We start from the raw sequence: 56,434 nt of genomic DNA on the forward strand, positions 1-56,434 counted from the left end.
GCACCCCTGGCGATGTAAAGTCTACAACGTACTCGAAAACTTACAAGTGTGAACTCCGTCAGGCATATGAAAAAAAAAGGCTTGTATACACAATATTTAACATTTATGGATGATTAATTGTACAGCCACTATCGCGGAAACCGCTTCACACAGGCGTTCTCACCAAAAATGTGTTAAAGCTCAAAGCTGAATTTGAGGGTGAAAAAAAATTCCAGGATAATTCCTAATTTTACTCAATGATACAAATTCGAGTGAATTTTTAGCCCGGAATGGTGTCTCCCCGCAAGTGTCTGAGCGCGTACAGGACGCATGATAAATCCCATTGCGTTTCCCTCATCTGCCGCTTTCACCAGTTCTGCATGTTCATCTTCTGTTAATTCTTCCGTCAGCCAGCCGATAACCACACTGTAATTCCCTGTGCGTAGCGCACGGACCATTGATTCCAGCGTATGGCAGGGAGAGAGTTGGCTAATTTGCATGACTTTCGTCAATGGGAGCCCGGCCGACTGCACCCACTCGCGGCTCAGTTTTTGTTGAGGCGTCAGCCAGAGCTGCCAGCGCGACTGTTGACCTAATTGCTGAAGCAGAGGAAGAAGCAGGAGTTGCGTCATCATGGGCTGGTCCTCGCGATAGACCACTTCACTGATAAGCCCAGCGGTAGTGTGCTCTGACGACACGCGCGCAATTTTGCTTGATGCGGAAGAGAACGACGAAGAACGATTTGCGTAGCCTGAAGTGTACATAATCAATCCAGCCCTGTGAGTTACTGTATGGATATACAGTAACCCTGCTATCACCAAAGATCAACCTTATTTTCTGAAACAGGTTCGCAGTTTTTGGTTGTTGTTATGGGAAAAACAAAATTCATCTTGCCCCTTGCGAATAAGTTGCCTATTTTCGTCATTAACGGATCCGCTACTGCAAATCATTTTATTACGTTATGATTTAAAAGGATTTTTATGAAAAAACTTTCTTATGCAAGGATCTATAAATCACAAGAATATCTGGCGTCATTGGGGACTATTCGTTATCGATCGCTGTTTGGTGGTTATAGCCTGACAGTTGACGACACGGTATTTGCTATGGTCGCCAGTGGCGAGTTATATCTTCGGGCCTGTGAACAGAGCGCGCCGTACTGTGTAAAACATTCCCCTGTCTGGCTGACATTTATAAAACGTGGACGTCCGGTGGTGCTCAATTATTATCAGGTGAACGATACGCTGTGGCAAAACCAGCAACAACTGGTGTCGCTATCACGGTATTCACTGGATGCGGCGTTAAAAGAAAAACAAAGTCGTTTTGCACAGCATCGCCTGCGTGGACTGCCGAACATGACATTTCATCTGGAAACTCTGCTGAATGAAGCAGGTATAAAAGATGAAAGCACATTACGCATGTTGGGGGCAAAAATGTGCTGGTTGAAACTGCGACAGGTTAATCCCGCCCTGACGGTGAAAATACTCTATGCCCTTGAAGGCGCGATTGGGGGGATTCATGAGGCGGCGCTCCCGGCGATTCGTCGCCAGGAGCTTGTGGAGTGGGTGAGTTCTCTTACGCCTGAACCGGTGTACTAGACGGCAATGCAGCAATTTGCTGCTGTAATCGTCTGATTTCTGGTAGTAGTGCTATCAATAGGCCAACTTGCTGTACGACCAGCGGTTCTTTACTGTCCGGGCGTGGTTCGAGATGCTGAATCCGTTGCTTCAGTCCTTCAAGCGCCTGGTATACGCGCTGCTCGTCAGCGGGTTGATGGTGCAGTGCATCATCAACATAGCAAACGGCATCGTCCAGTAATGCCAGAACGTCCGGGTTGGTTAACTGTTCACGGTGTGCGCCCAGCGCCGAAATATAACTGGTAAAGGTATGGTTGAGGCACAGCAAGCGGAATGCCGTTTCGCGCGTTTGGGCGGTGACATCCGGTTCACTCGACATATTCGACACCACGGATGCCAGCTCCGCATCACGATTATGCGCATCACGGCGTGCAATACGGTATGCCAGACGATTGTCTCGCCCCTGATGATATTGTTCGAGAATGGCGTCAAGGTAACGACAGTTTGCATCGGTCGCCCGTTCAATCACCCGTGGCAGGTTGCGAAAACGCCAGTCTGGCCAGATGAAACTGACGGCTGCCCATGCGATGGCACAACCTATCAGCGTATCGATGACGCGCGGCAGTGCGACTTCAAACCCTTCTCCAAGCAGGTTAAAGCACAGCAATACGAGCAACGTGATAAACATTGTTGCATGCGCGTACTGAACATTGCGGAAAGCGAAAAAGAGCACGCCAGTGATCACCAGCAGTATTAATTGCCCTTCCAGAGATGGGACGAACCACAGGATGGGCAACCCAATCGCTATCCCAACTAATGTGCCGATAATCCTTAACGCCAGACGATGTCGTGTGGCGTTGTAGTTGGGCTGGCAGACAAACAGGCTGGTCAGCAGGATCCAGTAGCCATGGTTCATACCCGTTATCTGGATAATGGCGTACCCGACGCAGAGCACCAGCGACATGCGAACCGCGTGACGAAACAGCGCCGACTCCGGCGTAAAATTGCGACTCAGACGCAGCCAGATATCACTGAATCCATGCGGACTATCATCGGCAAGCTGATTTTCTGACTCATTGCGCGAGAGTACCTGGGCCTGCTCAGACTCAATGGTGGCGAGTTGCGCATCGATAGCCCGCAGGTTTGATAGTAAGAATCCCAGCGTATTGAGCAGATCTGCAGGGGCACCGCTTGCACGCATGCGCTCAAGGGCGGCATCGATATGTGTAAAGACGCGCTCAAAGTGTGCATCGTGCTGGTAAGGGGTGCGTAGCAAAATGCAGCGAGACAGTTGTGTACAGGCTTGTCCCTGCATCGACATTAATCGCTGGAAACGAAACATCACATCGCTGTGACGGAAATGGTCGCGTAGCGTCTGGTACTGAATATGTGAGGAACTTGCGCGTTCGTGAATATCCTGCGCGACAAAATAGTAATGCAGTGTGCGGCGGGTACCTCGCTGTCCACGGTCACCGCGCAGACGGGTGAGTAATGATATTTTTGTTTGGTTCAACGTCGCCATCAGTTGCCCATTGGCCAGCGCTAAGTCATACAAGGGGGCCTGGCTTTCGTCTTCGATGTCGGGATCAAAAAGGCGGGATTTCAGCTCCAGGTAGTGTGCCAGCTGTTCGTAGCTGCGCGCCAGATTGTCCTGCAGTGGACGAATCGGGAACAGAAGGTGACCGATAAGCGTCAGAAGGTTATACCAGATGGCGCCAGCAAGCAGCAGGATCGGTTGCTGGTACCACTGATCGTAAAGTGATGTGCCCAGCATGGTGTAAATGGCGATCAGTAATGCACCAAAAGCGATGGTCGCATAACGCTGACCTAAGCCTCCCAGCAAAATAAAGCCGCTGGTGGAAAGCGTTAAACCAATCGCGAAAAGCCACGGCCAGGGGAAGAGCAATTCGACGGAGGCCGAGGCAATAAAAAAGCAGATCAGTGTAATGATCAAATTGCGCAGACGACCCGCGAGCCGATCGTCCAGATCGGTCAGCGCGGCAGCAACCATACCCAGCGTTAGCGGGATGGTCAGTTTGACGTCACCCAGCCACCACGGCAGCGCCGTAGTACCGCAAAGTGCGATAAAAATTCGCACGTAGTATAGCCAGGTGCTGTTCCAGGTATAGCGTTTAAGCAGTGGACTTAACATAAAGGCCATCAGTTCCGATTATTCAAAGCGACGACGCGCGTTGGCTTCGCGTGCGGCACGGGCAACTTCGACTGAAACCACGCGACGACCAACGGGCCAGAGTGCAATTGCGGCGATTTTAAAGTTCGCAATACCTACCGGAATACCAATAATCGTAATGCACTGGGCAATACCGGAAACAATATGCATCAGGCACAGCCACCAGCCGAAGAAAATCAGCCAGAAAATGTTGAGCAGCGTACCGCCGGTATTCAGAAGCACGTTTTTACCCGCTGGGTTGAGTTCATCAACGTGAATCGCTTCATTACCGTAGGGGAACAGCGACAAGCGTGTGATTTCCCAGCAGGAGCGGGTCAAGGGTAGTGTGAAGATAAGCACGATACTGACTAACGTCGCCAGTAACCAGGCTAAGGTGGTGGCGAATCCCCCAAGCACAAAATTTAAAATATTCAGAACAGTACGCATAAACCCTCGGTTAACTCTGGTTTTCTGTGAATTTGGCAATTGTAACGTTTTTTTGGGCTGGAGCACGTTTTCTCTGGCGGTTACACTGATAAGCAAACCTCTTCGTGTGGATCCGCGTAAGTCTTATGGAACTGAAAGCAACTTCTCTGGGAAAACGTCTGGCGCAACACCCTTACGATCGGGCCGTTATTCTCAATGCCGGCATTAAAGTCTCCGGCGACCGTCATGAGTATCTTATTCCATTCAATCAGTTACTGGCTATCCATTGTAAAAGGGGCCTGGTATGGGGCGAACTGGAATTTGTGCTTTCTGATGATAAAGTTGTACGCCTTCACGGCACTGAATGGGCGGAAACCCAGCGTTTCCATCATCATCTGAGCATGCTCTGGCAACAGTGGAGCCAGGAGATGAGTGACGTTGCAGCAGGGGTGCTACAGGAACAGTTGGATGCGATTGCCGCGCGTACAGGGGAAAACAAATGGCTGACGCGGAGCCAAACATCCGGATTGCAACAACAGATCCGCCGTGCTTTTGACGCGTTGCCCCTGCCGGTCAACCGGCTGGAAGAATTTGATCATTGTCGTGAGGCATTGCATCAGTGCCAGGCGTGGCTGCAGGACATTGAAGCGTGTCGTTTGCAGCATAACCAGGCATATACCGATGCGATGCTGGCGGAGCATACCGAGTTTTTCCAGAAGATTGAGTCCTCACCGCTGAATCCAGCCCAGGCGCGTGCGGTGGTGAATGGCGAGCAGTCGCTATTGGTGCTTGCGGGTGCAGGAAGTGGCAAGACATCCGTTCTGGTTGCGCGTGCGGGCTGGTTGCTGGCGCGGGGAGAAGCGGCTGCTGAACAAATCTTGCTGCTGGCGTTTGGTCGCAAAGCCGCTCAGGAAATGGATGAACGCATTCGCGAACGGCTGCAGACGCAAGACGTCACTGCGCGGACGTTTCATTCACTGGCGTTGCATATTATTCAACAGGGTAGCAAAAAAGTCCCGACAGTCAGCAAACTCGAAAATGATACTGCCGCCAGAAATAAACTGTTTCTCGCCACATGGCGTCAGCAGTGCAGCGAGAAAAAAGCACAGGCTAAAGGCTGGCGACAGTGGTTGGAAGAAGAGATGCAGTGGTCCGTGCCAGAAGGCAATTTTTGGGACGATGAAAAATTACAGCGTCGCCTGGTCTCACGGCTGGATCGCTGGGTTAGCCTGATGCGTATGCATGGTGGAGCACAGGCGGAGATGATCGCCAATGCGCCGGAGGCGATCCGCGATCTGTTCAGCAAACGTATAAAGCTGATGGCACCGTTGCTCAAGGCCTGGAAAAGCGCTCTGAAAGAAGAGAATGCCGTCGATTTTTCAGGATTGATCCATCAGGCGATTGTCATTCTGGAGAAAGGGCGCTTTATCAGCCCCTGGAAGCACATCCTGGTTGATGAATTTCAGGATATCTCCCCACAGCGCGCCGCCCTGTTAGCCGCATTGCGCAAGCAAAACTCACAGACCACGCTATTTGCCGTGGGCGATGACTGGCAGGCCATTTACCGTTTCAGTGGTGCACAACTTTCGTTGACTACTGCCTTCCGGCAACACTTTGGTGAGGGCGATCGCTGCGATCTGGATACGACATACCGTTTTAATAGCCGTATTGGCGAGATAGCCAATCGGTTTATCCAACAAAACCCGCATCAGCTTAAGAAACCGCTCAATAGCCTGGCAACTGGCGACAGAAAAGCCGTCACTCTGCTCGATGAAAGTCAGCTGGATGCGCTATTGGATAAGCTATCCGGCTTTGCGAAAGCAGAAGAACGCATACTGGTGCTGGCGCGATATCACCACCTTAAACCTGCCAGTCTTGAGAAAGCAGCGACCCGCTGGCCCAAACTACAGCTGGATTTTATGACTATTCATGCCAGTAAAGGACAGCAGGCGGATTATGTCATTGTCGTTGGGCTTCATGATGGCAACGATGGTTTTCCGGCCCCGGCCCGTGAGTCGATTATGGAAGAAGCATTACTGCCAATGGTCGAGGATTTTCCGGATGCAGAAGAGAGAAGGTTGCTCTACGTGGCACTTACACGTGCCCGGCATCGGGTGTGGTTGCTGTTTAATAAAGACGCGCCATCTTGTTTTGTTGATGAACTAAAACAACTGGATGTCCCGGTAGCGAGAAAACCCTGAAGAACAGGCGGCTACCGCCGCCTGTCTGACGATTATTTGAGGCGCTCAGCCAGATAACGGGCGTAATCCGGGATCAGTATGTCCGTCGCATCGCTGAAGTTTGGTGACTGGATAATAAAATCGGCGGTAGATACGTTGGTGGCAACCGGAATATTCCAAACTGTGGCCAGGCGCAGAAGGGCTTTAACATCCGGATCATGAGGCACGGCGTTGAGTGGATCCCAGAAGAAGATCAGCACATCAATTTTCCCTTCAGAGATCAGGGCACCGACCTGCTGATCGCCACCCATTGGACCGCTGAGCATGGCGTTGACATCCATACCGGTCGCGCGTTGAATGAGATTTCCTGTCGTGCCTGTCGCATAGAGGACATGCTTTTCTAACAATGGCTGGTGGCGTTCTACCCAGCTCATCAGCATCTGTTTACAGTGATCATGTGCAACCAGCGCAATATGCTTACGCGCCGGTAAAGTGCGAGTCGTCAGTTCCATAGTACAGCTCCCAAGTTAACCTCACTACAGAGTACTGGAAGCTCTTGACGCTGCAAGAGAAAGACAAAAAAAATGCGTAGGTGAACATAAATGTCACGAGGGCGGCTGTTTCTCTGCCCATTGCAGAAAATTACTTCGTGTTTGCGCATCGGCCTGCCCAAACCAGTATTTCAAACGCTGTTCGGTGAGTGTCTGCGACTGCGGCGGCACCCGATCCAGTTCAGAGACTCCCGAGAGCAATGCGCTGTCATCTGCCATCATAGTGGCAAATTGTGGGAGTGAAGCGTGCTTAGACGATTTGTTATAGCGTTCAGTCTCGAGTTCGTAATCCACGATTTTTGCCGATGAGGTAATCGACAAAATATCCAGCTTGACCGGAATGGGCATGGAATCGCCATCTAATAGTTCCACACGCGGAGCGTCATCGAAATGCGTCGCGTCACGTTCGTTGTTAAGACGGGGGAGATGAAAATTGACCTGACTAACCAACTGAGTATCAAAACTGATGACCAGCGGAGGAGAAATATACAGACGTTCTTCATGGCTGGAGAGACGAATCGTTTTCTCAACGCGAAAGACAAGCTGATGCCGACCATTCTCCAGCTCAATACTGTCGGCACCGCGCAGTAAAGAGCTGGACACCTTTTTTCCGTCCAGCACCAGAAGGTCAATATCATTAGACAGGCGCAAAGAGGTCGCACAAACGGTTACCGGCAAAAGCAGAGCAATCAGGGCTGTCACAATGCCGGTTTTCATAAGGTTCTCCTGTCCAGAAAATGATCTGCATAAGATGTATCTAAATTTTTCGACAATCATGTTTACTAACATATAGACATATTTTCCAGTTTAGCTCTCATGCGCCAGTATGGGATGAATGGTTGCGACGTCAGGTTTGTCGTACACTTTGCAAAACAGCCTGGAGGAATACGATGAAAGAGACCGATATTGCTGGCATTTTGACATCTACCCGTACGATTGCGCTGGTAGGAGCAAGCGATAAACCCGATCGCCCGAGCTATCGGGTAATGAAGTATTTACTTGATCAGGGCTATCACGTTATCCCCGTGTCTCCTAAGGTTGCCGGGAAGACGCTGCTGGGACAGCAGGGCTATGCGACGCTGGCAGACGTACCAGAGAAAGTGGATATGGTGGATGTCTTTAGAAACTCAGAAGCAGCATGGGGAGTCGCACAGGAGGCTATTGCTATTGGCGCGAAGACCTTGTGGATGCAGCTTGGCGTGATTAATGAACAGGCTGCCGTGCTGGCGCGCGATGCGGGCCTGGCGGTAGTAATGGATCGTTGCCCGGCGATTGAAATCCCCAGACTGGGACTGGCGAAGTAAGGTTGTACTGTTGCCGGATGGCGCATTGTATATCCGGCCTACAACGGTGTTTGTCGTAGGCCGGAGAAATGTTGTCAGTTGCGCAGGCGTGGGGCCTGGAGCTGTTTACGGATTGTCCGTGCCAGTTCATCCATCGACGGTTGCTCTGGATGTTCTTCTTGTAGCTCACTACTCAACTGTGCTTCAGCCAGATACGTATGTACTGGCAGGCCATTATCGTCTTCCATCACCACGTGATACCAGGGAGCGGCGCGAAGTTCGTCGTTTACCGCCAACTCATCAGGTGACGGGTCAACAAGCGAATATTCCGGGTCGATATCCACGACCACTCCGAGGTAACCTAACAGGGAATGGCGGACCTGCTGGCCGATACCGAATTTGCTGGCAATCATAGTCACCTCCCGGGAAATAGATACCCTCTATGTAAGGGTAATATTCCACTTTTCAAGTTACATGATGCGACAGGCAAACCCTTTCAGATACAGCCCTTCCGGGTAGGTAGCGATCACAGGATGATCGGCGGCCTGACGGAACTGCTCTATAAATTGTACATCACGCCCGGCATCTATTGCGGCATCGGCGATGATTTTCTGAAATAAATCGGTGGTCATCAATCCGGAGCAGGAGAATGTCAGCAGTACGCCCCCCGGATTCAGCAGCTGAATTGCCAGCATATTGATGTCTTTATAGCCACGGCAGGCACCCATCAACTGGCTTTTGTTTTCGACAAACTTCGGCGGGTCCATCACGATAACATCAAATTTCTCACCACGATCGCGATAGGCGCGCAGCAACTTGAACACGTCATCACGCACAAACTCGGCTTTGCTCAGATCCAGCTTGTTCAGCTCTACGTTCTGGCGGGCGATATCGAGAGCTTCCTGGGAAGTATCAACGCTGACGACCTGGCGGCAGCCGCCCATTAATGCAGAGACGGCGAATCCACCGGTATAGGAGAAACAGTTCAATACGCGCTGATTTTCCACATAACGACGCGTGGCCAGGCGGCTGTCACGCTGATCGAGGTAATAACCGGTTTTATGTCCGTGCTGAATATCAACCAGCAGTTTCATCCCGTGCTCTTCAATCGGCAGCAGTGCTGGCGGCAGTTCACCCGTGACGGGGCCCTGAGTCAGTTCCATGCCTTCTTTTTTACGCACGGCAACATCGCTACGGTCATAAATAGCGCACTCCGGGAAGACAATCAGCAGGGCGCTAATCAATGCGGCACGTTGATACTCGGCACCTGCACTGAGAAGTTGCAGCACCAGAAAGTTACCGAAACGGTCAATGGTGATGCCCGGCAGGCCATCAGACTCCCCGGCAATCAGTCGATAGCTGTCCAGCCCGTCCTTTTTCGCCAGCCAGTCTCGCCACTTCTGCGCTTGTTGCAAACGGCGGGTAAAGAAATCAATATCGATGGATTCAGACTTGTCGAATGTCCAGACGCGTGCACGGATCTGCGACGCGGGTGAGTACGCGCCGCGTGCTAACCATTTACCCTGATGGTCAACAATATCGATGGTCTCACCGAGGTTGGCTTTACCTTCCATACGTGCGACGGCACCGGAAAATACCCACGGATGGCGGCGCAGTAATGATTTTTCGCGCCCTTTGGCTAACACTAAACGTACACTCATAATTTACTATTCTGTCAATTCAAAGAAATGGGCGCCATTGTCCTGAGTTTTACGTGTATTTGCAACGCGCACCGCGATGATAAGGAGAACCGCAATGTCGAAAGTCTGCATAATCGCCTGGGTCTATGGCCGGGTTCAGGGGGTAGGATTTCGCTATACCACCCAGCATGAAGCACAACGGCTGGGATTGACTGGCTACGCGAAGAATATGGATGACGGCAGCGTAGAGGTTGTCGCCTGCGGTGAAAGCGACCGGGTAGAACAACTTATGAAGTGGTTAAAAGCCGGGGGCCCGCGTAGCGCCAGGGTAGACAGAGTTCTCAGCGAACCGCATCGGCCTGGCGAAGAGTTAACGGGATTTAGTATCCGCTATTAAATACATTTCACCGGTTTCGGCAGACCGGCAATTTTGGTTGCCTGCTTGGCCGGACCTTTCGGGAACAGGCGGTAGAGATAACGGCTGTTGCCTTTCTCTTCGCCAAATTTGTTGGCCATCGCTTTGACCAGCATACGAATAGCGGGAGAGGTATTAAATTCCAGATAAAACTCGCGTACGAAACGCACCACTTCCCAGTGTTCCGCGGAGAGCGTAATGCCTTCGTTTTCAGCAATGGCAACTGCCAGCGGCTCGCTCCATTCGGTTGTGTCTTTTAAATAGCCTTCGCTATCAGTACTGATTTCTTTACCTTCAAAGATCAACATAATTCTTCACTGCGTTAGTCAAACTGGCGGCAGTTTACCAAAAAAGAAAGCCCCGCATAAGCGGGGCTGGATAATGCGTGTGGACATCTTAATCGCGGCTGGCGAAGCCCAGAATGCTCAGCAGGCTGACGAAGATGTTGTACAGCGATACATACAGGCTGACGGTTGCACGGATGTAGTTGGTTTCACCACCACGGATGATGTTGCTGGTTTCAAACAGGATGGCACCTGAAGAAATCAGGATAAACACCGCGCTAATCGCCAGATGCAGCGCTGGCAGTTGCAGGAAGATATTCGCAACCATACCAATCAGCACTACCACGATACCTGCCATCAGCATACCGCCGAGGAAGGACATGTCTTTACGCGTGGTCAGAACATACGCAGAACAACTGAAGAAGACCAGCGCCGTACCACCCAGTGCCATACCGATCACGTCACCCATACCTGCTGACAGGTAAGTGTTCAGAATCGGTCCCAGGATGTAACCCAGGAAACCGGTGAAAGCGAAAGCAGACAGAATACCTACTGGTTTATCTGCCGTTTTGTAGGTCAGGAACATCAGACCATACATACCAACCAGCGTCAGAATCAGACCCGGAGACGGCAGCATCAGTACCGTACTGGCTGTTGCGGTGATCGCTGAAAACGCCAGCGTCAGGCTGAGCAGGAAATAGGTATTACGCAGCACCTTATGCGTGCTGAGTAGCGATGTACGATCGCGCGAAGAACTAATAATACGATCCATGAGTCACTCTCTTATGACAGATGTAATTAATGATGGAGGATAATGAAATCACCGGTAACGACCCAGCGGTTTTACCCATCTTTACGCATTTTAACCCGCCGGGCTTAAGCATATTATTTCAGCAAAAGCATCTGGATTAGATGTTACCACTGTTTATGCAAAAATGTCAGATCGATATCTGATAGGTAACTGAAAAATATTGCGTTATTCCCTACATGCCTTTAAGAGTGACAGCGGTGTCAACATAAAACAGAGCAATAAGGTAAAGGGAATGACTCAACATAAATCGAAGGTATTTACATTTACGCTGTTGGCTGTCTGTTTGATGTCTATCAACGGTGTGGCGAGCGCTGCGACAGTTCCCGCGGGCACAGAATTGGCAGCTCAACAGGAACTGGTCAGAAATAACGGCAGTGAGCCAGCCTCACTGGATCCGCATAAAGTTGAAAGCAACGTTGAGTTTAATTTAATCAGCGATATGTTCGATGGACTGGTGGCCGTAAACCTGGATGGCACTATTGCGCCCCGGCTTGCTGCCTCCTGGGAGAATAAAGATAACACTGTCTGGACCTTTCATTTACGTCCGGGCATAACCTGGTCAGATGGATCGGCTATTACTGCACAGGATGTCGTCTGGAGCTGGCAGCGACTGGTTTCACCGCAAACTACTTCACCCTATGCCTCTTATCTGGGCAATATGCATGTCGCAAATGCGGTTGATATTGCTCAGGGGAAAAAAGATCCCACTACGCTTGGGGTCAAAGCGCTGAATGACACTACGTTGGAAATTACTTTGACGCAGCCGACAGCGGCATTTTTAGCGATGCTGGCACACCCATCACTGGTCCCGCTGGATAAAGTACTGATTGGCCGCTTTGGCGATAAGTGGACTCGTCCGGAGCACTTTGTCAGCAGTGGTGCGTATAAGCTGTCGCAGTGGGTCGTCAACGAGCGGATTGTTGCCGTGCGCAACCCGCATTACTGGGACGATCAGCATACGGTCATTAATAAAGTGACGTATTTGCCCATCAGTTCAGAGGCCGCAGACGTTAACCGTTACAAAGCCGGGGAAATCGATATTGTTTTTAGTGTTCCGGTCAATCAGTTCGCTCAATTGAAAAAGACGATGGGTGATGAACTCCATGTCTCACCACAGCTTTCAACCTATTATTATCAGTTTAATACCACGCGTGCGCCGTTTAACGACCCGCGCGTGCGTCGGGCGTTGAATATGGCGCTGGATAAAGACATCATCGCACAAAAGGTGATGGGACAGGGACAACGTGCGGCGTGGGTTATCAGCCAGCCTGAAATTGGCGGGGTAAAATTACATGCGCCGGACTACGCATCATGGTCACTCGACAAACGCATTGCTCAGGCAAAAAAACTGCTGGCGGAAGCGGGGTACGGTCCTGAGCATCCGCTTACCTTAAATCTGCTCTACAACACCTTCGAAACGCATCAGCGAATCGCGATTGCCGCCTCGTCAATGTGGAAGAAAAATCTTGGTGTTGAGGCAAAGCTGCAGAACCAGGAATGGAAAACTATGCTGGATACCATGCACACCGGCAATTTTGACGTCGTACGTTATGCATGGATAGCGGATTACGACGATGCATCGAGTTTCCTCAACATTTTCCGCACAGGCGATAGTGAAAACACCACCCGATACAGTAACCCAGCCTACGATGAAGCGATGCGTAATGCGGCGAAAGCCCGTTCTTTGCCAGAACGCGGGAAATATTACCAGCAGGCGGAAGACGTGTTAGGCGAGGATGTACCCGCTATTCCGGTTTACCACTATGTCCGCACACACCTGGTAAAGCCGTGGGTAGGCGGATTTGCACCGGATAACCGTGGGAATTACTTCACCAAAGATATGTACATCAAAAAACATTAAACAGCAGCATCCCGGATTTGTGCTGAATAAACGGTCAATTTGTTGTTATTTAAGTCGATTAACAACATTTTGGCTGTTTTTCAGGCAAACGAACACATTGGTGCTTTACAGGTCCGTTCGGGATGTTTATAGTGCGCCTCATTGGAAGCGTGGCCGAGCGGTTGAAGGCACCGGTCTTGAAAACCGGCGACCCGAAAGGGTTCTAGAGTTCGAATCTCTACGCTTCCGCCAAATACAAACCCCAAGCTATTTAATAGCTTGGGGTTTTTCGTTTTATACAGTTTCTGTTGTGCCATTTCTCTTTAGCCTTGCGTGTTCCAGGCTCACTTGTATTGGAAGAAGAATGAATTTTTCGCTACGTGCTGAAGCATCTTCGGGTAGGCTCCGCGATGATTATGTCCATCCTTTCAACGAACCCTGATTAACTGAAGTTATTATGCGGGATCATGCGATCTTCAGCATTTTTAGGTGTAAGCGTCCCGTAAAAACAGATCATTCGCTTTTAGCGTGTTTTCAGCAAACGGTACAGGTTATCTTTAGGGCCTGGGTACGTTCTTTGTTCATATCTGGCCTTCAGCACTGATAGCCTATCTGCTGCATTGATAAAGCAGGGGCTCGAAGCTTCGCTTTACAGCACACATTCCATGTGAAGAACAAAACCATACCTGATATACAAGAAAACCCAGAATCTCCGGGGGATCAAACTTCGGTCAGGCCATAAGAAACTGAAAAGCACAGTTCGTTATCTGGGCATTGAAGTCGATGATGCGTTAGAGATCTCTGAATCGATTGAAGTTTAAAGTTGTCAGGGCTGCATCACAACTTGTAACAGAAGTGTAGTTTCTCAGGATAAGTACTGTTTTTCTGTAAAATATTTCTATGTTTTTCATGGTTAATTTTAATCTTGTCAACCATGCTTTTTGTAATTGCAAAATTAGGCATTTCCGGTCCCCTCAGCATAGTCAACTCACGCGTACCCAGGATATATAAATGCGCAATGCACTTATTCCCATCGCCGTAGCCATGGCAATGTTTATAGTGGGTGTTTTTATTCTTAATACACAGGTCTGGTATACCGCTCGTGTAGATAGCCTTGCTGGTGCAAGATATACAGTAAAAAAAATGAACGTGATTCTTAATGAAGCTCGACTGGCCACCCGGACGGCAATCAGCACTGTCGAAAAAGGCTGTGGCCCGGAAGAGCAATATCGGCTTGGTACCGAAGCAGCATTGCAGCCGCATCTCAGAACTATCATTATTCTCAGGCAAGGAGCGGTCTGGTGTTCATCTCTACCGGGAAATCGCATACTACTGGTTAACATCGATGCGATACCGACTTCACCATTGTTACTTGTGCCTTCCAGCGGCACAGTAAATGGCCTTCCTGTTCTTTTAGTGCAAACGGAATTTGCTGACAATCGTATCGTCGTCACCGTAAGCGATAGCCATGTCAGGGAGACGCTGGACACCCCGCTAAAAGACGTGAGGTACACACTAAGGGTAGGGAATAACGCTATAGGTATGTTCGGGGATGTCACTAAGGTGAACGAAGCGCAGCATCGTTCTGTACACGTTACATACTCAGAATATCCCTTCAGCATCGAATATGATTCCGCTGCGTTTTTCAGCCTGCAGAACTTGCAGAGAATGATCAGCCGGGCTGGGGGGGTATTGCTGTTTTTACTGCTGATATCCTGTCTCGCCGCTTACACCCTGAATCAATATCTGAGTAAAAATACTCTCCCTGAAGAAGCACTCCGCCGGGCAATTGTGAAGGGTGATATCGTTCCTTTTTATCAGCCCATCGTAAATGGCAAAGAAGGCACACTGCGTGGTGTTGAAGTGTTGGCCAGATGGAAGCATCCGATAGCAGGGTATATTTCTCCCGCTTCATTTATTCCAGTAGCGGAAAAATCAGGGTTGATCGTGCCGTTAACGCAAAGCCTGATGACCCAGGTTACGTCTAATATGAACACCATTGCCAGTAAATTACCGGAAGGCTTCCATATAGGGATTAACTACTGCGCTTCTCATATCGCAATGCCCACATTCGTGGACGAGTGTTTGAAATATAAGCACAGTTTCAGCCGGCGAGATTTAAACCTGGTCATTGAGGTAACGGAACGCGAGCCTCTGGATATCGATGAAACACTCGTTCAGACCCTGAATGAATTACATAAAAATGGTTTTGCCATCGCGCTTGATGATTTTGGCACTGGATATTCAGGACTCTCCTACTTACAGGATCTTCATATCGACTACATCAAAATTGATCAAAGTTTTGTTGGCAGGGTAAATGAACATGAGGACTCGACCCTTATACTGGACTCCGTACTTGACCTGGCGCGTAAGCTCTCAATAAGCATCGTTGCTGAAGGTGTGGAAACACAGGAACAGCTTGACTATCTCATTAGAAACAATATCACATTTTTGCAGGGGTACTATTTCTTTAAGCCAGTTCCTTTCGCTGAATTAATAATGATTTTGTTATCCAAACCTAAAGTCAGGGTGAACGTTGAATGAGCAGTTAGATGTTCAAGCTAACAAGAAAAAATATCATTAACGTGACCGGGCCCAAAATCAATGCAGTACTAAATCAGAGATCGTCGTTTTTCTGAATATCTGCCGGGCGGGTATTGAGCTCAACAATCCGTAGCTGAGAAATCGAATCTGATGAGTTGGGTTCTTTATAAAAAATACGCCCTGCAAATCTGTAGGTGCGGCTCAACGCCGCACCCTTAATATATTCACGGATGGCTAATAAATCGGGACAGGCGTTGACGCAAAAGGCGGTTTTCCTGTCGTAGCTGCGCATTTTCCTCGAGCAACGTCAGTGCGACAGCAATCCCAGGCCAGTCAAGCGCCAGTTCATGGCGCAGACGCAGTGCGCGTTGCACCACGGTCAGCGCATGGTCATCAAAGGTCTCATCTTCACGGGGTTCGATTACCCCTAAACCGACAATTTCATTCAGTTCCTCTGCAGAAACACCGGTATGCAGACAAAACTCGGTAATGGTAAAGGTAACGGTCACGTTAGCCATTATGCTTTCCCCCACTCTTTACGCGGATCAAAGGACTTCTGCGCATCCGCCAGCTGTTGCCACAAGGCGGCGCTGTTGTCGTCAGGTTTCGGCGGCATCACGATTTTGATGACCGCGTACAGGTCGCCAGTATGTTTTTTACCGACCAGACCTTTGCCTTTGATACGTAATCGCTGTCCAGCCTGGCTTCCTGCGGGGATGGTCAGCAAAATACTCTCTTTGAGTGTTGGTACAGTCACTTTTGCGCCCAATGCGGCTTCCCATGGGGCGAGCGGAACGACAACCTCCAGATCCTGATTAACAATATCAAACAGCGGATGCGGTGCGATATGAATCACCAGCCACAAATCACCGTTCGGGCCACCGTTTTCACCAGGGGTTCCCTGACCTTTCAGGCGAATGCGCTGCCCATTGCCGACACCGGCCGGGATCTTAACGTTGAGGGTTTTGGGGATTTCCCGCTCGATCATGCCAAACGCATTGTACACCGGCAGATTGTAACTGATGGTGCGGCTATGCTCAGCAAGGGTTTCTTCGAGGAAAACGGCGACCTCGATTTCAATATCATGTCCGCGACTGGCTTGGCGCTGCCGTGACTGATGTGCGTGCTGGCCAAAAATTGAAGAGAAGATATCGTCGAAATCTTCAGCGTTGTAGCGTTGACCTTCTCCTTGCTGGAACTGACGATTAAACTGCGGGTCGTTGCGATGCTGCCACAACTGGTCGTATTCGGCGCGTCGCTGTTCATCGCTCAGTACTTCCCAGGCTTCGGCAACTTCTTTAAAACGGGCTTCAGCGTCGGTTTCTTTGCTGACATCGGGATGGTATTTTCGCGCGAGACGACGGTAGGCGGTCTTGATTGTCTTGAGATCGTCTGTCGGCTTCACGCCCATAATGGCGTAATAATCCTTTAATTCCATAGCGTTCTCTCGTGTAAATCAACACATGAAGAAGGCAATCCCTCTCAAAAGGTATCACCGTTAAGTTTAGGGTAATCCTGATAGGCACGAATGCCAACCATGAAAAAGGGGGGCGCAGGTCATAAAAGGGTCACCGGCTAATGTGGTGAGCCTGCTTGTTTATTTACCTATCACACTCACATTCTCCTTTTCACCAGACTGTTCGTTGTTGAGCGAAGCATCGCATTTAATCCGGCAATAGAGTGGCTGAAATTAACAAGGGAGAGATACTGAATGATCGCCGTTATTTTTGAAGCAGATGTGTATCCTCAGACAGGAGAGCGATATCTTCAACTGGCCTCAGAGCTGAAGCCGTTGTTGGCAGAGATCCCTGGGTTCATTTCTATCGAACGATTTCAGAGCATTTATACGCCCGGGAAAATGCTGTCACTTTCATGGTGGGAGGATGAAGATGCAGTGCTCAGGTGGAAATGCAACGTCAGGCATCAGGCCGCACAGCAGGAGGGTAAGCAGTTGATTTTTTCATACTACAGAATACGTGTTGCCACTGTTTTGAAGGATTACGCTTCTGAATAAGGTTCTGCCAGCGTATATGACAGTTAACTGTCAATAATTCCGCCTGTAGGAACAAGAGCCAGAACAGGCTCTGGCTCTTGTTGATGGTGCGTCAGTAATATTAACGGCTTATCAAGGCTTGGAAAAAAGAAAACGAACGGTCTCAGCGTAGTTCTGGACAAAAGCGTTAACGTTATCTGATTTTAATCCTTTCGGGTTAATCATATATTTACCCTTGATAAAGATAGCCGGTACACCTTTCAGGTCTACCGCTTTAGCCAACTCCTGTTGCTTCGCCGTTAATGATTTTACGGCAAAGCTATTCCACGCAGCATCATAGTCGTTTGCACTGACACCAGCGCGGATAAATACATTGCGGATATCATCTGCTGTTTTAACAGTTTGTTTTTTCTGCACGGCATCAAACAGTAAAGGTTTTACTTTATCTTCCACGTTTAACAGCATAGCGACAGACCAGGCGTGTGTCATCTCCGGCCCCAACGGGCCTAAGAAATCGACGTGATACTCAGTGAGTTTGACATCAGTAGGTAATGCTTTTTTCACATTATCAGTGACTTCCAGAACTTCATCATACTGGTAGCATGAAGGGCAATAAAATGAAAAAAACTTAAGCGCAGCGGGCGCTGACGCAACTGGCTTTTCAAGTGAAATATATTCTTTGCCATCGGTAAATGTTGCTGCCTGAACGCTCACAGTAAAAAACAGGCCTAGAAGAGGAAGTAAGATTTTTTTCATTTTCATATACTCTAAATAACATTTAACAAACAATTGTTTTGATGATGAACATAACGTTCATGGCGGCAAGTGATAATACAATATTCATCAGAAAATGTGCTGACTCTTACTTTCATTTACGTAGGAATATCCGCTGGCGGACTTCTCTTTCATTTTTATCATCAGTGATGAAATATCTGTTGGACGCTTTTGGAATGACAGATAATAAACCCTGTGATATTTCCAGCTTTGTTTTATTAGTGCCATTATTTTGTAATAGTGAAATTGATTAATAACATTAATCATCATTTCTGGGCAGATCGCTGTGGGAGGAATGAGATTTGACCGGCCTCTGCCGACATAACTTTACAGGGTAAAGGTTGCCAAAACCTCGCCAGTGGCTAAGATAACTCGCGTCAATCAGTGAGGGTATAATGGCGAAACGTCAACGGATGGGATGGTGGTTCCTCTGCCTGGCATGTGTTGTGGTGATGGTATGCACCGCGCAACGCATGGCGGGTCTGCACGCCTTGCAGATGAACACCGCGACCACTGCTGTTGTCGCGAGCGCCCAGGCCGATACCGATGAAGCTTCGCCCGTTACGCCGTGTGAACTGAGCGCAAAATCGTTGCTGGCTGCACCGCCAGTATTGTTCGAAGGCGCGATCCTGGTGCTATGTTTGCTCATGTCGCTGTTGGCACCTGTGCGGGCATTTCGCCTGCCTTTTTTCCCTCCGCGCGTTATCTCGCCGCCCACACTTAGGGTTCATCTCCGATTTTGTGTCTTCCGTGAATGACAGCGCAGCCGTTGCTGACTGTTAGATAATTATTCACGGAGAAAAAATATGAAGACTGTTTTCAGGCAGGCGCTGCTCTGCCTGTTATTGCTATGGCTGCCCGTATCCTGGGCGGCTGATATCGGCTGGCTGCGTTCACCCGATAACAATCACGCCAGTGTACGGTTACGTGCCGATACAGCCGCAGGCGGTGAAACCCGACTGCTGCTCGATGTTAAACTGGAGGATGGCTGGAAAACCTACTGGCGATCGCCGGGTGAGGGCGGTGTAGCACCGTCCATCGTCTGGAAAGATAAAATGCCTGCTGTTGATTGGTACTGGCCGACACCCGCGCGTTTTGAGGTCGCCAATATCACCACCCAGGGATATCACGATAATGTCACCTTCCCGATGGTCGTACGTGGCACAACGCCAACCACCCTTAACGGTGTGCTGACCCTATCAACCTGCAGCAATGTCTGCCTGTTAACGGATTTTCCCTTTTCCGTGACGCCGAGCGTTCAGGACCCATCTTTTGCTCATGACTATGCGCAAGCGATGGGGCAGATACCGCTGGCCAGCGGCCTGACCGATGCGCTTAGTGCCGGGGCGCGAGCCGGAGAGCTGGTGGTTGAGGCGCGTCGTACGGGGGGCTGGTCTGCACCAGGCCTGTACCTGGATACCGTTGATGATGCGGATTTTGGTATGCCGCAAATCCGCGTAGAGGGCGAAACACTATGGGCAACGGTTCCGGTTCATGACAGCTGGGGGGAAGGGGCGCCGAATCTTCGGGGTAAGCAACTGACACTGGTTCTGGCTGATAACGGCGTTGCACAGGAAAGTCGTCTTGCCATTGGCGATGCACCAGTGGTGCAGCATGCAGCGATCCCGCTGTGGCAGGTGGTGCTGATGGCGCTGTCAGGCGGGTTGATCCTTAACTTAATGCCCTGCGTGCTTCCGGTGCTGGGCATGAAGCTGGGCTCGATTTTACTGGTTGAGGAGAAAAGCCGTCTTCAGGTTCGCCGCCAATTTCTGGCATCGGTGGCTGGCATCCTGGTCTCTTTTATGGCCCTTGCGCTGCTGATGACGGTGCTGCGCCTGACCAATCAGGCGCTTGGTTGGGGGATCCAGTTCCAGAGTCCGTGGTTTATCGGTTTTATGATGCTGGTGATGCTGACGTTCAGCGCCAGCCTGTTTGGGCTGTTTGAATTCCGCCTTCCTTCAGCAATGACCACCATACTGGCAACTCGCGGCGGTAACGGCTTGTCAGGGCATTTCTGGCAAGGCGCGTTTGCGACGTTGCTTGCCACACCGTGCAGTGCGCCGTTCCTAGGGACGGCAGTGGCGGTGGCGTTGACCGCCTCGCTTCCGACGCTATGGGGGCTGTTCCTTGCGCTCGGGCTGGGGATGAGTTTGCCATGGTTGCTGGTGGCGCTGCGTCCAGGTCTGGCGCTGCGTCTGCCGCGTCCGGGGCGTTGGATGAATATCTTGCGGCGTCTTCTCGGCGTGATGATGCTTGGCTCGGCGATCTGGCTGGCAACATTGCTGCTCCCGCATCTGGGGTTCGCAAGCCAAAGTACAGCCAAAGAGAGTGTGAACTGGCAACCGCTGAGCGAGCAGGCCATCGAAGAGGCACTGGCCCAGCATAAGCGCGTATTTGTAGATGTGACGGCTGACTGGTGCATTACCTGTAAAGTCAATAAATTCAATGTTCTACAACAAGAAGAAATTCAGATTGCGCTGCAACAACCCGATGTGGTGGCTCTGCGGGGTGACTGGACGCTGCCCTCTGAAGCGATCACCGAATTCCTGAAAAAACGCGGCCAGGTCGCTGTGCCGTTCAACCAAATTTATGGCCCCGGTTTGCCGCAAGGCCAGGCGTTGCCGACGTTGTTAACCCGCGATGCGGTGCTAAATACACTGGCCGGTGCCAAAGGAGTAACCCCATGAAAATGATGATTATCCTGCTGTTAACCCTGTTTTCTGCCGTCAGCGTGGCGAAAGAACCTGCGCCATTTACACCTGAGCAGGAGAAGCAAATTGAAGCGCTGATTCAGGAAGCGCTGTTTAACGACCCCAATAGCCCGCGTATTGGTGCCAGGCAGGCTAAACTGACGCTGATAAATTTCACCGATTACAACTGCCCATATTGCAAGCAGTTGGATCCGATGCTGGAAAAAATTGTACAGAAATATCCTGATGTGGCGGTGGTGATTAAACCGCTGCCGTTTAAAGGGGAAAGTTCGGTTCTGTCGGCGCGAACCGCGCTGACGACCTGGCGTGAGCACCCGCAGCAGTTTCTGGCGTTACATGAGAAACTGATGCAGAAGAAGGGCTACCACACGGCAGTGAGTATTAAACAGGCACAGGAGAAAGCCGCTGCCAGCCCTGTGACGCTGGATGCACAAAGTGAAGAGACGCTGAGCACCAACCTGCAACTGGCACGTCTGGTTGGTGTGCGGGGCACACCTGCAACGATTATTGGCGATGAGCTGATCCCGGGTGCAGTACCGTGGGAAACACTGGAAGAGGTGGTCAAAGAAAAACTGGCGGCCGCAAATGGTCAGTAAACTGCGCCGCTGGCTGCGCGAAGGACTGATCTTACTGGTGTTATTCGCCGGGGCGATGTTGTTGATGGATGCCTGGCGAGCGCCCCAGCTTCCCGCAGCGTTTGACAGCACACCTTTGCAGACGCTGGATGGTGAAAACGTTACGCTGGCCGCGCTCAGCAAAGAGGAGCCAGTGCTGATTTATTTCTGGGCGAGCTGGTGCGGCGTGTGTCGGTTCACGACACCGGAAGTCGCCAGACTGCACTCAGAAGGCGAGAACGTGATAACCATTGCGCTGCGCTCCGGTAATGAGGCGGAGGTAACGCGCTGGCTGGCGCGTAAAGGCGTAGACTTTCCTGTCATCAACGATGCCGACGGGGCCATCTCCCGCAGCTGGGACATCAGCGTCACACCAACGCTGGTCGTGATGTCGCACGGTCGCGTGGTATCGACAACCAGCGGCTGGACCAGTTACTGGGGAATGAAGTTACGCCTCTGGTGGGCAAAAACTGTCTGATTCTGATGCCGGGGAAACCCGGCATTTTTTATGCCGCAGCACACCTGGATGGCATATTTCGTTTCCCGACGAAGCAAACCTGGCGATTGACGTCCAGAATAGGTCATCCTCTTTTTTCCTGGAACGTACATGATGGCAACTTCTTTCGCGCTCGACTCCTCCCTGGTGATAATGATTGCCGCAACCTTTGTGCTGGCGGGGATGGTGAAAGGCGTAACGGGCATGGGCTTACCCACGGTGGCGATGGGGATCCTCGGATCGCTTATTTCTCCGGTCGCGGCGGCGGCGATGCTGCTGTTGCCCTCTCTGATTAGCAATCTGTTTCAGTTTGGCGGTGGTGGTAATACCGGCCGATTGCTGCAACGATTGTGGCCTATGCTGCTGGCGGTGGTGATTGCCACTTTGCTTGCCAGTGTCTGGATCACCGGGGGCGACACAACCCGGACCCAGTTTGCGCTTGGCATGGCACTGGTTGCCTATGCCATCTGGACGCTGGCGGGGAAAAAAATTACCGTGGATCCGCAGCGTGAAAAACCCTTTTCCCTTGTCATTGGATTGGTGACCGGTTTATTGACGGGGGGAACGGGGGTATTTGTTATGCCCGCCGTGCCATGGATCCAGTCTTTGGGCTTTGAAAAGGATGAATTGGTGCAGGCGCTTGGCATTTCGTTCACGTTTTCGACGCTGGCGTTAGCGCTTGGCTTGTGGTGGCACAATGCGTTACCTGTTCAGTCCCTGAGTTTATCGGCTTTTGCCATTCTTCCTGCGCTACTGGGACAGTGGATAGGGACTCGTGTGCGGCGAGTGATTTCACCTGTGGTGTTTAAACGCTGTTTTCTGTTCTGCCTGGTGGGGTTGGGCGTAGAGATGATGCTGCGCGCCGCGTAAGTCTCGCTGTGACTTTACGTCCGTTTCATGCCATCGTTAATTCAGAGGGTTAACGCCAAAGGAGGTGCTATGGCATCGGTAATACTGCACGAAGAAGAGGGTGAACTGGAGTCGCAAATGGCGCTCACTGCGGCGGTGATGGCGGATAAATCGCGTTCGCGTATGCTGTGTGCTTTGATGGATGGGCGCGCCTGGACCGCAACCGAACTTAGCGCGGTGGCGGACGTGTCAGCCTCGACGGCCAGCGCACATCTGGCGCGTCTGTGCGAACAACGATTTGTTGTGGCGTTAGCCCAGGGACGACACCGTTATTTTCGCCTGGCAAGTGCGGAGATAGCCGGCCTCCTGGAACGCCTGATGGGTGTGGCATGGTCTGCATCAACGTCGCGAAAAATCACCACCCCAATACACCTGCGGCATGCGCGAACCTGCTATGACCACCTTGCCGGCGAAGTGGCCGTGAGGCTTTTTGATACTCTGGTTGCCCGGCAATGGTTAACAGCGGATGGCGAAACGCTGACCGCTCTGGGGCAGGAAAAACTGGCAGAAATGGGGATTGTCCTTTGTGCCGGTGTGACCCGACGAAAGATAAGCTGCGGCTGTCTGGACTGGAGTGAGCGACGTTATCATCCGGGCGGCGTGCTCGGTGCCACGTTGCTGAGCTGGTTTAGCGAACAGAAGTGGATTAAAACGCAGACAGGTAGCCGGCACGTTACCTTTACCCCACTAGGAGTGCGCAAACTTCAGACGGAGTTTGGCATCCAAACGACACGGTAGATCCCTCATTTTTGCGAAAGCGTTCCCGGAAAAATGTCATATATCTGTCACACTCTGTGGTGATTGATAACAACAAGAGGTCGTAGGGATGAACAAATCGTTAATCGCCACCGCCGTGGCGGGGGCTGTATTGCTGTCAACGGCTGCACAGGCACAGACGGCACCGGAAGGTTATCAGCTTCAGCAAGTATTGATGATGAGCCGGCATAACTTACGTGCACCTTTAGCCAATAATGGCAGCGTTCTCGAGCAGTCTACCCCCAAACAGTGGCCGGAGTGGGATGTCCCAGGCGGACAACTCACCACGAAGGGCGGCGTGCTGGAAATTTATATGGGCCATTACATGCGTGAATGGTTGGCAGAGCAGGGCATGGTGAAATCCGGGGAATGTCCGGCACCGGGCACGGTTTACACCTATGCTAACAGCCTGCAGCGTACGGTCGCGACGGCGCAGTTTTTTGTCACGGGGGCTTTCCCGGGGTGTGACGTTCCGGTCCATCATCAGGAAAAAATGGGTACCATGGACCCCACTTTTAACCCGGTGATCACTGATGATTCTGCAACATTCAGTCAGCAGGCTGTTCAGGCGATGGAGAAAGAGCGCAGCCAGATGCAGCTCGACGAAAGTTACCAACTGCTTGAGCAAATCACAAACTACAAAGACTCGCCGTCCTGCAAAGAAAAACAGCAGTGTTCCCTGACTGATGCGAAAGACACATTCAGTGCGAAGTACCAGCAAGAGCCTGGTGTTTCCGGGCCACTGAAGGTGGGGAATTCGCTGGTTGATGCCTTCACCTTGCAATATTACGAGGGCTTCCCGACGGACAAGGTCGCCTGGGGGGAGATCAAATCTGATCAACAGTGGAAGGTACTGTCGAAGCTGAAAAATGGTTATCAGGACAGCCTGTTCACCTCTGCAGAAGTGGCGCAAAACGTCGCCAAACCGTTGGTCAAATATATCGACAATGCGTTGGTGACTGAACGGGCGAAAGCGCCGAAAATTACGCTGCTGGTGGGACATGACTCGAACATTGCTTCATTGCTTACGGCACTGGATTTTAAACCGTACCAGCTCCATGACCAGAACGAACGCACGCCGATTGGCGGTAAAATTGTCTTCCAGCGCTGGCATGACAGCAACACAAATCGCGATCTGATGAAAATTGAGTATGTGTATCAGAGTGCACAGCAGCTGCGAAATGCGGAGGTTCTGACGCTCAAATCCCCGGCCCAACGTGTGACGCTGGAACTGAAAGGCTGTCCGATTGATGCCAATGGCTTTTGCCCTGTTGATAAATTCGATAGCGTACTGAATGAGGCTGCGAAGTAAGCCAGGAAAACTCCCCCGTGCAAACGGGGGAGTCCGAATGCTAAACGTTTTTGCGTTCGATAGTCTGTTCACCCCAAAAGAGTGAATCTTTGTCAGTTTTCTCAAAGGCTTTGATCAGTACCTCATCGCTACCTTCTTCCCAAATTTTTTCCGCCATTTTCTCGTCATAGTGGGCGACTTCAAAAATGGCTTCGGCTATTTCTGGCGATGTGTTGCGCAGACTTGCCCATTCGCCGACGCGATGGGCTTTCGCTTCTTGAGTTGGCATTCGAATCCTCCTGTTGAAGATTAGCCGTTGAGTTTTACTGCCAGACCTGCGACATATTCACCCTGATAGCGGGCGATAGATAACTCTTCCTGACTTGGCTGTCGGGAGCCGTCACCCCCGGCAATGGTAGTTGCGCCGTACGGAGTACCGCCACGAACTTGTGAGACATCAAACAGTTCTTGCGCCGCATAACCGATGGGAACAATCACCATCCCGTGGTGGGCAAGCGTTGTCCAGGTTGATGTAATGGTTTGTTCCTGACCGCCGCCAGTGCCTGTTGAGCTGAATACGCTGGCGAGTTTGCCGTAAAGGCCGCCAGATGCCCACAGTCCGCCGGTCTGATCCAGGAAGGTACGCATCTGACCCGACATGTTGCCAAAGCGCGTGGGAGTACCAAAAATAATGGCGTCGTAATCAGCCAGTTCCTGCGGGGTTGCGACTGGTGCGTTTTGTGTTTTACCGCCTGCTTTCAGGAAGATTTCAGGCTGCATTGTCTCTGGCACACGCTTAATAATGACTTCCGCGCCATCTACCTTATTTGCGCCTTCTGCGACTGCATGGGCCATGGTTTCAATGTGTCCGTACATGGAATAATAAAGCACCAGAACTTTTGCCATTTTACACTACTCCTCGAGTTAACCGTGTCCGTAGCGATTCGCTACCTCCCTTTAAAGATATGACGTACGGCCAGGAGTGCAAATTTCACAATCACTTCTTTGATTTATAACAATTTTTATAACAACTGCTTTTGTTGCAAAATGATACATTTTTAACCTGACGGAATTTGGTAGCCATAAGAAAGACTTATTGATTTCATTCCGCGATTATTAACATCTTGCGGTCATTCCTGTTGCAGAATATTACAGTTCGCCGGTTATCCGGTTACTCTTCACTATGCTTAATCCCACGCAGTAAAAATCAGGGCACGGCCCATGCGCTGCGTGAGGTATCACTCCTCAGTACCTATGCAATATGATGGCTAATCAATGACGGAGGTCAGTAATGGCAAACCATCGGGGCGGTTCCGGCAACTTTGCGGAAGACCGTGAAAGAGCATCAGAAGCAGGTCGAAAAGGTGGCCAGCACAGCGGGGGCAACTTCAAGAATGACCCGCAACGCGCTTCAGAAGCAGGCAAAAAAGGGGGCAAGAATAGTCACGGCAATAACAAATCGTAATTGTCGGGCTGTCTGTTAGAGATATCGTGACGGCTGAGTGTTCAGAGACAGACGTTACGTCGCCACCGCCGCCGGGTTGTTCCGGCGGTTTTTTTTGTCTGCAAGGTTGAACTGTAACAAAACGCAACGCAGACTAATGACATTCAGCTAATCGGGTGTCTCATGTCATTACTTTCTCGTTATTCCTTCTCTGTTAAACCCCAGGAGGCGATCCTCATTGTGATCACCATGTTCTGGGGCGGAACGTTTTTGGCTGTGCAATATGCTGTCACGCTGAGCGGTCCCTTTTTCTTTGTCGGCGTGCGCTTTGCGACAGCGGCACTGGCGGTGGCGTTGCTGTCATTGCGTACATTGCGTGGGCTGACATGGCTGGAAGTCAAAGCCGGAGTGGCGATTGGCGTAGCAATTGCGCTGGGCTATAGCCTGCAAACCTGGGGATTACAGTCTATTCCCAGCAGCAAGTCGGCATTCATTACTGCGATGTATGTACCACTGGTACCGCTGCTGCAGTGGTTGTGTCTGGGACGAATGCCAGGAGTGATGCCGTGCGTCGGTATTGTGTTGGCCTTTATCGGACTGATCTTTCTTGCCGGGCCGGATGGCAATTTACTGGCGCTTGGTGAAGGGGAGTGGATCACGCTGGTGGGTGCGGTGGCGATAGCGGCAGAAATTATCCTGATCAGCGCATGGGCTGGAAAAGTGGATGTACGTCGGGTCACGGTGGTGCAACTGGCAACCGCTTCGGTGGTGGCGTTTATTGCGATGGGGCCTGCAGGTGAGTCGGTTCCTCCCATGTCGACAGGCTTGCTGGTCGTGGCATTAGGATTGGGTATTTTTAGCGCGATTATCCAGGTTACCATGAACTGGGCGCAGCGCAGCGTGTCGCCGACACGCGCAACGGTAATCTATACCGGTGAGCCTGTATGGGCGGGGATTTTTGGTCGGCTCGCAGGGGAACGCCTGCCGCTGCTTGCTCTGTTGGGGGCGGCATTCATTATCATTGGCGTACTGGTCAGCGAACTGAAGTTCAAAAAGAAGAAAGCCGTCCAGCAGGAGGCTCCCCCCGAGTCGCTTTAATTTAACTTTTCAGTGTGCGATTTGTTATGCTGACGCCCTCAGAACAAGGAGAGGGTGCATGGCTCAAGGCGCAGAGAAAAAAACAGGTAAACGCTCGCAGGCCGTGAGCGCGAAACGCCAGGCTATCTTAACCGCGGCATTAAATATCTTTTCCCAGTATGGGATTCATGGCACGCGTCTGGAGCAGGTTGCGGAACTGGCGGGGGTGTCTAAAACGAATCTGCTTTATTACTACCCTTCTAAAGAGGTGCTCTACATTGCCGTATTACGCCAGATCCTTGATATCTGGCTGGCACCGCTGAAGGCCTTTCGCGAGGACTTTGCACCGCTGGTGGCGATTAAAGAGTACATCCGGCTCAAACTGGAAGTGTCCCGCGATTATCCTCAGGCATCACGACTGTTTTGTATGGAAATGCTGGCAGGCGCACCTTTGTTGATGACGGAATTAACGGGCGATCTCAAAACGTTGATTGACGAGAAATCCGCATTGATTGCCGGATGGGTCAGCAGTGGAAAACTGGCGCCGGTTGACCCGCATCATCTGATTTTTATGATTTGGGCTTCAACGCAACATTACGCTGACTTTGCCCCACAGGTAGAGGCAGTGACGGGCGCAACGCTGCGTGATGAAGCCTTTTTTAACCAAACGGTGGAGAGCGTACAGCGAATGATTATTGAAGGGATCCGTGTGCGCTAATTGGCGGGGGGTAACGGGCAACTTAAGTCGCCCTCTTCACATTGCAAGAGGGAGGCGAGAAATGCTTCACGCTCGTTGGTTTTGTCCGTTAAACACTGGCTGGTGATCATCGACTGTATGCTGCCACCTTCTGTGCCTGAACTGATCAATGCGCAGTCTGCATCGCGCAGGGTAATCCATGCGACCTGTGCTTTTTTCAGTAAATCACGTTGGGTGGGGGCGGCGCGCTTCAGTGCATTCTGATAAGTCTCATTTAGCTTTGTATCAGCTGTCTTATACTGCTCAGCGGCGCAGGTATTCATTTCAATCTGGTTGTTTGCGTTTGCGCAGTCATCCGCCAGTGCGTGACTGCTTAGCAGCAGTGCTGCACAGGTCAGTACAATTCGTTTCATGCTTCCCTCTGGCTTAATAAAAAAAGGCCCCGTAACCGGAGCCTTAATTAACCATAACCTTAGCCGATTGTCATCAGGCTGGCGTTCCCACCTGCCGCGGCGGTATTCACGCTCAACGAACGTTCAATATACAGCCTCTCCAGCAGGATATTGCTCTCGCCGCGGGCAAATCCTTGTACCGAAACAATCGCACCTTCCCGTGCTGCTACCGATTCGCACAGTGCGCGTAGCTGGTCAGAATCGCCGTGGAAGATAACGGCATCGAACGGCTGCGCGGTGAGGGTGTCTGCTTTGGCAAACTGAATGCGCCCACAGAGGGCGGCAGGCAGACGTTTTGCCAGTTCGCGATGGAAAGCATCATCTTGCCACAGGATAAGACTGCCAACCGAGGCCACGGCAGCAACCTGCACCAGCGCATCCTGCTCGTTATCGGCCATACACAGCACGCGTTCACGCGGCAACAGCGCCCAGGTATTGCGCTCGCCGGTTGGCCCTGGCAGCAAACGCTGGGTTCCTGCTTGTGCCAGTTCGGCAAACTGCTGGCAGAGCGCATGCAGCGACGGACGATCGCTTGCCCATGCGGTAAGCGCTTCCAGCGGTTGAATCAGCGCTGATTTAAGCTGTGCATCGACAGGGTAGTCTGCATCCTGGCGGGCCAGCGTGACGGCCAGTGCATTTTCCGGACGGTTTGCCAGCAAGCGGTACAGATACAGTGGGCCACCGGCTTTGGGGCCGGTTCCTGACAATCCTTCGCCACCAAATGGCTGCACGCCTACCACAGCACCGACCATATTACGGTTAACGTACAAGTTACCAACGTGCGCGGACCCGGTGACCTGCGCGATGGTTTCATCAATACGAGTATGTACGCCAAGCGTCAGGCCGTAACCGGACGCATTGATTTGCTCAATCAAATTGCCGAGGTTATTACGGGTGTAACGCACGACGTGCAACACCGGGCCGAACACCTCTTTTTGTAGCTCATCAAAGCTTTCAAGCTCAATCAACGTTGGTGCAATAAAGGTACCGGTGTGCCATTCACGCGCATCATCGCTGTTCTCACGTACGGCCTGGAATACCGGACGTCCTTTGGCACGCATGGCCTGAATATGACGTTCAATATTGGCTTTGGCTTCTTCATCAATAACTGGCCCAATATCGGTGGTCAGACGGCCTGGGTTACCCATACGACATTCTGCCATCGCGCCGCGCAGCATTTTCAGCGTGTGGTCGGCAATATCATCCTGTAGGCACAGGACGCGCAGTGCCGAGCAACGCTGTCCGGCGCTGTCAAACGCAGAGGCCAGCACGTCCACCACAACCTGTTCCGTTAACGCAGATGAGTCGACGATCATGGTGTTCATCCCGCCCGTTTCAGCGATGAGCGGAATTGGACGACCCTGAGCATCCAGACGAGTAGCAATATTTCGCTGCAACAGCGTGGCGACTTCCGTTGAACCGGTGAACATGACTCCGCGTACACGTTCATCGGAGGTGAGTTGCGCCCCGACGGTTTCCCCTTGGCCTGGCAACAGTTGTACCACGCCTGGCGGTACACCGGCTTCCAGCAAAATAGCGATGCCCTGAGCGGCAATCAGTGGGGTTTGCTCTGCAGGTTTTGCCAGCACGCTGTTTCCTGCTGCCAGCGCAGCCGCAATTTGTCCGCTGAAAATGGCCAGTGGGAAGTTCCATGGGCTGATACAGACCACTGGACCGAGCGGGCGATGCGTTTCGTTGTCGAAATCATCACGAACCTGGCCGGCATAGTAGTGCAGGAAGTCAACGGCTTCGCGTACTTCCGCAATGGCATTGCTGAAGGTTTTGCCCGCTTCACGCACCAGAATGCCAATCAGTTGCTGCATCTGGCCCTCCATCAAAATAGCGGCGCGATGCAGAATGGCGGCACGTTCTTGTGGCGGTGTAGCAAACCAGATAGGGGCATTATTGACGGCGTTCTGTAGCGCCTGCTCCACTTCAGCGTGAGTCGCTTCTCGCACGTAGCCCACAATGTCTTTCGGCTCAGCCGGGTTGACGACCGGCGTCATTTCACCGTCTGCAACCGGATGTTCGAGCATCGGTTTGGCGTGCCATTTTTGCAGCGCGCTGTTGAGCAGGGCAGAGGACAGCGAAGCCAGGCGGTGTTCATTTGCTAAATCCAGCCCTGCGGAGTTTTCGCGGCCTTTTCCATATAGGGAACGTGGGAGTGCAATCTTTGGATGCGGCAGCCCAGCCTGACCTTCCTGCTGTGCCAGTTTCTCGACCGCTTCAACTGGATCGGCGACCAGTTCATCCAGCGGCAGGGTGGTATCCGCAATACGGTTGACGAACGAGGTGTTGGCGCCATTTTCCAGCAGACGACGAACCAGGTAAGCCAGCAGCGTTTCATGTGTGCCAACGGGTGCATAAATACGGCATGGGCGGTTGAGTTTACCGTCTGCGACTTTGCCGGTGACCTGTTCGTACAGCGGTTCACCCATGCCGTGCAGGCACTGGAACTCATACTGACCCGGATAGTAGTTTTGGCCTGCTAACTGATAAATTGCCGCCAGCGTATGCGCGTTGTGGGTAGCGAACTGCGGGTAGATCAGGTTTGGTACGGCGAGCAATTTCTTCGCGCAAGCCAGATAGGAAACGTCGGTGTACACCTTACGGGTGTAAACCGGATAGCCTTCCAGACCGTCCATCTGGGCACGTTTGATTTCGCTATCCCAGTACGCACCTTTAACCAGACGGATCATCAGGCGACGGCGGCTACGGGTTGCCAGGTCGATCAGGTAGTCGATGACGTAAGGGCAGCGCTTCTGGTAGGCCTGAATAACAAAACCGATCCCGTTCCAGCCTGCCAGTTCGGGCTCAAAGCACAGTTTTTCCAGCAGATCGAGGGAGATCTCCAGTCGGTCGGCTTCTTCGGCATCAATATTAATGCCGATGTCATATTGACGTGCCAGCAGGGTCAGCGACTTCAGGCGTGGATAAAGCTCATCCATCACGCGGTCATACTGCGCACGGCTGTAACGTGGGTGCAGTGCAGACAGTTTGATGGAGATCCCCGGGCCTTCATAAATACCGCGTCCATTCGACGCTTTACCAATGGCATGGATCGCCTGCTGGTAGGAGACCATATAGGCCTGGGCATCGGCGGCGGTCAGCGCAGCTTCACCCAGCATGTCATAGGAGTAACGGAAGCCTTTCTCTTCCAGTTTACGTGCATTAGCCAGTGCTTCTGCAATGGTTTCTCCGGTGACGAATTGCTCACCCATCAAGCGCATCGCCATGTCGACGCCTTTACGCACCAGCGGTTCACCGCTCTTACCGATGATGCGGTTCAGCGAGCGTGAGAGGCTGGCTTCGTTATGGGTGGAGACCAGACGACCGGTAAACAACAATCCCCACGTTGCAGCGTTAACGAACAGAGACGGGCTGCGTCCGATGTGTGATTGCCAGTTACCGTTGCTGATTTTGTCGCGGATCAGCGCATCGCGGGTGGCTTTGTCGGGAATACGCAGCAGTGCTTCAGCCAGACACATCAGCGCGACGCCTTCCTGTGAGGAAAGGGAGAATTCCTGCAACAGTCCCTGGACCATGCCGGCACGCCCGCTGGCCGTCTTTTGGTTGCGCAGTTTATCTGCCAACTGATAGGCCAGTTTATGGGCCTGCTCTGCGATAGGTTGCGGCAGACGAGCCTGCTCCATCAACATGGGTACCGCATCGGTTTCAGCACGGCGATATGCCGCGGTAATGGCCGCACGGGAAACAGACTGCGGCAGGATCTGCTCTGCAAATTCAAGGAAAGGCTGGTGCGCTTCATTTTGTTGCGCAGTGGATTCCTCGCTCTCATTTGCTGCACCCGCCAGCAGGGCAGGCAGCTCCGGAAGCGCATCGTCATTTTCCAGTCTTTCGAGATAATTAAAGATGGCCTGCTTGATAAGCCAGTGCGGTGTGCGATCGATTCGTGATGCTGCTGTTTTAATCCGCTCGCGCGTGGCGTCGTCCAGTTTAACCCCCATCGTGGTGGTTCCCATGCCATTTACTCCTGTTGTACTGAAATACGGGGCTGATAGTTACCAAGAAATATCCACTATGTTGCAACTTTGTGCAACCGTGTTAAATGTGACTTGGTTTGCAAGCTTGAAAATGAATGAAATGTTAATAAAGATGATGTTTATAACAAGGGGTGTAAAAAACGCAGAATCTTTTTCTCTGCGGTAGTTAACACTTTTTAAAGGTGCAACCAGAAAAAATGTGAGAGAGTGCAACCTACAGAAAAATGCTATCTACTCTGGATCAAAATTGATGTAAATGGTGTGTTAAATCGATTGTGAATGGCTATGGCTTCCGGCAGGATACGGTCGCCCTGGTCAATATAGATATCTTTGCCACGTTCCGGCAGGGTAATAAAACGGCAAGCCACGGCATTGCCGATACATAATTTTGGAGAGTTTTGATGGCTATTAGCACACCGATGTTAGTCACATTCTGTGTCTATATTTTTGGCATGATATTGATAGGGTTTATTGCATGGCGTTCGACCAAAAACTTTGATGATTATATTCTGGGTGGACGCAGTCTGGGTCCGTTCGTAACGGCGTTATCCGCAGGGGCATCCGACATGAGCGGCTGGCTGCTGATGGGGCTGCCAGGTGCGATTTTCCTGTCGGGGATTTCAGAAAGTTGGATCGCTATCGGTCTGGTATTAGGGGCGTGGGTCAACTGGAAACTGGTGGCCGGGCGTTTACGTGTACACACCGAATATAATAACAACGCGCTGACGTTGCCGGATTACTTTACCGGCCGTTTTGAAGATAAAAGTCGTATCCTGCGAATTATCTCTGCACTGGTTATTCTGCTGTTTTTCACCATCTATTGTGCTTCAGGTATTGTGGCAGGGGCGCGTTTATTCGAAAGCACCTTTGGTATGAGCTACGAAACCGCGCTATGGGCGGGAGCGGCCGCGACGATTCTTTATACCTTTATTGGTGGCTTCCTTGCGGTGAGTTGGACCGATACCGTGCAGGCCAGCCTGATGATCTTCGCACTGATCCTGACACCGGTGATGGTGATTATTGGTGTCGGCGGATTTGAAGACTCGCTGGAAGTGATTAAGCAAAAGAGCATTGAAAACGTCGATATGTTCAAAGGGCTTAACTTTGTTGCCATCATTTCCCTGATGGGATGGGGGCTGGGTTATTTCGGTCAACCGCATATCCTGGCGCGCTTTATGGCTGCCGATTCCCACCATAGTATTGTCCATGCACGTCGCATCAGTATGACCTGGATGATTCTGTGTCTGGCTGGCGCTGTTGCCGTTGGTTTCTTCGGTATTGCTTACTTCAATAACAACCCGTCGGTAGCGGGTGCCGTGAACCAGAACGCCGAGCGCGTGTTTATTGAACTGGCGCAAATCCTGTTCAACCCGTGGATTGCCGGTATTCTGTTATCTGCGATCCTCGCAGCGGTGATGTCGACGCTGAGTTGCCAACTGCTGGTATGCTCCAGTGCAATTACCGAAGATTTGTACAAAGCGTTCCTGCGTAAAAATGCCAGCCAGAAAGAGCTGGTATGGATTGGGCGTATCATGGTGCTGGTCGTGGCGCTGGTGTCCATCGCGCTGGCGGCAAACCCAGAGAACCGCGTGCTCGGCCTGGTGAGCTACGCCTGGGCTGGCTTTGGTGCTGCCTTTGGTCCGGTTGTTCTGTTCTCCGTAATGTGGTCGCGTATGACCCGTAACGGCGCGCTGGCTGGGATGGTCATTGGTGCTGTGACGGTTATCGTCTGGAAGCAGTTTGCCTGGTTGGGTCTGTATGAAATCATCCCGGGCTTCGTGTTTGGCAGCATCGGGATTGTAGTCTTCAGTCTGTGGGGTAAAGCGCCATCAGCAGCAATGCAGAAACGTTTTGCCGAGGCTGATGCTCATTATCATTCAGCACCGCCGTCGCGTTTGCAGGAAGAATAATCGCTGTATTGTTTTTAAAGCCCGCCGCGAGCGGGCTTTTTTATGTCTCCCTCACTTCGATCCAGCGTGCAATAACTGTTACCCACCTAACTGTTTACATTAAGTCATCATTCTCAAAACATTCTGCTTGAGTTTTTCTTTGCTGTAATGATAATCACTATCACTGTAATTTACTTTTCTTTGCATCACTTGACTGAGAATAACGTTAAAGGGTACTTCGCATGTTTGTTCCATTTCTAATTATGTTGCGCGAAGGGTTAGAGGCCGCGCTGATTGTCAGCCTGATTGCCAGCTACCTGAAACGGACTCAGCGTGGTCGCTGGATTGGCGTGATGTGGATTGGTGTGTTGCTGGCGGCGGCGCTGTGCCTTTCGCTGGGAATTTTCATCAATGAAACCACGGGCGAATTCCCGCAAAAAGAGCAGGAGCTATTTGAAGGTATCGTGGCACTTATTGCCGTGGTGATCCTCACCTGGATGGTCTTCTGGATGCGTAAAGTATCGCGCAACGTCAAAGTTCAACTGGAACAGGCTGTCGATAACGCGTTACAGAAAGGCAATCATCATGGCTGGGCGCTGGTGATGATGGTCTTTTTTGCCGTCGCTCGTGAAGGGCTGGAGTCTGTCTTCTTTCTGCTGGCGGCATTTCAGCAGGATGTGGGTATTTGGCCACCGCTAGGTGCGATGCTGGGACTGGCAACTGCGGTGGTACTGGGTTATCTGATTTATCTCGGTGGGATTCGCCTCAATCTCGGGGCCTTCTTTAAATGGACCAGTCTGTTCATTTTGTTGGTTGCCGCAGGTCTTGCTGCGGGAGCCATTCGTGCATTCCACGAAGCTGGGTTATGGAATCATTTCCAGGACGTAGCGTTTGATATGAGCAGCGTTTTGTCAACGCATTCGCTGTTTGGCACATTGATGGAAGGCATCTTCGGCTATCAGGAAGCGCCAAGTGTTAGTGAAGTTGCTGTCTGGTTTATCTATCTGATTCCGGCATTGATTATGTTTGCTCTACCACCTCGTTCAGGCACTACGGCATCACGTACCGCACCCTGATAAAACGTGATGCAAGAATATCATTTAGTTACAACATACTTTTTATAGGGATGGGTCATGACGATTAATTTCCGCCGTAGTGCGCTGCAGTTGGGTATTGCCGCGCTGTTTGCTTCTGCTTTTACCGCTCACGCTGCTGATATCCCGCAGGTAAAAGTCACGGTAAATGACAAACAGTGTGAACCGATGACAATCACGGTGAATGCCGGGAAGACTCAATTCATCATTCAAAACCACAGTCAAAAAGCGCTGGAGTGGGAGATCCTCAAAGGCGTGATGGTGGTTGAAGAGCGTGAAAACATTGCACCCGGTTTTAGCCAGAAAATGACGGCTAACCTGCAGCCGGGTGAATATGATATGACCTGCGGTCTGCTGACCAACCCGAAAGGCAAGCTGATCGTGAAGGGGACGGCAACGGCAGATGCCGCGCACAGCGATGCTCTGCTGAGCCTGAGTGGTGCAATTACTGAATACAAAGCCTATGTAACGGCAGAAACAGCGCAACTGGTGTCAGGCACGAAAGCCTTTACGGATGCCATTAAAGCGGGCGATCTGGAGAAAGCCAAATCCCTGTATGCGCCAACGCGTCAGCATTATGAACGTATTGAGCCGATTGCCGAATTGTTCTCTGACCTCGATGGTAGCATTGATGCGCGTGAAGATGATTATGAGCAAAAAGCCGCCGATCCTAAATTCACCGGCTTCCACCGCCTGGAGAAAGCGCTGTTTGGCGACAATACCACTAAAGGTATGGACAAGTACGCCGACCAATTAAACAGCGATGTTCTTGACCTGCAAACGCGTATTAGCGAACTTGCTTTCCCACCGTCTAAAGTGGTTGGCGGGGCAGCAGGGCTGATTGAAGAAGTCGCAGCCAGCAAAATCAGTGGAGAAGAAGATCGTTACAGCCACACCGATTTGTGGGACTTCCAGGCTAACGTTGATGGCGCGCAGAAAATCGTCGATCTCCTGCGTCCTCAGTTACAAAAATCCAATGCTGATCTGTTGGCGAAGGTGGATGCGAACTTCAAAAAAGTCGATTCCATTCTGAGCAAGTACCGTACCAAAGACGGCTTTGAAACCTATGACAAACTGACCGATGCCGATCGTAATGCGCTGAAAGGGCCAATCACGACGCTGGCGGAAGACTTGTCGCAATTACGCGGTGTTTTGGGTCTGGATTAAGCACTATGCAGCACGATAATGAAAACGGCGTGAGCGAACCGTCACGCCGACGTTTACTGAAAGGGATGGGGGCGCTGGGTGGGGCACTGGCGCTGGCAGGTGGGTGTCCGGTTGCCCACGCGCAAAAACCACAAAGCGCGCCGGGCACGCTGTCTCCGGATGCACGTAGCGAAGCGCAGCCGTTTTATGGCCAGCATCAGGCGGGGATCCTGACGCCGCAGCAGGCATCAATGATGCTGGTGGCGTTTGATGTGCTCGCCAGCGATAAGGCCGATCTTGAGCGGTTATTCCGGTTGCTGACTAGCCGATTTGCGTTTCTGACCACCGGTGGACCGGCGCCGGATACGCCGAATCCGCGTTTACCCCCTATGGATTCCGGTATCCTCGGCGCCTACATTGCGCCAGACAACCTGACGATGACGTTGTCAGTCGGCTCCTCGCTGTTCGATGAACGCTATGGTCTGAAATCGCAGATGCCGAAAAAGCTGCAAAAAATGACCCGCTTCCCGAATGATTCGCTGGATGCGGCGCTGTGCCATGGCGATGTGTTGCTGCAGATTTGTGCCAACACCCAGGATACCGTCATCCATGCGTTGCGCGATATCATTAAGCACACGCCGGATCTGCTCAGCGTACGCTGGAAACGTGAAGGGTTTATCTCTGATCATGCCGCACGCAGTAAAGGTAAAGAGACTCCCGTCAATTTGCTGGGATTTAAGGATGGAACCGCGAATCCCGACGCTGCCGATACAACGCTGATGCAAAACGTGGTGTGGGTCACTGCGGAGCAGGGGGAACCGGCATGGGCACAAGATGGTAGCTATCAGGCTGTCAGGCTCATCCAGTTTCGCGTGGAATTCTGGGACCGTACGCCGCTTAAAGAGCAGCAAACGATTTTCGGCCGCGATAAACATACCGGCGCACCGCTGGGTATGCAGCACGAGCATGATGTTCCGGATTATGCCAACGATCCCGAAGGCGAGGTGATTGCGCTCGACAGCCATATTCGTCTGGCGAACCCGCGCACGAAAGAAACAGAGACCAGCCTGATGATGCGTCGTGGGTACAGCTATTCGCTTGGCGTGACCAATTCCGGGCAATTGGATATGGGATTGTTGTTCGTTTGCTATCAGCACGACCTGGAAAAAGGGTTTTTGACGGTTCAGAAACGCCTGAACGGTGAAGCGCTTGAAGAGTATGTCAAACCTATTGGTGGGGGCTACTTCTTTGCTTTACCTGGTGTCAAAACCGCTGACCACTATCTGGGGCAAGCCCTGCTCGAAGCATGATGATTCTGCCCCGCAGTGCTGCGGGGCATTTCCTGACACTCTGATGAATGAAAAAATTATTTTTCATGATCGGCGGCGGCTGAAATAATTCTGTCATCTCTCTGCAAGAGACTGTTGCTGGCGATAAGATGAAATTAAGTTAACAACAAGTAAAAATATTGTTGCATTAACGAAGGGTTATGATGTAATTATAAGTAATAGCGGTAGTTCCCGGCGGTGATAGTCATTCACTATGGAGATCGCGAATGGAAAAGTCCTGTACTGGACACGTTTTTCAAAGTTATTGCAGTCCCTTACGCGGACGTTTCTCTTCCGGTAGCCATCTCGTCACCGTTAAATCTCTCTCCCTTTCACTTCTTATCCTTGTAACTGACACCCTGTACGGTGCGCGTAGCCGTGTATGGCGTCTTATCCGAAGGCAGGCAATGGCTTACAAGGAAGCCAACCCTCAGATGTTCGTGCGCATAATCGTGCCGCCAACGGCGCGTGTGATGTATACCTACAACTCAAGGTGCTATCCATGGGAAGACAAAAAGCAGTGATCAAAGCTCGTCGCGAAGCAAAACGTGTGCTGAGGCGGGATTCGCGTAGCCATAAACAGCGCGAAGATGAATCGGTCACCTCGCTTGTGCAGATGGGCGGCGTAGAGGCGATTGGTATGGCGCGTGATAGCCGCGACGCCACACCGATCACGGCGCGAAATGAAGCTCAGGCGCACTACCTGAATGCTATCGAGAGTAAGCAGCTGATATTCGCCACGGGCGAAGCCGGGTGTGGTAAAACCTGGATCAGCGCGGCGAAAGCAGCAGAAGCCCTGATCCACAAAGATGTGGACAGGATCATTGTAACCCGTCCAGTTCTGCAAGCTGATGAAGACCTCGGCTTCTTACCTGGGGATGTCTCTGAGAAGTTCGCTCCCTATTTTCGTCCGGTTTATGACGTGCTGGTAAAACGTCTGGGAGCCTCCTTTATGCAATATTGCCTGCGACCTGAGATTGGTAAGGTAGAAATCGCGCCGTTCGCGTATATGCGGGGACGTACATTTGAAAATGCCGTTGTTATTCTGGACGAGGCTCAGAATGTGACTGCTGCGCAAATGAAGATGTTTTTGACTCGCCTTGGAGAGAATGTGACGGTGATTGTGAATGGGGACATTACCCAGTGCGATCTCCCCGCTCATGTTCGTTCAGGGCTAAGCGATGCGCTGGCCCGTTTCGAAGAAGATGACATGGTTGGGATCGTTCGATTCAACAAAGATGATTGCGTTCGCTCGGCACTGTGTCAGCGGACGCTCAATGCTTACAACTGATCTGTTTTGCGTCTTCAAGGCCCGGGAAACCGGGCTTTGTTTTTTGTCCCCCTGTAAGCACAACTGACTGATGGCGTGGCCGACATTGCAGGTGAGGTCAGGTGTTCACGTTGTATCCCGCATGGATAAATAGCAATAAAAAAGCCGCAGGTCGCGGCTTTTTAAACAAGACAGAGATTACTGTGGGAACCACTGGTCACTGATTTTCTGGTACGTGCCGTCAGCTTTGATGGCGGCCAGCGCATTGTTCAGTTTTTCCAGCAATGCTTTATTATCCGGGCGAACAGCAATACCAAGACCCGTACCAAAGTATTGCGGATCGGTGACTTTTGCCGTCGCAGTACCTAACTGTGGATTGGTTTTCAGCCACTCATTGACGACGGCAGTGTCGCCAAATACGCCATCAATACGGCCATTTTTCAGGTCGATGATTGCATTCTGATAGCTGTCGTAGGCCACGGTTTTTACTTCAGGATGTTTGTCCTGCAGGTATTTCTGGTGCGTGGTACCGTTTTCCATCCCGATACGTTTGCCTTTCAGATCATCAAAGCTCTTGTAGGTGTCTTTCTTCGCAATCACCAGCGCTGAGTTGGCATAGTACGGCTGGGTGAAGGAAACCTGCTTGCTACGTTCAGGCGTGATGTCCATACCGGAAATCACCGCATCATATTTTTTGAATTTCAGCGCGGGGATAAGGCTGTCGAAAGCATGATTAGTAAAAGTACATTCAGCCTGCATTTGTTTGCACAATGCTGTTGCCAGATCGATATCAAAACCGACAATTTTATTGCTGGCGTCCAGTGATTCGAATGGTGGGTAGGTTGCTGATACACCGAAACTAATTTTATCAGCAGCTGCGGCGCCAGCGGCGAAAGTAGCAAGTAATGCGGCCAGTACTAACTTTTTCATGGTGGAACTCCCGTCTGTCAATCTTATGATTATTTACCGTGTCTGCGGCGTGGATTCACAATGCCACTTAATGAATTTGTATGCAATAAAAATGATTAAATATTTTTATCGGCATAAAAAAAGACGGACAATTTAGAATGTTGTCCGTCTTTATGTTTTTGCATTATGCACATTTTTCGGATGACGGCGCTGGCACCTTATCCGGCCGACATCGGCGCAAAAACCGCAGCGGCATCGACTTAATTCCGGTGTTCAAACGCCAGGGCTTTACGTTCGATCAAGCGCATCATCAACGTCAGCAAGCCATTGACGATCAGGTAAATCACGCCAGCTGCACCAAAGACCATGACGTCATAGGTACGGCCGTACAGCAGTTGGCTGTAGCCCATGACTTCCATCAGTGTGATGGTGTACGCCAGTGATGTACTTTTAAAGACCAGTACCACTTCGTTGGAATACGAGGAGAGGGCGCGTTTGAAAGCATACGGCAGCAGAATGGCCAGCGTATCCTTTTTGCTCATCCCCAGCGCACCACAGGACTGCCACTGGCCTTCCGGGATTGCTCGAATCGCACCATAAAACAGTTGCGTGGTATAGGCCGCACTGTTTAAGGACAGTGCGATTAACGCGCACAGCCATGGTTCGGACAGCAAATGCCAGAGCACTGGATATTCCTGCAGCGCAGGGAACTGCCCTGGACCGTAGTAGATCAGGAATATTTGCACCAGTAGCGGTGTACCGGTAAACAATGTGATATAGGCGCGAACCAGCCACACCAGCACCGGCGTTTTCAGTGTCAGGATAACAGTGAAAACCAACGCCAGAACCAGTGCCACCACAATCGAGGCGACCGTCAGCGTCAGGCTTGTGTGCAGCCCTTTCAGTAGTTCAGGTAAATACTCAAGCATTAGCCTGGTCTCCGCTCAAAACGTGTCGCGCGCAGGTCAATGCGTTTGAGAATGTACTGACTCACCAGCGTAATCACCAGGTAAATAGCCGCCGCGACGATGTACCAGGTAAAGGGTTCCTGAGTACGGGTCGCAATGCTCTTGGTTTGTAGCATCAGATCGTTCACGCTGATGAGGCTAACCAGCGCGGTATCTTTCAGCAACACCAGCCACTGGTTTCCCAGACCCGGCAGAGCATGGCGCCACATTTGCGGCATCACCAGACGAAAGAAAATCGCGGTTTTAGATAAACCCAGCGCCTGGCCTGATTCCCATTGTCCAAGCGGAACCGCTTTCAACGCACCGCGCAGCGTTTGTGAGGCATAGGCTGCATAAAGCAATGACAGTGCAATCACACCGCACAGGAACGGGCTGACGTCGAAGTTTTCAATCTGCATCTGAACGGGAATTTGCACGAACCCGAGATTGATCGTAAACCCATCGGCCAGCGTCAGCAGCAGTTGAGAGGAACCGAAATAGATAAACAGAACGACCAGAATTTCTGGTAACCCGCGCAGGATAGTGACCAGCCCTGAACCTGCCCATGCCACTGGACGCCATTTTACAGACTCCCAGACGGCAAAGAACATGGCGAGTGCAAGGCCAATAATCAGCGCACAAACGGCAAGGCCGACGGTCATCCCGGCGGCGCTTGCTAAAGGAAAAAATTCATTCATCAAATATTACTTCTGGAACCATTTGTTATAGATGGTCTCGTAAGTCCCATCTTTCTTCACTTTTTCCAGCGCAGCGTTAAATTTCTGCTGCAGCTCGGTATTACCCTGGCGCACAGCAATGCCCAGACCGGTACCGAAGTAATCTTTATCCGTCACTTTATCGCCAACTGCAGCCAGTTTCGGATTGTCTTTCAGCCATTCCGTTACCACTGCGGTATCACCAAAGACGCCATCAATACGACCGTTTTGCAGATCCAGTTTGGCATTCTGATAGCTGTCATATGGCACGGTAGTCACTTCCGGGTGTTTATCCATGATGAATTTTTGGTGCGTGGTACCGTTCTGTACGCCGACTTTTTTGCCTTTCAGCTGGTCGATGCTGGTGTATTTACCCTGCTGGCCGACAAACAGTGCCGAGTTGTCGTAGTAAGGCGTCGTGAACAGTACCTGCTTTTCACGTTCTGGTGTGATGTCCATACCGGCCATTACCGCGTCAAAGCGGCGGAACTTCAGGCTAGGGATCAGGCTGTCGAAGGCCTGATTGGTGAACGTACAGGTAGCGTCAATCTCTTTACACAGCGCATTCGCCAAATCAACGTCAAAGCCTACGATCTTGTTATTAGCATCGATGGATTCAAACGGAGGATAGGACGCTTCGGTAGCGAAACGAATGGTTTGGGCTGCGGTAGCGGAAAGACTAAAACCTGCGATTAGCGCGGCAATCAGAACTTTTTTCATTGTATTGTCCCGAATCTTAGTGAGAAAGATAGTTTTTAAACGCTTCGGTTTGCGGGTTGGCAAAGCAGCTCGCATCCCCAAACTCGACGATATGACCGTTTTCCATATACACCACACGACTGGCTGTTTTACGTGCAACTTCCACTTCGTGGGTGACGATCACCTGAGTAATTTTAGTTTCCGCCAGCTCACGAATGATGCTGACGATTTGGGCCGTGATTTCCGGGTCAAGCGCTGCGGTAGGTTCGTCAAACAGCAGTACCTGCGGTTCCATCATCAACGCACGGGCAATCGCCACACGCTGCTGTTGACCGCCGGACAAATGCAGTGGGTAGCGATCGCTGTAAGGCTTCAGGCGCAGACGCTCAAGCAGTTTTTCAGCACGCGCCAGTGCTTGTTCTTTCGTCAGACCAAGTACGCGGCAGGGCGCTTCAATCAGGTTTTGCTGTACCGTCAGGTGCGGCCAAAGATTGTATTGCTGGAAGACCATGCCCACGTTTTGACGCAGCTCACGAATAGCTTTATCTGATGGGGTTTTCGTGAAGTCGAAACGGTTACCTGCAATAGAAAGCGTGCCCGAGCGTGGCATCTCAAGCAGATTGAGTACACGCAGTAGCGAGCTTTTCCCGGCTCCACTTGGGCCAAGTAACACCAGTGTTTCACCCTGAGGGCAATCCAGCGTGATATCGAACAGCGCCTGATGTGCGCCGTAGAAGCAGTTAATGCCGTTTAATTGAATACTCATTGATTCTCGTATGCTGGCAGTCTGATAGCTATACACTTCATCCTTCAAGCTGCCTCTTTGTTGGCTGCGTTCATTCACTCCAGTCACGTACTATTCGTACGCTCCTGGAGATTCATTCACTTGCCGCCTCGACGCATCATGAATGATTTTGTGTATATTGAAGCCGCAGATACTACCTTTGGCAGAATAGTTATGCAATATTTATGCGTTAAAAGTTAAATGCAAACCGCATTCTTATCTAAACATAGCACAAAATAGCGGGGCCACCAGTGGGCAAGAATAATTGTCGGCATTCTATGCAGAATGCCAGACAATTTATGGGGGTTATGATTTGATGAGATGAATGGGGAGATTAGCGGTTTTCGACAGACTGGCGCAGTGTCCCGGCTGGCGCGTGTACGCTGCCGCCCAGATAACGCACATCGTCAACTACCCAGCACTGGCCTTCGCGGATCATCAGCACTTCATCGCGCCAGCTCTGATCGCCTTGTTTGAGTTCGACGCGCAGCGGAATATTGCGTGCATCACTATTCGGAATGGTTGATGCGCTGGCGACGCTGGCGCTGTCCGGTAACGTGGCGCGACTGGAGAACGGATCGCTGTTAAACAGTTCGCGATGCGCGTTATCACGGCTGGCATCGTTCAGCAGTTTCGCCAGGTTGTCGCTTAAGTACGGGCGCAGGGCGGTAATGTCATTGTTACGATGCTGAATGCGGTAATCATAGAATTGCTGGGCCACGCTGTCTGGCCCGCCTTCTACGCATGAACCGCTACGCGTGCCGTTATCTTTATAGACCGGCGTCACGGTAGTACAGGCGCTGAGAAGAAGTGCACAGGGGACCAGCAGAGAGAGTTTCGAGTAGCGCATAATGATTTCCTTATTAGCTTTCTACGATTAGTGTTCTACGTTGATAGAATATATCCTTTCAATGATAGTGGATCGGTTCGATAATGCTTTTGAGATCGTGCTCTTAGCGCAACAAGGAGATTAACCATGCAGTTTTCGACTACCCCTACGCTTGAAGGGCAGAGCATCGTGGAATACTGCGGTGTGGTAACCGGCGAAGCTATTTTAGGCGCAAATATCTTCCGCGATTTCTTTGCGGGTATCCGTGATATCGTCGGTGGGCGCTCCGGCGCGTATGAAAAAGAATTACGTAAAGCGCGTGAAATTGCCTTTCAGGAGCTCGGCGAACAAGCCAAAGCATTGGGCGCTGATGCGGTTGTCGGTATCGATATTGATTACGAGACCGTCGGGAAAGATAGCAGTATGCTGATGGTCAGCGTCAGCGGTACCGCGGTAAAAACTCGCCGATGAAGCGTCTGCTGTGGTTGCTGGCGTTCACGCTGCTGTTGGCCGGGTGTGCCGGCGAGAAAGGGATTATCGATAAAGACGGGTATCAGTTAGATACCCGCCGTCAGGCTCAGGCTGCCTATCCCCGCATTAAGGTGTTGGTTATTCATTACACCGCAGATGATTTTGATTCATCACTGGCTACGCTGACGGATAAAAACGTCAGCTCACATTATTTGATCCCGGCGGTGCCGCCGTTATATCACGGCAAGCCACGTATTTGGCAACTGGTCCCGGAAAAAGATTTGGCCTGGCATGCAGGGATTAGCTTCTGGCGTGGCGCCACGCGCATCAACGACACATCAATTGGTATTGAGCTGGAAAATCGCGGCTGGCAAAAGTTGGCGGGAACGAAATATTTCACCCCGTTTGAAGCAACACAGATTCAGGCGTTGATCCCGCTGGCAAAGGATATTATTGCCCGTTACGACATCAAGCCACAAAACGTCGTGGCTCATGCGGATATCGCGCCACAGCGTAAAGATGATCCCGGCCCCCTGTTCCCGTGGCGTGAGCTGGCAGCACAAGGTATTGGCGCGTGGCCGGATGCGCAGCGCGTCACGTTTTATCTCGCCGGGCGTGCGCCTCATACGCCGGTAGACACCGCCTCGTTGCTTGATGTGTTGTCGCGCTATGGCTATGACGTTAAACCTGAAATGACGCCACGTGAACAACAACGGGTGATTATGGCGTTCCAGATGCACTTCCGTCCTGCGTTGTGGAATGGCGTGGCGGATGCTGAAACCCTGGCGATTGCCGAGGCTCTACTGGAGAAATACGGGCAGGGCTAACGCAGATCACCGATGCCTGATGGCGCTTCGCTTATCAGGCCAACGGATAGTTCGGGCAGGAATGTAGGCCGGATAAGGCGCTTGCACTGCTATCCGGCAATGGCAACCCGCTTAACGTGGCAGTTTGCCGTGGTCGCGTAACCAGGCCGCGGTACGTTCAATCCCTTCGTCCAGCGTGACTACGGGCTGATAGCCTAACTCTTCCTGAGCGCGCGTTGTATCCAGCGTAAAATCAAAATTAAGCTTCGACACACCGTAATGCGTGAGCTTGGGTTCTTTAGCCGATTTATTACCAAGACGTTCCATGCTGCGGGCGATCATGTCCAGCATCGGATAAGGAACCGAACGAATACGGCAATCAATATTCAGCTCATCAATGAGCTTCTGCACGATGCTGCGCAGGGTGCGATGCTCGCCGTTGGTAATGTTATAGGCACGACCTGACGGCAGTTTATCGCAGGTTGTCTGGCTTGCCAGCCACATCGCATGCACCGCGTTCTCGTAGTAGGTCATATCTACCAGCGCACTTCCGCCGTGCGGCAGCAGAATGCTGCCGTAGTGATGCATCATATGCGCCAGACGCGGGATAAACACTTTATCATGAGGGCCGAACAGACTTTGCGGACGCAAGACCGTAAAACGGGTCTGCGGGTTGGCCTGAGCTAACAGTGCAATAACCTCTTCACCAGCGGCTTTGCTGCGGGCGAATTCGTTGGCAAAGCGATGTGGGCGGAAGTCCTCTTTGATATCACGATGGTGGTGATAGTCAAAATACAGTGAGGGAGAGGAGATATGAATAAAGTTACGCACGCCCCATGCAACGGCCCACTCGCCCAGACGACGGGTAGCACGAACGTTGGCCAGATCGAAGGCTTCCTGCGTGCCCCACGGTGAGGTGAAACTGGAGCAGTGCCATAGTGTGTCGATACCTGCGAGCATCACTTTTGCCTGCGAAGAGACCAGCTCGGTCAGATCCGCATGGACAAATTCTGCCCCCATTTTTTCCAGCAGCTTACCCATCGCTTCGTTGCGACCGGTGGCTCTGACGCTGATGCCTTTTCTGCACAAAAACTCAACCGCGTTTCGGCCCAAGCCGCTGGTGGCTCCGGTAACCAGTACCTTCATATCAATCCACTGTGTTTAAAAAACGTCGTGCGCATTCTTCCGTGAAATACGCTCGTATGCAATGGGAAACATGAAAGAATACAGTCTCTTTTTATCATTAGTCTGTGATTTGTTCTGCAAGTTTGGCAATACGCTTCGCCATCCCTCTGAAAATGAACAAGTGCGCTGGGATCATCAACAACCAATAGAAGAGACCGGGCATCCCGTGCGGGTGCCACCATGCCCGGACATCAATACGTCGGTGATCGCCTTTTTCTTCCAGCGTAAAGCTCAGGCGACCGAGACCAGGGGCCTTCATGCCAAACAGCAGAGTGAGCTGTTTTTCCGGTTCAACGATGATGACTTTCCAGCTATCAACGGTATCACCAACCTGCAATAATGGGTGTTGGGGCCGACCTTTTGCCAGCTTGTGACCTACCAACAGGTCCAACGCTGCACGAGTCTTCCACAAAATGTTGCCAAAGAAATAACCTTCTTTGCCCCCGAGGCGGTTCACGACCTGCCACAACGCTTTCCGGCTGGCGGAGGTCTCCACACTAAAGCCGGCTTGTTTGGCAAAATACCCATATTCAGGACGCCAGCGTGCAAAAGCCTGAGCGTCATACCCCCAGTCGCTGGAGTTAACCAGCTTTTCTTCTTCTTTCAGCGTACTGCGAACCGCGTCGTCGAAGGCAATCAGCGGTTGTGGGATCAGCGTCCGTAGTTCGGTGTCATCAGCCAACAGATCGTGCTTAAGCCCCTGGATTAGCGCTTTCGCCGTAGTCGGCGGAACCGAAGTGATGACATTTAAAAACCAGACGGAGATCCAGCGGGTCGGAAAGGGGATAGGGACCAACAGCCGATGCTTACCGCTGACTGTCATAAAGTGCTCAAACTGCTCCTGGTAGCTTAATACCTGCGGGCCTGCTGCTTCGAGTACGCGGTGTTTGCTTGCCGGATGGTCCAACAACGCCACCAGGTAATACATCAGGTTTTCCAGCGCGATAGGCGTGGTGCGAGAGCGTACCCAGCGTGGCGGGGTTAACACGGGTAGGTTATAGACCATGTCGCGCATGACTTCAAACGCAGCGGAACCGGCACCAACGATAATGCCTGCACGTAGCTCAGTCACCGGTACACCGGATTCGCGCAGCGTATCTGCGGTAATCTGGCGCGCACGCAGGTGATCGGACTGTTCATGTCTGGGAGCCTGCAATGAGCTCAGGAAGATCAGTTGTTTGACCGGGGTCGTACGCAGCGCATCGCGCACGTTTTCTGCGACCAGGCGCTCATGGGCAATAAAGTCGCCCCCTTCGCCCATGCCATGAACCAGATAGTAAACGGTATCAATACCCGCCAGCAGCGGCGGCAAAGTATCCGGTACATTTAAATCGATCTTATGACAGTTAACGTTGGCCAGTTGCTGCTTTTCCAGTCGTTCAATGCGACGTGCCGCAGCCAGCACCTGATGCCCTTGCTGGCTGAGCGCCTGAACCAGATGCTGACCAATGTAGCCACTGGCGCCAAGAACTAAAATCCGTTGCGGCACGCCTGACTCCTTAGCGGGTTAAAAAAGCGCGCCAGTGGGCGACGACTTCAGCAAGCTGTGCACGTGACACGTCCAGATGCATCACCAGACGTACAATCGGGGAGGCGTTAATCAGCACATCATGTGCCTTCATATATTCGCCCAGTGCTGCAGCATGTTCTTCACCAACGCGGATAAACAGCATGTTGGTGTCGTGACGCATGACGTCTGCTCCCGCTTCACGCAGCTGTTCTGCCATCCAGGCCGCGTTGTCGTGGTCGTCTTGTAAACGCGCGACGTTATTTTTCAGCGCATACAGTCCGGCTGCCGCCAGAATCCCGGCCTGGCGCATCCCGCCGCCGGTCATTTTGCGCCAGCGAATCGCGCGTTTGATGTAGTCATGGCTGCCAACCAACAGTGAACCCACCGGCGTTCCCAGACCTTTGGAGAGACAAATTGTGAACGAGTCGCAGTATTGGGTAACGTCTTTTAACTCACAGCCGTAGGCGACGATGGCGTTAAAAATACGTGCGCCATCAACGTGCAGGGCAAGGTTTCGCTCACGGGTAAATTCCCAGGCATCCTTCAGGTACTCACGTGGCAACACTTTACCGTTGTGGGTGTTTTCCAGACTGAGCAGGCGTGTGCGAGCAAAATGGATATCATCCGCTTTGATTTTTGCCGCCACTTTATCCAGTGGCAGAGAACCATCTGGCGCAGCATCAATAGGTTGGGGTTGGATACTCCCGAGCACTGCAGCGCCGCCAGCTTCATACAAGTAGTTATGAGCCCCCTGACCGGCGATATATTCCTCGCCGCGCTGGCAATGGCTGAGTAACGCAACCAGATTAGCCTGAGTGCCGGTAGGCAGGAAAATAGCCGCTTCTTTACCAGAAAGTTCAGCGGCGTATTGCTGAAGGGCGTTAACGGTAGGGTCATCTCCGTAAACGTCGTCCCCGACCGGGGCTGCCATCATCTCTTCCAGCATGGCGCGGCTGGGTCGGGTGACGGTATCACTGCGTAAATCAATCATGGTATCTCCTTATTACACTTCATCCTTCAAGCTGCCTCGGCGTTGGCCGCACCCTTAAACCCCAGTCACATAGTATACCTATGCTCCTGGGGATTTTCGGGCGAGCCGCCTTGATGCATCATGAATGATATTGTGTGTGATTTAATAAGGATGTTTTACCTGAGCCAGTTCGTTTTCGCCAGTTCGATCACTTCATCACCGCGTCCACTGATGATCGCGCGCAGCATATACAGGCTAAATCCCTTCGCTTGTTCGAGTTTTATTTGTGGTGGAATGGCGAGCTCTTCTTTCGCCACAACGACATCGACCAGCACTGGACCATCGATTGACATGGCGCGTTGCAGGGCCTCATCGACCTCAGAGGATTTCTCTACGCGGATGCCGGTAATACCACAGGCTTCGGCAATACGTGCGAAGTTGGTGTCGTGTAGTTCCGTCCCGTCTGTCAGATAACCACCTGCCTTCATCTCCATCGCCACAAAACCCAGTACGCTGTTGTTGAACACGATTATCTTCACCGGGAGCTTCATTTGTACAACCGAGAGAAAATCGCCCATTAACATGCTGAAGCCACCATCGCCGCACATCGCGATGACCTGACGACCTGGTTCAGTCGCCTGCGCACCCAGCGCTTGTGGCATGGCGTTTGCCATTGAACCGTGGTTAAACGATCCTAGCAGGCGGCGTTTACCGTTCATTTTCAGATAGCGTGCGGCCCACACTGTTGGTGTGCCTACATCACAGGTAAAGATTGCGTCGTCCGCGGCGAAATGGCTGATTTGTTGTGCCAGATATTGTGGATGAATGGCTTTATCGCTGGGCTTGGCTAAATCATCCAGCCCTTTGCGTGCATCGCGATAGTGCTCCAGCGCTTTGTCCAAAAACTGTCGATCGGTTTTTTCTTCTAGCTGTGGAATCAGGGCGAGAAGCGTGGATTTAATATCGCCCACCAGCGCCATATCCACTTTGCTGTGTGCGCCAATGCTCGCCGGGTTGATATCAATCTGGATAATTTTGGCATCGGTAGGGTAGAACGGACGATAAGGGAACTGAGTGCCGAGTAAGATCAGCGTGTCGGCATTCATCATGGTATGGAATCCGGAAGAAAAGCCGATTAATCCGGTCATGCCGACGTCGTAAGGGTTGTCGTATTCAACGTACTCTTTACCACGCAGGGCGTGAACAATCGGGGCTTTGATTTTAGCGGCAAATTCGACCAACTCTTTATGTGCCCCGGCACAACCGCTGCCGCACATCAGGGCAATGTTGTGGGAATAACGCAGCAGTTGCGCCAGCTTTTTAATTTCTTCTTCTGCTGGCGTAACTATCGGCAGCGTTGCGTGATACCAGTGCGTACTGGCGCTTTCCGGCGCGGGTTTCAGCGCGACGTCGCCAGGTAAGACGACGACCGAGACACCGCGATTTAATACGGCTTTTCGCATCGCAATCGCCAGTACCTGGGGGATCTGCTCAGGACTGGAAACCAGCTCGCAATAATGGCTACATTCGCGGAACAACTCCTGCGGGTGGGTCTCCTGAAAATAACCACTGCCTATCTCACTGGAAGGAATATGTGCAGCAATTGCCAGCACCGGGACATGGTTGCGGTGGCAATCAAACAGGCCGTTAATCAGGTGCAGGTTTCCCGGTCCGCATGAACCGGCACAGACAGCCAGCTCACCGGTCAGTTGGGCTTCTGCGCCTGCGGCAAAAGCGGCAACCTCTTCATGGCGGGTTGGCATCCAGTCAATCGTTCCCATACGATTCAGACTATCACTGAGGCCATTCAGTGAGTCGCCCGTCACACCCCAAATACGTTTAACGCCAGCTTGTTCAAGGGTTTTAGCAATAAAAGCGGCAACCGTTTGTTTCATGGTTTTCCATCTCCTTTAATGTGATACCGGTTACAAGTTTAGATGAAGATAATAGTTATGCTTCTCATTACCCCCTTATTTTCGGCAGCTTACATTTCACGAAGATAAAGCGTAGCTTGGCAGAAGACATGGTAAAACAAGGAATGAATTCAAATGGTTACAAAACTATTAAATGCAGTTAACCGGACGCTGACGCACGAAGATTTTGGCAAGTTTTTGTTACGCCTCGCTGTTGGGGGGCTGATGCTTTTCCATGGGCTGCATAAACTGTTTGCAGGTATTGATGGCATCAGTGGCATGCTGGTAGCCAAAGGATTTCCCGGCTTTATTGCTTACGGTGTCTTGCTGGGAGAGGTTATTGCGCCTTGCCTGATTATTCTTGGGATCCTGACACGCCCGGCGGCATTAGGGCTGGCGTTTACAATGATTGTGGCGTGGCTGATGGTCGGGATGGGAGAAACCTGGTCTCTGGACAAAACCGGCGCCTGGGCGATTGAGAGTCTGGTGTACTTTTTTGTTGGCGCGATGGCGGTGGCGTTTCTGGGCGCAGGTAAATATGCCCTGGGCGGCAATTCAGCCTGGCGGTGATAAATGACCGGATGACGGTATTAGTACTTTGTCCGGCCTACAACGGTTCTTGTAGGCCGGATAAGTATGCCATCCGGCAATGACTATTTACGCAAGTACCAGATCGCCCTGCGGATGACAGGAACAAGCCAGAACGTAACCTTCCGCAATTTCCGCATCGGTCAGCGTCATGGTGCTGCTGACCGTGTAGTTACCATCAACCACTTTGGTTTTGCAGCAACCGCACACGCCTGCGCGACAGGCGGCAACGACCGGAACCTTATTGCTTTCCAGCGCTTCCAGTAGCGTCGTGCCAACCGGCGCATAGAACTCTTGTGCGGGTTGCAGCTTGGTGAACTTCAGGCCGCTGGTTGCCGCTTCGGCTACCGGAGTGAAGAACTGCTCTTTAAAGAAGCGTGTTACGCCAAGTGCTTTCACTTCTTTTTCGACCAGATCCATATACGGGGCCGGGCCACAGGTCATCACGGTACGTGAGGTCAGATCCGGGACGCTCTTCAGCAGTTCGGTGGTCAGTCGGCCGGAAACAAAACCTTGAGTGGCATTGTTTTCAGCGACTAATGTCACCGGATACTCACGCCATTCATCGGCAAAGATGACATCTTCTGGCGAGCGAACGTTGAAAATCACCTGCACGTCGGCTTGTGGACGGTACTTCGCCAACCAGCGACGCATCGACATGATTGGCGTTACGCCACAGCCGGCAGCCAGCATCAGGAACTTGTCTTCCGCTTTATCTTCACAGGTAAATTCACCCATGGCATCGGACAGCCAGATGTAGTCGCCGCGCTTCACGTCGCGGGTTAACCACTGAGAACCTGCACCGTCGTCAATGCGGCGGATGGTCAGCGTGATGTACTCGCTAACACCCGGCGTTGAAGAGATAGTGTAAGCACGCAGCGTATCCGCTGAGTTACGTACGCTGACCAGTGCATACTGCCCGGCACGATAGGGATAATAGTCGTGGCATAGCAACGAAATTGTCCACACATCCGGCGTTTCCTGATGGATGTGATGAACCTGCATCCGCCACGGGCACTGATGGGTTGGCATTGTCATTCTTTACTCCTTACGCGCTCAGCAGCTGCTTCATGTCTTCTTCAACGGTGGTCACGGAACGCAGACCAAATTTCTCGTTGAGTACAGCCAGCAGATCGGGTGTGAAGAAGCCAGGTGCAGTTGGGCCAGTCACGATGTTTTTCACACCCAGTGACAGCAGGGTCAGCAGGATGACAATCGCTTTCTGTTCGAACCAGGAGAGCACCAGAGACAGTGGCAGATCGTTCACGCCACAACCCAGTTTCTCAGCCAGAGTGACGGCCAGGATAATGGCAGAGTAGGCATCGTTACACTGACCGGCATCGACCAGACGCGGCAGACCTTCGATATCGCCGAATTCCAGTTTGTTGAAACGGTATTTACCACAGGCCAGAGTCAGGATCAGGCAGTCGTCTGGTACGCTGGTGGCGAAATCGGTGAAGTAGTTACGTTCACCGCGTGCGCCGTCACAACCGCCAACCAGGAAGATGTGACGCAGTTTTTCGCGGCTCACCAGGTCAATCAGGGTATCAGCTGCACCCAGCAGCGTCTGACGACCGAAACCGACGGTTATCAGATGAGGAATCTCGCTGTACGGGAAGCCAGCCATCTGCTGCGCCTGAGCAATAACCGGACCGAAATCATCACCTTCGAGGTGGCTCACACCTGGCCAACCAACGATGCTACGGGTCCAGATGCGGTCATCATATGCGCCAACGGTTGGGTCGATGATGCAGTTAGAGGTCATGACGATTGGGCCAGGGAAACGAGCAAATTCAACCTGCTGGTTCTGCCAGCCGCTGCCGTAGTTACCGATCAGGTGTTTGAACTTACGCAGTTCCGGGTAGCCATGTGCTGGCAGCATTTCACCGTGGGTATAAACGTTAACGCCGGTGCCTTCAGTCTGCTCAAGCAGGTTGTACAAATCTTTCAGGTCGTGACCGGAGATCAGAATGCACTTCCCTTCAGTTGCTTTCACGTTGACCTGGGTTGGGGTTGGGTGACCGTATTTTGTGGTTTCACCGGCATCCAGAATGCTCATCACTTTAAAGTTCATCTGGCCGATTTCCATTGAACACTCCAGCAGAGCGTTCATATCGGAAGGCCAGGTACCCAGCCACGCCATGATTTTGTGGTATTGCGCGTAGATATCGTTGTCGTACTGACCGAGAACGTGTGCGTGCTCCATGTAAGCTGCCGCACCTTTCAGACCGTACAGACACAGCAGACGCAGACCGAGGATATTCTCGCCGATGGTCGCTTTGTCTTTATTCGGGGTGAATTCAGCGGCCTGACGTTGCAGGTCGCCCAGATCGTCGCTGACCAGTTGCAGGTCGGCCATCGGGTTTTCAACAGTTGCGTTAGCATCAATGTTCAGGCATTGCGCTTTCAGTGCATCGCGCATGGCGATAGCTTCACGAGCATAGCCAACAATACGCGGGGAGTCGAAGTTAACGTTGGTCAGCGTGGAGAAGAATGCACGCGGCGCGAAGTTATCAACTTCATGGTCGATGATGCCGTATTCACGCGCTTTAACAGCCCATGCAGACAGACCTTGTAGGGAAGCAATCAGCAGATCCTGCAGATCGGAGGTTTCAGCCGTTTTACCGCACATACCCTGCGCGTAAGAGCAGCCGTTTCCTGCCGGAGTACGGATGGTTTGTTCACATTGCACACAAAACATGGTCACACCTTTTAAAGTTATATTTGATATACATGTTTAAGGTTATGCCTGCGCGCGAAGGGATTAAAGGGATTTCTGCTACAACTTGCAGGGAGATTGATTTAGCGCAATTTTGGCGGTAGCTGACTACCGCCAGAGAGGTATTTGTCTGTGTATCAGGCGGAGAAAAAGGCCATTAACAGTGGTACTAACAGGCTAAGAATAAAGCCGTGCACAATGGCTGCGGGCACCATCTCCAGACCGCCACTGCGTTGCAAGACGGGCAGCGTGAAATCCATAGATGTCGCCCCGCAAAGACCCAATGCGGTTGAACGGCTGCGGACCACCAGTCCAGGGATCAGCATAATGGCAATCAACTCACGTGCCAGGTCGTTAAAGAAGGCGGCGCTACCAATTACTGGACCGAATGATTCAGTCAACAAAATGCCTGACAGGGAATACCAGCCAAAACCCGATGCCATCGCCAGTGCTGTTTTCAACGGCAGGCCGAGGATCAGCGCATTAATGACGCCGCCCAGCAGAGAACTGGCCACGACGACGACGGCAACAATCATGCCCCGACGGTTCAGTACGATCTGCTTTAATGTCATACCACTGTTTCGGAGTTGGATCCCAACCAGGAATAATAAAAAGATCAGCGTATATTCGCTGGCTTCGGTTGCGTGCTGCAGTATCGACAATCCGGTAAGACCCAACAGAAAACCCAGCACCACGACGCCGCAAAGCTGTAGCGACTCAAGCGCCATCGCGATTCGGGAGGGGAGCTTCTCTTGCTGGTGGCTGTGTCGCCAGGGGAGTGAGCGCTCCAGCCACAGCAGCGCTGCGATATTACACAGCAGAATGACCGTCACACTGACGGCAGAATAATAAAGAATGGATAACAGATTACTGGCGAGATTATCCAGAAACGCCAGACTGATCCCCATAAAAAAGAGAATAAGGTAGACGATCCAACTCAACAGCCGATTGATAAGTTTTAATGCGGCTCTGTGTCGAAGCGGAATGAGGTAACCCACAATAAGGGGTACCAGAATGATTAATAGCCCTGAAAACATGAAACCCCGATCCTTGCTGAGAAGTAAGACGAAATGCACAACTATAACCTAAATAATTCAAGTTGCAGGAAGGCGGCAAGGGAGTGAATCCCCGGGAGCGTACATAAGTACGTGACTGGGGGGAGCGAGCGCAGTCAACACATCTGCAACTTGAAGTATGACGGATATACACACTACTGAAAGCAAAGAGGGGAGTAAAGTTGCAAATAAAAGGAAATATAGCGAGGAAAAAAAGGCCTGACAGTTCATCAGGCCTTGTTGTTAGCGATTAATCGCGTTTTTCCAGCAGGGTACGGTAAATAAGACCGCCGACGATCCCGCCGATAATCGGCATAACCCAGAACAACCAAAGCTGTTGCAATGCCCAACCACCCTGGAAGATAGCAACCGCAGTACTACGAGCCGGGTTTACGGACGTATTGGTGACCGGGATACTGATCAGGTGAATCAACGTTAATGCAAGACCGATGGCAATTGGCGCAAAACCTGCCGGAGCATGTTTATCGGTCGCACCGTGGATCACTAATAAGAAACCTGCGGTCAGAACGATTTCAATTACGATGGCAGAAAGCATGGAATATCCGCCAGGTGAATGCTCGCCGTAACCGTTTGAGGCGAAGCCACTGGCTGCTGCATCAAAACCGGCTTTGCCGCTGGCAATAAGATAAAGTACCGCTGCTGCTACAATACCGCCCACAACCTGAGCAAT

General features: G+C 51.6%; 55 protein-coding genes, 1 tRNA gene and 1 pseudogene (1 of these 57 running past the window's edge). 27 read left to right on the plus strand and 30 right to left on the minus strand.

Features of this window, described 5'->3' with window-relative positions:
* Positions 1-233: 233 nt before the first annotated feature.
* Positions 234-743 carry an SOS-induced cell division inhibitor SulA gene (gene sulA / locus NNO03_RS09015; RefSeq protein WP_271442103.1) on the minus strand — a complete coding sequence of 170 codons (510 nt, stop codon included), beginning with the start codon at positions 741-743 and terminating at the stop codon, positions 234-236.
* A 216-nt stretch (positions 744-959) separates the two neighbouring features.
* Here sulA and NNO03_RS09020 point away from each other — a divergent pair, with 216 nt between their 5' ends.
* Positions 960-1,574, plus strand: a complete 615-nt coding sequence (locus NNO03_RS09020; RefSeq protein WP_271449335.1) for a TfoX/Sxy family DNA transformation protein — start codon at positions 960-962, stop codon at positions 1,572-1,574.
* Here NNO03_RS09020 and yccS read toward each other — a convergent pair.
* Together yccS and NNO03_RS09030 are read right to left on the minus strand one after the other, a co-directional pair.
* Entirely contained in the window at positions 1,552-3,705 is a 2,154-nt protein-coding gene (gene yccS, locus NNO03_RS09025) for a YccS family putative transporter (RefSeq protein ID WP_271449336.1), read from the minus strand. The two genes, NNO03_RS09020 and yccS, sit on opposite strands and share 23 nt — an antisense overlap.
* Positions 3,706-3,723: 18 nt before the next feature.
* Positions 3,724-4,170, minus strand: coding sequence for a YccF domain-containing protein (locus tag NNO03_RS09030; RefSeq protein WP_005123514.1), 447 nt, complete (start codon positions 4,168-4,170; stop codon positions 3,724-3,726).
* A gap of 125 nt (positions 4,171-4,295) precedes the next feature.
* On the opposite strand from NNO03_RS09030, the gene helD reads away from it, so the two are divergent.
* Entirely contained in the window at positions 4,296-6,350 is a 2,055-nt protein-coding gene (gene helD / locus NNO03_RS09035; protein WP_271449337.1) for a DNA helicase IV, read from the plus strand.
* Positions 6,351-6,382: 32 nt separating this feature from the next.
* Here the strand turns inward: helD and mgsA are convergent, their stop codons facing one another.
* Complete coding sequence (gene mgsA / locus NNO03_RS09040; RefSeq protein WP_137382855.1) at positions 6,383-6,841, minus strand: methylglyoxal synthase; 459 nt, start codon at positions 6,839-6,841, stop codon at positions 6,383-6,385.
* A gap of 93 nt (positions 6,842-6,934) precedes the next feature.
* Positions 6,935-7,597 (minus strand): DUF2057 family protein, encoded by a 663-nt coding sequence (locus NNO03_RS09045; protein WP_271442099.1) that lies wholly within the window; start codon positions 7,595-7,597, stop codon positions 6,935-6,937.
* Positions 7,598-7,770: 173 nt separating this feature from the next.
* Between NNO03_RS09045 and NNO03_RS09050 the strand changes: the two genes are divergently transcribed.
* Complete coding sequence (locus NNO03_RS09050) at positions 7,771-8,184, plus strand: CoA-binding protein (RefSeq protein WP_006685217.1); 414 nt, start codon at positions 7,771-7,773, stop codon at positions 8,182-8,184.
* A 74-nt stretch (positions 8,185-8,258) separates the two neighbouring features.
* Here NNO03_RS09050 and hspQ read toward each other — a convergent pair whose 3' ends face one another.
* Positions 8,259-8,576 carry a heat shock protein HspQ gene (hspQ, locus tag NNO03_RS09055; protein WP_271449338.1) on the minus strand — a complete coding sequence of 106 codons (318 nt, stop codon included), beginning with the start codon at positions 8,574-8,576 and terminating at the stop codon, positions 8,259-8,261.
* Between the two features lie 57 nt (positions 8,577-8,633).
* The gene (gene rlmI / locus NNO03_RS09060) at positions 8,634-9,824 is read right to left on the minus strand and encodes a 23S rRNA (cytosine(1962)-C(5))-methyltransferase RlmI (protein ID WP_271449339.1); all 1,191 of its coding nucleotides are present in this window, start codon (positions 9,822-9,824) and stop codon (positions 8,634-8,636) included.
* Positions 9,825-9,918: 94 nt separating this feature from the next.
* Between rlmI and yccX the strand changes: the two genes are divergently transcribed.
* Positions 9,919-10,200 (plus strand): acylphosphatase, encoded by a 282-nt coding sequence (gene yccX / locus NNO03_RS09065; RefSeq protein ID WP_137382858.1) that lies wholly within the window; start codon positions 9,919-9,921, stop codon positions 10,198-10,200.
* Here yccX and tusE read toward each other — a convergent pair.
* Positions 10,197-10,526, minus strand: a complete 330-nt coding sequence (tusE, locus tag NNO03_RS09070) for a sulfurtransferase TusE (protein ID WP_005123506.1) — start codon at positions 10,524-10,526, stop codon at positions 10,197-10,199. The two genes, yccX and tusE, sit on opposite strands and share 4 nt — an antisense overlap.
* A gap of 88 nt (positions 10,527-10,614) precedes the next feature.
* The gene (gene yccA, locus NNO03_RS09075; RefSeq protein ID WP_003035917.1) at positions 10,615-11,274 is read right to left on the minus strand and encodes an FtsH protease modulator YccA; all 660 of its coding nucleotides are present in this window, start codon (positions 11,272-11,274) and stop codon (positions 10,615-10,617) included.
* Positions 11,275-11,545: 271 nt separating this feature from the next.
* On the opposite strand from yccA, the gene NNO03_RS09080 reads away from it, so the two are divergent.
* The 4 genes and pseudogenes from NNO03_RS09080 to NNO03_RS09095 all read left to right on the plus strand — a co-directional run bounded on the left by NNO03_RS09080 (position 11,546) and on the right by NNO03_RS09095 (position 15,697).
* Positions 11,546-13,174: an ABC transporter substrate-binding protein gene (locus NNO03_RS09080; RefSeq protein WP_271449340.1), complete on the plus strand. Its 1,629-nt coding sequence runs from the start codon at positions 11,546-11,548 to the stop codon at positions 13,172-13,174.
* Between the two features lie 143 nt (positions 13,175-13,317).
* Positions 13,318-13,405 (plus strand) — tRNA-Ser (locus NNO03_RS09085).
* A gap of 380 nt (positions 13,406-13,785) precedes the next feature.
* Positions 13,786-13,974, plus strand: a pseudogene (locus NNO03_RS09090) (integrase); the annotation flags it as partial.
* Positions 13,975-14,164: 190 nt separating this feature from the next.
* The gene (locus tag NNO03_RS09095) at positions 14,165-15,697 is read left to right on the plus strand and encodes a cyclic diguanylate phosphodiesterase (protein WP_271449341.1); all 1,533 of its coding nucleotides are present in this window, start codon (positions 14,165-14,167) and stop codon (positions 15,695-15,697) included.
* 224 nt (positions 15,698-15,921) lie between these two features.
* Here NNO03_RS09095 and cbpM read toward each other — a convergent pair whose 3' ends face one another.
* Together cbpM and cbpA are read right to left on the minus strand one after the other, a co-directional pair.
* A complete protein-coding gene (gene cbpM / locus NNO03_RS09100; RefSeq protein ID WP_137382861.1) occupies positions 15,922-16,215 on the minus strand; it encodes a chaperone modulator CbpM in 294 nt (97 codons plus the stop codon).
* The gene (gene cbpA, locus NNO03_RS09105) at positions 16,215-17,135 is read right to left on the minus strand and encodes a curved DNA-binding protein (RefSeq protein ID WP_271449342.1); all 921 of its coding nucleotides are present in this window, start codon (positions 17,133-17,135) and stop codon (positions 16,215-16,217) included. Before cbpA ends, cbpM begins: the two co-directional genes overlap by 1 nt.
* Positions 17,136-17,408: 273 nt before the next feature.
* Here cbpA and NNO03_RS09110 point away from each other — a divergent pair, with 273 nt between their 5' ends.
* The gene (locus NNO03_RS09110; protein ID WP_271449343.1) at positions 17,409-17,711 is read left to right on the plus strand and encodes an antibiotic biosynthesis monooxygenase; all 303 of its coding nucleotides are present in this window, start codon (positions 17,409-17,411) and stop codon (positions 17,709-17,711) included.
* Positions 17,712-17,822: 111 nt separating this feature from the next.
* On the opposite strand, the gene dsbA is transcribed toward NNO03_RS09110, so the two are convergent.
* Positions 17,823-18,446 carry a thiol:disulfide interchange protein DsbA gene (dsbA, locus tag NNO03_RS09115; RefSeq protein ID WP_271449344.1) on the minus strand — a complete coding sequence of 208 codons (624 nt, stop codon included), beginning with the start codon at positions 18,444-18,446 and terminating at the stop codon, positions 17,823-17,825.
* Positions 18,447-18,859: 413 nt separating this feature from the next.
* Here dsbA and NNO03_RS09120 point away from each other — a divergent pair, with 413 nt between their 5' ends.
* From NNO03_RS09120 to agp, 7 genes are all read left to right on the plus strand, one after another.
* On the plus strand, positions 18,860-19,222 hold the full coding sequence (locus tag NNO03_RS09120; RefSeq protein WP_271441325.1) for a copper resistance protein: 363 nt from the start codon (positions 18,860-18,862) through the stop codon (positions 19,220-19,222).
* 48 nt (positions 19,223-19,270) lie between these two features.
* The gene (locus NNO03_RS09125; RefSeq protein ID WP_271449345.1) at positions 19,271-21,151 is read left to right on the plus strand and encodes a protein-disulfide reductase DsbD domain-containing protein; all 1,881 of its coding nucleotides are present in this window, start codon (positions 19,271-19,273) and stop codon (positions 21,149-21,151) included.
* The gene (locus tag NNO03_RS09130) at positions 21,148-21,771 is read left to right on the plus strand and encodes a DsbA family protein (RefSeq protein WP_271441327.1); all 624 of its coding nucleotides are present in this window, start codon (positions 21,148-21,150) and stop codon (positions 21,769-21,771) included. Before NNO03_RS09125 ends, NNO03_RS09130 begins: the two co-directional genes overlap by 4 nt.
* Complete coding sequence (locus NNO03_RS09135) at positions 21,761-22,267, plus strand: protein disulfide oxidoreductase (RefSeq protein ID WP_271441328.1); 507 nt, start codon at positions 21,761-21,763, stop codon at positions 22,265-22,267. The genes NNO03_RS09130 and NNO03_RS09135 overlap by 11 nt, the downstream gene beginning before the upstream one ends.
* A 132-nt stretch (positions 22,268-22,399) precedes the next feature.
* Positions 22,400-23,155: a sulfite exporter TauE/SafE family protein gene (locus NNO03_RS09140; protein WP_271449366.1), complete on the plus strand. Its 756-nt coding sequence runs from the start codon at positions 22,400-22,402 to the stop codon at positions 23,153-23,155.
* A gap of 69 nt (positions 23,156-23,224) precedes the next feature.
* Positions 23,225-23,932: a helix-turn-helix transcriptional regulator gene (locus NNO03_RS09145; protein ID WP_271449346.1), complete on the plus strand. Its 708-nt coding sequence runs from the start codon at positions 23,225-23,227 to the stop codon at positions 23,930-23,932.
* An 88-nt stretch (positions 23,933-24,020) separates the two neighbouring features.
* Entirely contained in the window at positions 24,021-25,262 is a 1,242-nt protein-coding gene (agp, locus tag NNO03_RS09150) for a bifunctional glucose-1-phosphatase/inositol phosphatase (protein ID WP_271449347.1), read from the plus strand.
* Between the two features lie 40 nt (positions 25,263-25,302).
* On the opposite strand, the gene NNO03_RS09155 is transcribed toward agp, so the two are convergent.
* Positions 25,303-25,530: a YccJ family protein gene (locus NNO03_RS09155; protein WP_271441331.1), complete on the minus strand. Its 228-nt coding sequence runs from the start codon at positions 25,528-25,530 to the stop codon at positions 25,303-25,305.
* A gap of 20 nt (positions 25,531-25,550) precedes the next feature.
* Complete coding sequence (gene wrbA, locus NNO03_RS09160) at positions 25,551-26,147, minus strand: NAD(P)H:quinone oxidoreductase (protein WP_003832057.1); 597 nt, start codon at positions 26,145-26,147, stop codon at positions 25,551-25,553.
* Between the two features lie 385 nt (positions 26,148-26,532).
* On the opposite strand from wrbA, the gene NNO03_RS09165 reads away from it, so the two are divergent.
* From NNO03_RS09165 to rutR, 3 genes are all read left to right on the plus strand, one after another.
* Positions 26,533-26,706, plus strand: a complete 174-nt coding sequence (locus NNO03_RS09165) for a general stress protein (RefSeq protein WP_003036022.1) — start codon at positions 26,533-26,535, stop codon at positions 26,704-26,706.
* A 162-nt stretch (positions 26,707-26,868) separates the two neighbouring features.
* Complete coding sequence (locus NNO03_RS09170) at positions 26,869-27,783, plus strand: DMT family transporter (protein ID WP_271449348.1); 915 nt, start codon at positions 26,869-26,871, stop codon at positions 27,781-27,783.
* Between the two features lie 58 nt (positions 27,784-27,841).
* A complete protein-coding gene (rutR, locus tag NNO03_RS09175) occupies positions 27,842-28,480 on the plus strand; it encodes an HTH-type transcriptional regulator RutR (RefSeq protein WP_271441333.1) in 639 nt (212 codons plus the stop codon).
* Here rutR and NNO03_RS09180 read toward each other — a convergent pair.
* Both NNO03_RS09180 and putA read right to left on the minus strand, forming a co-directional pair.
* On the minus strand, positions 28,477-28,872 hold the full coding sequence (locus NNO03_RS09180; RefSeq protein ID WP_137382210.1) for a lysozyme inhibitor LprI family protein: 396 nt from the start codon (positions 28,870-28,872) through the stop codon (positions 28,477-28,479). The genes rutR and NNO03_RS09180 overlap by 4 nt on opposite strands.
* A gap of 59 nt (positions 28,873-28,931) precedes the next feature.
* Positions 28,932-32,894 carry a trifunctional transcriptional regulator/proline dehydrogenase/L-glutamate gamma-semialdehyde dehydrogenase gene (putA, locus tag NNO03_RS09185; RefSeq protein ID WP_271449349.1) on the minus strand — a complete coding sequence of 1,321 codons (3,963 nt, stop codon included), beginning with the start codon at positions 32,892-32,894 and terminating at the stop codon, positions 28,932-28,934.
* Between the two features lie 422 nt (positions 32,895-33,316).
* Here putA and putP point away from each other — a divergent pair, with 422 nt between their 5' ends.
* From putP to phoH, 5 genes are all read left to right on the plus strand, one after another.
* Complete coding sequence (gene putP, locus NNO03_RS09190) at positions 33,317-34,825, plus strand: sodium/proline symporter PutP (protein ID WP_271449350.1); 1,509 nt, start codon at positions 33,317-33,319, stop codon at positions 34,823-34,825.
* Between the two features lie 221 nt (positions 34,826-35,046).
* The gene (gene efeU, locus NNO03_RS09195; RefSeq protein ID WP_271441337.1) at positions 35,047-35,880 is read left to right on the plus strand and encodes an iron uptake transporter permease EfeU; all 834 of its coding nucleotides are present in this window, start codon (positions 35,047-35,049) and stop codon (positions 35,878-35,880) included.
* 57 nt (positions 35,881-35,937) lie between these two features.
* On the plus strand, positions 35,938-37,065 hold the full coding sequence (efeO, locus tag NNO03_RS09200) for an iron uptake system protein EfeO (RefSeq protein WP_271441338.1): 1,128 nt from the start codon (positions 35,938-35,940) through the stop codon (positions 37,063-37,065).
* A 5-nt stretch (positions 37,066-37,070) separates the two neighbouring features.
* A complete protein-coding gene (gene efeB / locus NNO03_RS09205; protein WP_271449351.1) occupies positions 37,071-38,354 on the plus strand; it encodes an iron uptake transporter deferrochelatase/peroxidase subunit in 1,284 nt (427 codons plus the stop codon).
* A gap of 520 nt (positions 38,355-38,874) precedes the next feature.
* Positions 38,875-39,663, plus strand: coding sequence for a phosphate starvation-inducible protein PhoH (gene phoH, locus NNO03_RS09210; RefSeq protein ID WP_199954506.1), 789 nt, complete (start codon positions 38,875-38,877; stop codon positions 39,661-39,663).
* A 177-nt stretch (positions 39,664-39,840) separates the two neighbouring features.
* Here the strand turns inward: phoH and artJ are convergent, their stop codons facing one another.
* The 6 genes from artJ to NNO03_RS09240 all read right to left on the minus strand — a co-directional run bounded on the left by artJ (position 39,841) and on the right by NNO03_RS09240 (position 44,547).
* Positions 39,841-40,572, minus strand: a complete 732-nt coding sequence (gene artJ, locus NNO03_RS09215) for an arginine ABC transporter substrate-binding protein ArtJ (RefSeq protein WP_271441340.1) — start codon at positions 40,570-40,572, stop codon at positions 39,841-39,843.
* Positions 40,573-40,811: 239 nt separating this feature from the next.
* Positions 40,812-41,480 carry an arginine ABC transporter permease ArtM gene (artM, locus tag NNO03_RS09220; protein WP_137382221.1) on the minus strand — a complete coding sequence of 223 codons (669 nt, stop codon included), beginning with the start codon at positions 41,478-41,480 and terminating at the stop codon, positions 40,812-40,814.
* On the minus strand, positions 41,480-42,196 hold the full coding sequence (artQ, locus tag NNO03_RS09225; protein WP_271441341.1) for an arginine ABC transporter permease ArtQ: 717 nt from the start codon (positions 42,194-42,196) through the stop codon (positions 41,480-41,482). Before artQ ends, artM begins: the two co-directional genes overlap by 1 nt.
* Positions 42,197-42,202: 6 nt before the next feature.
* Complete coding sequence (gene artI, locus NNO03_RS09230; RefSeq protein WP_003027298.1) at positions 42,203-42,934, minus strand: arginine ABC transporter substrate-binding protein ArtI; 732 nt, start codon at positions 42,932-42,934, stop codon at positions 42,203-42,205.
* 16 nt (positions 42,935-42,950) lie between these two features.
* Positions 42,951-43,679 carry an arginine ABC transporter ATP-binding protein ArtP gene (gene artP, locus NNO03_RS09235; RefSeq protein ID WP_137382222.1) on the minus strand — a complete coding sequence of 243 codons (729 nt, stop codon included), beginning with the start codon at positions 43,677-43,679 and terminating at the stop codon, positions 42,951-42,953.
* 352 nt (positions 43,680-44,031) lie between these two features.
* A complete protein-coding gene (locus NNO03_RS09240) occupies positions 44,032-44,547 on the minus strand; it encodes a lipoprotein (RefSeq protein WP_200000890.1) in 516 nt (171 codons plus the stop codon).
* 126 nt (positions 44,548-44,673) lie between these two features.
* Here NNO03_RS09240 and NNO03_RS09245 point away from each other — a divergent pair, with 126 nt between their 5' ends.
* Both NNO03_RS09245 and NNO03_RS09250 read left to right on the plus strand, forming a co-directional pair.
* Positions 44,674-44,997 carry a heavy metal-binding domain-containing protein gene (locus NNO03_RS09245; protein WP_001160726.1) on the plus strand — a complete coding sequence of 108 codons (324 nt, stop codon included), beginning with the start codon at positions 44,674-44,676 and terminating at the stop codon, positions 44,995-44,997.
* A complete protein-coding gene (locus tag NNO03_RS09250) occupies positions 44,994-45,824 on the plus strand; it encodes an N-acetylmuramoyl-L-alanine amidase (protein ID WP_271449352.1) in 831 nt (276 codons plus the stop codon). Before NNO03_RS09245 ends, NNO03_RS09250 begins: the two co-directional genes overlap by 4 nt.
* A gap of 111 nt (positions 45,825-45,935) precedes the next feature.
* Here the strand turns inward: NNO03_RS09250 and NNO03_RS09255 are convergent, their stop codons facing one another.
* From NNO03_RS09255 to poxB, 4 genes are all read right to left on the minus strand, one after another.
* On the minus strand, positions 45,936-46,949 hold the full coding sequence (locus NNO03_RS09255) for an NAD(P)-dependent oxidoreductase (RefSeq protein ID WP_137382225.1): 1,014 nt from the start codon (positions 46,947-46,949) through the stop codon (positions 45,936-45,938).
* A 97-nt stretch (positions 46,950-47,046) separates the two neighbouring features.
* Positions 47,047-48,477, minus strand: coding sequence for an SDR family oxidoreductase (locus tag NNO03_RS09260; protein WP_271449353.1), 1,431 nt, complete (start codon positions 48,475-48,477; stop codon positions 47,047-47,049).
* A 10-nt stretch (positions 48,478-48,487) separates the two neighbouring features.
* Entirely contained in the window at positions 48,488-49,489 is a 1,002-nt protein-coding gene (gene ltaE, locus NNO03_RS09265; protein WP_271441344.1) for a low-specificity L-threonine aldolase, read from the minus strand.
* A 155-nt stretch (positions 49,490-49,644) separates the two neighbouring features.
* A complete protein-coding gene (gene poxB, locus NNO03_RS09270) occupies positions 49,645-51,363 on the minus strand; it encodes a ubiquinone-dependent pyruvate dehydrogenase (protein WP_271449354.1) in 1,719 nt (572 codons plus the stop codon).
* 153 nt (positions 51,364-51,516) lie between these two features.
* On the opposite strand from poxB, the gene NNO03_RS09275 reads away from it, so the two are divergent.
* Positions 51,517-51,951 (plus strand): DoxX family protein, encoded by a 435-nt coding sequence (locus NNO03_RS09275; protein ID WP_271449355.1) that lies wholly within the window; start codon positions 51,517-51,519, stop codon positions 51,949-51,951.
* An 87-nt stretch (positions 51,952-52,038) separates the two neighbouring features.
* Here the strand turns inward: NNO03_RS09275 and hcr are convergent, their stop codons facing one another.
* From hcr to aqpZ, 4 genes are all read right to left on the minus strand, one after another.
* On the minus strand, positions 52,039-53,007 hold the full coding sequence (hcr, locus tag NNO03_RS09280; protein ID WP_202038973.1) for an NADH oxidoreductase: 969 nt from the start codon (positions 53,005-53,007) through the stop codon (positions 52,039-52,041).
* A gap of 10 nt (positions 53,008-53,017) precedes the next feature.
* Positions 53,018-54,670 (minus strand): hydroxylamine reductase, encoded by a 1,653-nt coding sequence (gene hcp, locus NNO03_RS09285; RefSeq protein WP_137382230.1) that lies wholly within the window; start codon positions 54,668-54,670, stop codon positions 53,018-53,020.
* Positions 54,671-54,825: 155 nt separating this feature from the next.
* A complete protein-coding gene (locus tag NNO03_RS09290; RefSeq protein ID WP_137382231.1) occupies positions 54,826-55,725 on the minus strand; it encodes a lysine exporter LysO family protein in 900 nt (299 codons plus the stop codon).
* 268 nt (positions 55,726-55,993) lie between these two features.
* Positions 55,994-56,434, minus strand: partial view of an aquaporin Z gene (gene aqpZ / locus NNO03_RS09295; protein ID WP_048212061.1) — the 3' portion only. The gene runs 255 nt beyond the window's last position; the window shows 441 of its 696 coding nt (coding positions 256-696); the start codon falls outside the window, past its right edge; the stop codon is at positions 55,994-55,996.

The sequence above is a fragment of the Citrobacter sp. Igbk 16 genome, from assembly GCF_028069755.1.
Lineage (GTDB): Bacteria > Pseudomonadota > Gammaproteobacteria > Enterobacterales > Enterobacteriaceae > Citrobacter.

What these genes read in the sequence shown, in the direction of transcription:
- sulA (WP_271442103.1), bottom strand. Translation starts at nt 743, where the DNA reads ATGTACACTTCAGGCTACGCAAATCGTTCTTCGTCGTTCTCTTCCGCA.
- NNO03_RS09020 (WP_271449335.1), top strand. Translation starts at nt 960, where the DNA reads ATGAAAAAACTTTCTTATGCAAGGATCTATAAATCACAAGAATATCTG.
- yccS (WP_271449336.1), bottom strand. Translation starts at nt 3,705, where the DNA reads ATGTTAAGTCCACTGCTTAAACGCTATACCTGGAACAGCACCTGGCTA.
- NNO03_RS09030 (WP_005123514.1), bottom strand. Translation starts at nt 4,170, where the DNA reads ATGCGTACTGTTCTGAATATTTTAAATTTTGTGCTTGGGGGATTCGCC.
- helD (WP_271449337.1), top strand. Translation starts at nt 4,296, where the DNA reads ATGGAACTGAAAGCAACTTCTCTGGGAAAACGTCTGGCGCAACACCCT.
- mgsA (WP_137382855.1), bottom strand. Translation starts at nt 6,841, where the DNA reads ATGGAACTGACGACTCGCACTTTACCGGCGCGTAAGCATATTGCGCTG.
- NNO03_RS09045 (WP_271442099.1), bottom strand. Translation starts at nt 7,597, where the DNA reads ATGAAAACCGGCATTGTGACAGCCCTGATTGCTCTGCTTTTGCCGGTA.
- NNO03_RS09050 (WP_006685217.1), top strand. Translation starts at nt 7,771, where the DNA reads ATGAAAGAGACCGATATTGCTGGCATTTTGACATCTACCCGTACGATT.
- hspQ (WP_271449338.1), bottom strand. Translation starts at nt 8,576, where the DNA reads ATGATTGCCAGCAAATTCGGTATCGGCCAGCAGGTCCGCCATTCCCTG.
- rlmI (WP_271449339.1), bottom strand. Translation starts at nt 9,824, where the DNA reads ATGAGTGTACGTTTAGTGTTAGCCAAAGGGCGCGAAAAATCATTACTG.
- yccX (WP_137382858.1), top strand. Translation starts at nt 9,919, where the DNA reads ATGTCGAAAGTCTGCATAATCGCCTGGGTCTATGGCCGGGTTCAGGGG.
- tusE (WP_005123506.1), bottom strand. Translation starts at nt 10,526, where the DNA reads ATGTTGATCTTTGAAGGTAAAGAAATCAGTACTGATAGCGAAGGCTAT.
- yccA (WP_003035917.1), bottom strand. Translation starts at nt 11,274, where the DNA reads ATGGATCGTATTATTAGTTCTTCGCGCGATCGTACATCGCTACTCAGC.
- NNO03_RS09080 (WP_271449340.1), top strand. Translation starts at nt 11,546, where the DNA reads ATGACTCAACATAAATCGAAGGTATTTACATTTACGCTGTTGGCTGTC.
- NNO03_RS09095 (WP_271449341.1), top strand. Translation starts at nt 14,165, where the DNA reads ATGCGCAATGCACTTATTCCCATCGCCGTAGCCATGGCAATGTTTATA.
- cbpM (WP_137382861.1), bottom strand. Translation starts at nt 16,215, where the DNA reads ATGGCTAACGTGACCGTTACCTTTACCATTACCGAGTTTTGTCTGCAT.
- cbpA (WP_271449342.1), bottom strand. Translation starts at nt 17,135, where the DNA reads ATGGAATTAAAGGATTATTACGCCATTATGGGCGTGAAGCCGACAGAC.
- NNO03_RS09110 (WP_271449343.1), top strand. Translation starts at nt 17,409, where the DNA reads ATGATCGCCGTTATTTTTGAAGCAGATGTGTATCCTCAGACAGGAGAG.
- dsbA (WP_271449344.1), bottom strand. Translation starts at nt 18,446, where the DNA reads ATGAAAAAAATCTTACTTCCTCTTCTAGGCCTGTTTTTTACTGTGAGC.
- NNO03_RS09120 (WP_271441325.1), top strand. Translation starts at nt 18,860, where the DNA reads ATGGCGAAACGTCAACGGATGGGATGGTGGTTCCTCTGCCTGGCATGT.
- NNO03_RS09125 (WP_271449345.1), top strand. Translation starts at nt 19,271, where the DNA reads ATGAAGACTGTTTTCAGGCAGGCGCTGCTCTGCCTGTTATTGCTATGG.
- NNO03_RS09130 (WP_271441327.1), top strand. Translation starts at nt 21,148, where the DNA reads ATGAAAATGATGATTATCCTGCTGTTAACCCTGTTTTCTGCCGTCAGC.
- NNO03_RS09135 (WP_271441328.1), top strand. Translation starts at nt 21,761, where the DNA reads ATGGTCAGTAAACTGCGCCGCTGGCTGCGCGAAGGACTGATCTTACTG.
- NNO03_RS09140 (WP_271449366.1), top strand. Translation starts at nt 22,400, where the DNA reads ATGGCAACTTCTTTCGCGCTCGACTCCTCCCTGGTGATAATGATTGCC.
- NNO03_RS09145 (WP_271449346.1), top strand. Translation starts at nt 23,225, where the DNA reads ATGGCATCGGTAATACTGCACGAAGAAGAGGGTGAACTGGAGTCGCAA.
- agp (WP_271449347.1), top strand. Translation starts at nt 24,021, where the DNA reads ATGAACAAATCGTTAATCGCCACCGCCGTGGCGGGGGCTGTATTGCTG.
- NNO03_RS09155 (WP_271441331.1), bottom strand. Translation starts at nt 25,530, where the DNA reads ATGCCAACTCAAGAAGCGAAAGCCCATCGCGTCGGCGAATGGGCAAGT.
- wrbA (WP_003832057.1), bottom strand. Translation starts at nt 26,147, where the DNA reads ATGGCAAAAGTTCTGGTGCTTTATTATTCCATGTACGGACACATTGAA.
- NNO03_RS09165 (WP_003036022.1), top strand. Translation starts at nt 26,533, where the DNA reads ATGGCAAACCATCGGGGCGGTTCCGGCAACTTTGCGGAAGACCGTGAA.
- NNO03_RS09170 (WP_271449348.1), top strand. Translation starts at nt 26,869, where the DNA reads ATGTCATTACTTTCTCGTTATTCCTTCTCTGTTAAACCCCAGGAGGCG.
- rutR (WP_271441333.1), top strand. Translation starts at nt 27,842, where the DNA reads ATGGCTCAAGGCGCAGAGAAAAAAACAGGTAAACGCTCGCAGGCCGTG.
- NNO03_RS09180 (WP_137382210.1), bottom strand. Translation starts at nt 28,872, where the DNA reads ATGAAACGAATTGTACTGACCTGTGCAGCACTGCTGCTAAGCAGTCAC.
- putA (WP_271449349.1), bottom strand. Translation starts at nt 32,894, where the DNA reads ATGGGAACCACCACGATGGGGGTTAAACTGGACGACGCCACGCGCGAG.
- putP (WP_271449350.1), top strand. Translation starts at nt 33,317, where the DNA reads ATGGCTATTAGCACACCGATGTTAGTCACATTCTGTGTCTATATTTTT.
- efeU (WP_271441337.1), top strand. Translation starts at nt 35,047, where the DNA reads ATGTTTGTTCCATTTCTAATTATGTTGCGCGAAGGGTTAGAGGCCGCG.
- efeO (WP_271441338.1), top strand. Translation starts at nt 35,938, where the DNA reads ATGACGATTAATTTCCGCCGTAGTGCGCTGCAGTTGGGTATTGCCGCG.
- efeB (WP_271449351.1), top strand. Translation starts at nt 37,071, where the DNA reads ATGCAGCACGATAATGAAAACGGCGTGAGCGAACCGTCACGCCGACGT.
- phoH (WP_199954506.1), top strand. Translation starts at nt 38,875, where the DNA reads ATGGGAAGACAAAAAGCAGTGATCAAAGCTCGTCGCGAAGCAAAACGT.
- artJ (WP_271441340.1), bottom strand. Translation starts at nt 40,572, where the DNA reads ATGAAAAAGTTAGTACTGGCCGCATTACTTGCTACTTTCGCCGCTGGC.
- artM (WP_137382221.1), bottom strand. Translation starts at nt 41,480, where the DNA reads ATGCTTGAGTATTTACCTGAACTACTGAAAGGGCTGCACACAAGCCTG.
- artQ (WP_271441341.1), bottom strand. Translation starts at nt 42,196, where the DNA reads ATGAATGAATTTTTTCCTTTAGCAAGCGCCGCCGGGATGACCGTCGGC.
- artI (WP_003027298.1), bottom strand. Translation starts at nt 42,934, where the DNA reads ATGAAAAAAGTTCTGATTGCCGCGCTAATCGCAGGTTTTAGTCTTTCC.
- artP (WP_137382222.1), bottom strand. Translation starts at nt 43,679, where the DNA reads ATGAGTATTCAATTAAACGGCATTAACTGCTTCTACGGCGCACATCAG.
- NNO03_RS09240 (WP_200000890.1), bottom strand. Translation starts at nt 44,547, where the DNA reads ATGCGCTACTCGAAACTCTCTCTGCTGGTCCCCTGTGCACTTCTTCTC.
- NNO03_RS09245 (WP_001160726.1), top strand. Translation starts at nt 44,674, where the DNA reads ATGCAGTTTTCGACTACCCCTACGCTTGAAGGGCAGAGCATCGTGGAA.
- NNO03_RS09250 (WP_271449352.1), top strand. Translation starts at nt 44,994, where the DNA reads ATGAAGCGTCTGCTGTGGTTGCTGGCGTTCACGCTGCTGTTGGCCGGG.
- NNO03_RS09255 (WP_137382225.1), bottom strand. Translation starts at nt 46,949, where the DNA reads ATGAAGGTACTGGTTACCGGAGCCACCAGCGGCTTGGGCCGAAACGCG.
- ltaE (WP_271441344.1), bottom strand. Translation starts at nt 49,489, where the DNA reads ATGATTGATTTACGCAGTGATACCGTCACCCGACCCAGCCGCGCCATG.
- poxB (WP_271449354.1), bottom strand. Translation starts at nt 51,363, where the DNA reads ATGAAACAAACGGTTGCCGCTTTTATTGCTAAAACCCTTGAACAAGCT.
- NNO03_RS09275 (WP_271449355.1), top strand. Translation starts at nt 51,517, where the DNA reads ATGGTTACAAAACTATTAAATGCAGTTAACCGGACGCTGACGCACGAA.
- hcr (WP_202038973.1), bottom strand. Translation starts at nt 53,007, where the DNA reads ATGACAATGCCAACCCATCAGTGCCCGTGGCGGATGCAGGTTCATCAC.
- hcp (WP_137382230.1), bottom strand. Translation starts at nt 54,670, where the DNA reads ATGTTTTGTGTGCAATGTGAACAAACCATCCGTACTCCGGCAGGAAAC.
- NNO03_RS09290 (WP_137382231.1), bottom strand. Translation starts at nt 55,725, where the DNA reads ATGTTTTCAGGGCTATTAATCATTCTGGTACCCCTTATTGTGGGTTAC.